At 63.4% G+C, this 57,452-nt stretch carries 48 protein-coding genes and 1 pseudogene (2 of these 49 only partly in view); 25 read left to right on the plus strand and 24 right to left on the minus strand.

The window, feature by feature from the left end; all coding sequences use genetic code 11:
- Both CK230_RS18485 and CK230_RS18490 read left to right on the plus strand, forming a co-directional pair.
- On the plus strand, positions 1-48 hold the end of the coding sequence (locus CK230_RS18485) for an aldo/keto reductase (protein ID WP_095818566.1). It extends 1,020 nt beyond the left edge of the window; only the last 48 of its 1,068 coding nucleotides appear in the window; the start codon falls outside the window, past its left edge; the stop codon is at positions 46-48.
- 35 nt (positions 49-83) lie between these two features.
- Positions 84-1,352, plus strand: coding sequence for a cysteine desulfurase-like protein (locus tag CK230_RS18490; protein ID WP_095818567.1), 1,269 nt, complete (start codon positions 84-86; stop codon positions 1,350-1,352).
- Between the two features lies 1 nt (position 1,353).
- On the opposite strand, the gene CK230_RS18495 is transcribed toward CK230_RS18490, so the two are convergent.
- The 5 genes from CK230_RS18495 to CK230_RS18515 are packed head-to-tail and all read right to left on the minus strand — an operon-like array spanning position 1,354 to position 6,441.
- Complete coding sequence (locus tag CK230_RS18495; RefSeq protein WP_095818568.1) at positions 1,354-2,382, minus strand: histone deacetylase family protein; 1,029 nt, start codon at positions 2,380-2,382, stop codon at positions 1,354-1,356.
- Positions 2,379-2,888, minus strand: a complete 510-nt coding sequence (locus CK230_RS18500; RefSeq protein WP_095818569.1) for a GNAT family N-acetyltransferase — start codon at positions 2,886-2,888, stop codon at positions 2,379-2,381. The genes CK230_RS18495 and CK230_RS18500 overlap by 4 nt, the downstream gene beginning before the upstream one ends.
- A 2-nt stretch (positions 2,889-2,890) precedes the next feature.
- A complete protein-coding gene (locus CK230_RS18505) occupies positions 2,891-3,400 on the minus strand; it encodes a DUF523 domain-containing protein (RefSeq protein ID WP_095818570.1) in 510 nt (169 codons plus the stop codon).
- A 24-nt stretch (positions 3,401-3,424) separates the two neighbouring features.
- A complete protein-coding gene (locus tag CK230_RS18510; RefSeq protein ID WP_095818571.1) occupies positions 3,425-4,792 on the minus strand; it encodes an aspartate aminotransferase family protein in 1,368 nt (455 codons plus the stop codon).
- Positions 4,789-6,441, minus strand: a complete 1,653-nt coding sequence (locus CK230_RS18515) for a N,N-dimethylformamidase beta subunit family domain-containing protein (protein WP_095818572.1) — start codon at positions 6,439-6,441, stop codon at positions 4,789-4,791. Before CK230_RS18515 ends, CK230_RS18510 begins: the two co-directional genes overlap by 4 nt.
- Before the next feature lie 147 nt (positions 6,442-6,588).
- Here CK230_RS18515 and CK230_RS18520 point away from each other — a divergent pair, with 147 nt between their 5' ends.
- Positions 6,589-6,837 (plus strand): ParB N-terminal domain-containing protein, encoded by a 249-nt coding sequence (locus tag CK230_RS18520; protein WP_042644583.1) that lies wholly within the window; start codon positions 6,589-6,591, stop codon positions 6,835-6,837.
- 1 nt (position 6,838) lies between these two features.
- Here the strand turns inward: CK230_RS18520 and CK230_RS18525 are convergent, their stop codons facing one another.
- Positions 6,839-7,873 (minus strand): 2OG-Fe(II) oxygenase family protein, encoded by a 1,035-nt coding sequence (locus CK230_RS18525; RefSeq protein WP_095818573.1) that lies wholly within the window; start codon positions 7,871-7,873, stop codon positions 6,839-6,841.
- A gap of 184 nt (positions 7,874-8,057) precedes the next feature.
- Between CK230_RS18525 and CK230_RS18530 the strand changes: the two genes are divergently transcribed.
- Positions 8,058-8,453 (plus strand): GFA family protein, encoded by a 396-nt coding sequence (locus CK230_RS18530; RefSeq protein WP_095818574.1) that lies wholly within the window; start codon positions 8,058-8,060, stop codon positions 8,451-8,453.
- 273 nt (positions 8,454-8,726) lie between these two features.
- Positions 8,727-8,939: a hypothetical protein gene (locus CK230_RS18535; RefSeq protein WP_095818575.1), complete on the plus strand. Its 213-nt coding sequence runs from the start codon at positions 8,727-8,729 to the stop codon at positions 8,937-8,939.
- 15 nt (positions 8,940-8,954) lie between these two features.
- Here the strand turns inward: CK230_RS18535 and CK230_RS18540 are convergent, their stop codons facing one another.
- The gene (locus CK230_RS18540; RefSeq protein WP_095818576.1) at positions 8,955-9,887 is read right to left on the minus strand and encodes a hypothetical protein; all 933 of its coding nucleotides are present in this window, start codon (positions 9,885-9,887) and stop codon (positions 8,955-8,957) included.
- A 204-nt stretch (positions 9,888-10,091) separates the two neighbouring features.
- Between CK230_RS18540 and CK230_RS18545 the strand changes: the two genes are divergently transcribed.
- The 4 genes from CK230_RS18545 (at position 10,092) to CK230_RS18560 (ending at position 13,961) form a co-directional block, all read left to right on the plus strand.
- Positions 10,092-10,964 carry an undecaprenyl-diphosphate phosphatase gene (locus tag CK230_RS18545; protein ID WP_095818577.1) on the plus strand — a complete coding sequence of 291 codons (873 nt, stop codon included), beginning with the start codon at positions 10,092-10,094 and terminating at the stop codon, positions 10,962-10,964.
- Between the two features lie 110 nt (positions 10,965-11,074).
- Positions 11,075-11,860: a phosphodiester glycosidase family protein gene (locus CK230_RS18550; protein WP_095818578.1), complete on the plus strand. Its 786-nt coding sequence runs from the start codon at positions 11,075-11,077 to the stop codon at positions 11,858-11,860.
- Between the two features lie 151 nt (positions 11,861-12,011).
- Complete coding sequence (locus CK230_RS18555) at positions 12,012-13,154, plus strand: GH25 family lysozyme (protein ID WP_095818579.1); 1,143 nt, start codon at positions 12,012-12,014, stop codon at positions 13,152-13,154.
- Between the two features lie 264 nt (positions 13,155-13,418).
- Complete coding sequence (locus CK230_RS18560) at positions 13,419-13,961, plus strand: DUF2314 domain-containing protein (protein WP_095818580.1); 543 nt, start codon at positions 13,419-13,421, stop codon at positions 13,959-13,961.
- A 195-nt stretch (positions 13,962-14,156) separates the two neighbouring features.
- Here the strand turns inward: CK230_RS18560 and CK230_RS18565 are convergent, their stop codons facing one another.
- The 3 genes from CK230_RS18565 to CK230_RS18575 form a co-directional block, all read right to left on the minus strand.
- Positions 14,157-14,528 (minus strand): VOC family protein, encoded by a 372-nt coding sequence (locus CK230_RS18565; protein WP_095818581.1) that lies wholly within the window; start codon positions 14,526-14,528, stop codon positions 14,157-14,159.
- Positions 14,529-14,754: 226 nt separating this feature from the next.
- The gene (locus CK230_RS18570; protein ID WP_095818582.1) at positions 14,755-16,698 is read right to left on the minus strand and encodes an AAA family ATPase; all 1,944 of its coding nucleotides are present in this window, start codon (positions 16,696-16,698) and stop codon (positions 14,755-14,757) included.
- A 9-nt stretch (positions 16,699-16,707) separates the two neighbouring features.
- A complete protein-coding gene (locus CK230_RS18575) occupies positions 16,708-20,481 on the minus strand; it encodes a vitamin B12-dependent ribonucleotide reductase (RefSeq protein WP_095818583.1) in 3,774 nt (1,257 codons plus the stop codon).
- 710 nt (positions 20,482-21,191) lie between these two features.
- Here CK230_RS18575 and gltX point away from each other — a divergent pair.
- Positions 21,192-22,565 carry a glutamate--tRNA ligase gene (gene gltX, locus CK230_RS18580; RefSeq protein ID WP_095818584.1) on the plus strand — a complete coding sequence of 458 codons (1,374 nt, stop codon included), beginning with the start codon at positions 21,192-21,194 and terminating at the stop codon, positions 22,563-22,565.
- On the opposite strand, the gene CK230_RS18585 is transcribed toward gltX, so the two are convergent.
- The 4 genes from CK230_RS18585 to CK230_RS18600 form a co-directional block, all read right to left on the minus strand.
- Positions 22,483-23,715, minus strand: a complete 1,233-nt coding sequence (locus CK230_RS18585) for a DUF2865 domain-containing protein (RefSeq protein WP_095818585.1) — start codon at positions 23,713-23,715, stop codon at positions 22,483-22,485. The genes gltX and CK230_RS18585 overlap by 83 nt on opposite strands.
- Positions 23,716-23,764: 49 nt before the next feature.
- On the minus strand, positions 23,765-24,175 hold the full coding sequence (locus CK230_RS18590) for an MAPEG family protein (protein WP_095818586.1): 411 nt from the start codon (positions 24,173-24,175) through the stop codon (positions 23,765-23,767).
- Positions 24,176-24,297: 122 nt separating this feature from the next.
- Positions 24,298-26,622 (minus strand): NADP-dependent malic enzyme, encoded by a 2,325-nt coding sequence (locus tag CK230_RS18595; protein ID WP_095818587.1) that lies wholly within the window; start codon positions 26,620-26,622, stop codon positions 24,298-24,300.
- A 162-nt stretch (positions 26,623-26,784) separates the two neighbouring features.
- Positions 26,785-27,564, minus strand: a complete 780-nt coding sequence (locus tag CK230_RS18600; RefSeq protein WP_095818588.1) for an SDR family oxidoreductase — start codon at positions 27,562-27,564, stop codon at positions 26,785-26,787.
- A 121-nt stretch (positions 27,565-27,685) separates the two neighbouring features.
- Between CK230_RS18600 and CK230_RS18605 the strand changes: the two genes are divergently transcribed.
- A complete protein-coding gene (locus CK230_RS18605) occupies positions 27,686-28,516 on the plus strand; it encodes a UDP-2,3-diacylglucosamine diphosphatase (protein WP_095818589.1) in 831 nt (276 codons plus the stop codon).
- Between the two features lie 184 nt (positions 28,517-28,700).
- On the opposite strand, the gene CK230_RS18610 is transcribed toward CK230_RS18605, so the two are convergent.
- Positions 28,701-29,246 (minus strand): lipocalin-like domain-containing protein, encoded by a 546-nt coding sequence (locus CK230_RS18610; RefSeq protein ID WP_210201487.1) that lies wholly within the window; start codon positions 29,244-29,246, stop codon positions 28,701-28,703.
- 206 nt (positions 29,247-29,452) lie between these two features.
- Between CK230_RS18610 and CK230_RS18615 the strand changes: the two are divergent.
- Positions 29,453-30,651: pseudogene (locus tag CK230_RS18615) on the plus strand (MFS transporter).
- Here the strand turns inward: CK230_RS18615 and dgcA are convergent.
- The gene (gene dgcA, locus CK230_RS18620; RefSeq protein WP_095818590.1) at positions 30,622-31,605 is read right to left on the minus strand and encodes an N-acetyl-D-Glu racemase DgcA; all 984 of its coding nucleotides are present in this window, start codon (positions 31,603-31,605) and stop codon (positions 30,622-30,624) included. The pseudogene CK230_RS18615 and the gene dgcA sit on opposite strands and share 30 nt — an antisense overlap.
- 77 nt (positions 31,606-31,682) lie before the next feature.
- Between dgcA and CK230_RS18625 the strand changes: the two genes are divergently transcribed.
- The 4 genes from CK230_RS18625 to CK230_RS18640 are packed head-to-tail and all read left to right on the plus strand — an operon-like array spanning position 31,683 to position 35,751.
- Positions 31,683-32,870: an ABC transporter permease gene (locus tag CK230_RS18625; protein ID WP_095818591.1), complete on the plus strand. Its 1,188-nt coding sequence runs from the start codon at positions 31,683-31,685 to the stop codon at positions 32,868-32,870.
- Between the two features lies 1 nt (position 32,871).
- The gene (locus tag CK230_RS18630) at positions 32,872-33,681 is read left to right on the plus strand and encodes an ABC transporter ATP-binding protein (protein ID WP_095818592.1); all 810 of its coding nucleotides are present in this window, start codon (positions 32,872-32,874) and stop codon (positions 33,679-33,681) included.
- Between the two features lie 14 nt (positions 33,682-33,695).
- Positions 33,696-35,069: an MlaD family protein gene (locus tag CK230_RS18635; RefSeq protein WP_095818593.1), complete on the plus strand. Its 1,374-nt coding sequence runs from the start codon at positions 33,696-33,698 to the stop codon at positions 35,067-35,069.
- A 37-nt stretch (positions 35,070-35,106) separates the two neighbouring features.
- Entirely contained in the window at positions 35,107-35,751 is a 645-nt protein-coding gene (locus CK230_RS18640) for an ABC-type transport auxiliary lipoprotein family protein (protein WP_095818594.1), read from the plus strand.
- Positions 35,752-35,839: 88 nt separating this feature from the next.
- Here CK230_RS18640 and CK230_RS18645 read toward each other — a convergent pair whose 3' ends face one another.
- Entirely contained in the window at positions 35,840-42,064 is a 6,225-nt protein-coding gene (locus CK230_RS18645; RefSeq protein ID WP_095818595.1) for a kinesin, read from the minus strand.
- Between the two features lie 301 nt (positions 42,065-42,365).
- Between CK230_RS18645 and CK230_RS18650 the strand changes: the two genes are divergently transcribed.
- From CK230_RS18650 to CK230_RS18660, 3 genes are all read left to right on the plus strand, one after another.
- Entirely contained in the window at positions 42,366-42,734 is a 369-nt protein-coding gene (locus tag CK230_RS18650; RefSeq protein WP_095818596.1) for an Hpt domain-containing protein, read from the plus strand.
- 100 nt (positions 42,735-42,834) lie between these two features.
- Complete coding sequence (locus CK230_RS18655; protein WP_095818597.1) at positions 42,835-43,155, plus strand: 2Fe-2S iron-sulfur cluster-binding protein; 321 nt, start codon at positions 42,835-42,837, stop codon at positions 43,153-43,155.
- Between the two features lie 259 nt (positions 43,156-43,414).
- Entirely contained in the window at positions 43,415-44,446 is a 1,032-nt protein-coding gene (locus CK230_RS18660; protein ID WP_095818598.1) for an NAD(P)/FAD-dependent oxidoreductase, read from the plus strand.
- Between the two features lie 147 nt (positions 44,447-44,593).
- Here the strand turns inward: CK230_RS18660 and CK230_RS18665 are convergent, their stop codons facing one another.
- Both CK230_RS18665 and CK230_RS18670 read right to left on the minus strand, forming a co-directional pair.
- The gene (locus tag CK230_RS18665) at positions 44,594-46,069 is read right to left on the minus strand and encodes an MDR family MFS transporter (RefSeq protein WP_095818599.1); all 1,476 of its coding nucleotides are present in this window, start codon (positions 46,067-46,069) and stop codon (positions 44,594-44,596) included.
- Between the two features lie 198 nt (positions 46,070-46,267).
- The gene (locus CK230_RS18670; RefSeq protein ID WP_095818600.1) at positions 46,268-46,888 is read right to left on the minus strand and encodes a DUF922 domain-containing protein; all 621 of its coding nucleotides are present in this window, start codon (positions 46,886-46,888) and stop codon (positions 46,268-46,270) included.
- Positions 46,889-46,972: 84 nt separating this feature from the next.
- Here CK230_RS18670 and folP point away from each other — a divergent pair, with 84 nt between their 5' ends.
- From folP to folK, 3 genes are read left to right on the plus strand one after another with little or no spacing between them, the layout of a single operon-like run.
- Complete coding sequence (folP, locus tag CK230_RS18675) at positions 46,973-47,851, plus strand: dihydropteroate synthase (RefSeq protein ID WP_095818601.1); 879 nt, start codon at positions 46,973-46,975, stop codon at positions 47,849-47,851.
- A gap of 2 nt (positions 47,852-47,853) precedes the next feature.
- Positions 47,854-48,213, plus strand: a complete 360-nt coding sequence (folB, locus tag CK230_RS18680) for a dihydroneopterin aldolase (RefSeq protein ID WP_042647736.1) — start codon at positions 47,854-47,856, stop codon at positions 48,211-48,213.
- Entirely contained in the window at positions 48,197-48,709 is a 513-nt protein-coding gene (folK, locus tag CK230_RS18685; RefSeq protein WP_095818602.1) for a 2-amino-4-hydroxy-6-hydroxymethyldihydropteridine diphosphokinase, read from the plus strand. Before folB ends, folK begins: the two co-directional genes overlap by 17 nt.
- 10 nt (positions 48,710-48,719) lie before the next feature.
- Here the strand turns inward: folK and CK230_RS18690 are convergent, their stop codons facing one another.
- Positions 48,720-49,268 (minus strand): DUF924 family protein, encoded by a 549-nt coding sequence (locus CK230_RS18690; RefSeq protein WP_095818603.1) that lies wholly within the window; start codon positions 49,266-49,268, stop codon positions 48,720-48,722.
- Between the two features lie 10 nt (positions 49,269-49,278).
- On the minus strand, positions 49,279-51,114 hold the full coding sequence (locus CK230_RS18695) for a monovalent cation:proton antiporter-2 (CPA2) family protein (RefSeq protein ID WP_095818741.1): 1,836 nt from the start codon (positions 51,112-51,114) through the stop codon (positions 49,279-49,281).
- 243 nt (positions 51,115-51,357) lie between these two features.
- Here CK230_RS18695 and CK230_RS18700 point away from each other — a divergent pair, with 243 nt between their 5' ends.
- The 3 genes from CK230_RS18700 to CK230_RS18710 all read left to right on the plus strand — a co-directional run bounded on the left by CK230_RS18700 (position 51,358) and on the right by CK230_RS18710 (position 54,261).
- Positions 51,358-52,347 carry an AraC family transcriptional regulator gene (locus tag CK230_RS18700; RefSeq protein WP_176480144.1) on the plus strand — a complete coding sequence of 330 codons (990 nt, stop codon included), beginning with the start codon at positions 51,358-51,360 and terminating at the stop codon, positions 52,345-52,347.
- Positions 52,348-52,407: 60 nt separating this feature from the next.
- Positions 52,408-53,622 (plus strand): MFS transporter, encoded by a 1,215-nt coding sequence (locus CK230_RS18705; protein WP_095818605.1) that lies wholly within the window; start codon positions 52,408-52,410, stop codon positions 53,620-53,622.
- A gap of 339 nt (positions 53,623-53,961) precedes the next feature.
- Entirely contained in the window at positions 53,962-54,261 is a 300-nt protein-coding gene (locus tag CK230_RS18710) for a hypothetical protein (RefSeq protein WP_245429970.1), read from the plus strand.
- Positions 54,262-54,338: 77 nt separating this feature from the next.
- On the opposite strand, the gene CK230_RS18715 is transcribed toward CK230_RS18710, so the two are convergent.
- From CK230_RS18715 to CK230_RS18725, 3 genes are all read right to left on the minus strand, one after another.
- Positions 54,339-54,893 (minus strand): hypothetical protein, encoded by a 555-nt coding sequence (locus CK230_RS18715; RefSeq protein WP_095818606.1) that lies wholly within the window; start codon positions 54,891-54,893, stop codon positions 54,339-54,341.
- 212 nt (positions 54,894-55,105) lie between these two features.
- The gene (locus CK230_RS18720) at positions 55,106-56,194 is read right to left on the minus strand and encodes a TIGR01620 family protein (protein WP_095818607.1); all 1,089 of its coding nucleotides are present in this window, start codon (positions 56,192-56,194) and stop codon (positions 55,106-55,108) included.
- Positions 56,191-57,452 carry the 3' portion of a YcjX family protein gene (locus tag CK230_RS18725; protein ID WP_095818608.1) on the minus strand. It continues 211 nt past the right edge of the window, so the window shows 1,262 of its 1,473 coding nt (coding positions 212-1,473); the start codon falls outside the window, past its right edge; it ends in the stop codon at positions 56,191-56,193. The genes CK230_RS18720 and CK230_RS18725 overlap by 4 nt, the downstream gene beginning before the upstream one ends.

The following is a 57,452-nucleotide window of genomic DNA, read 5'->3' on the forward strand; positions in this document are numbered from 1 at the left end:
AAGGCAGTCGACGCCATCCACCAGTGCGTCGGCAATCCGTGTCCGTGAGCGAGAATCGATTGAAAAACAAAAGGGTGGAGAGGATGGCAGAGTTTCCGATCGAGGCCGTGCGCGGCAGATTTCCGGCGCTTTCGCTGACCGATAAAGGGCGCCGGCGCATCTATCTCGACAATCCGGCCGGCACGCAGGTGCCGCAGGCCGTGGCGGATGCGGTGTCGCGCTGCCTGCTCTCGACCAACGCCAATCTCGGCGGCTTCTTCGAAACGACGGTCGCGGCGCAGCAGGTGGTCGATGGGGCGCATGCCGCGATGGCCGATTTCCTCAACGCCGCCAGCCCCGAGGAGATCGTCATCGGCGCCAATATGACGACGCTGACCTACCACATGTCGCGGACGCTTGGCCGCATGATGACGCCGGGCGACGAGATCATCGTCACGCGCATGGATCACGAGAGCAATGTCTCGCCCTGGCTGCAGCTCGCCGAGGATCTTGGCCTGGTCGTGCGCTTCCTGCCGTTCGACGAGCGGAGCTGGCAGGTGGAGGAGGCAGCGCTGAAGGCGCTGCTTTCGGACAAGACGCGGCTCGTGGCGTTGAACTATGCCTCGAACCTCACCGGCTCGATCAATCGTGTGCAGGCCCTGACCGCAATCGCCAGGCAGGCCGGCGCGCTGGTCTATGTCGACGCCGTGCAGTTCGCGCCGCACGGACTGATCGACGTGCAGGCGCTCGGCTGCGATTTCCTGATCTGCTCGGCCTATAAATTCTTCGGGCCGCATATGGGCATATTGTGGGGGCGCCGCGACGTCATCGACGGCCTTAAACCTTACAAATGCCGCTGTTCGTCGAACGGGCTGCCGGAGCGGTTCGAGCTCGGCACGCCGCAGATCGAGCTGATGGCCGGGCTGACAGCGGCCATCGACTATTTCGCCGATCTCGGCGCGGCCGCCGGCGAGGGCGGGTTGCGGCGGCAGCTGATTGCCAAGGCTTTCGACGTGTCGATCGCTTACGAGAATAGGCTTGCCCGGCAATTAATCGAAGGCCTTTCCGATATCGAGGGCCTGGTCATCCGCGGCATCACCGATCCGCAACGCCTCGCCGAGCGGGTACCAACCGTTTCCTTCACCGTCGTGGGCATCGCGCCGGAAACGATCGTGCGGCAGATGAACGCCGAAAACATCTTCCTGTGGTCGGGCCATAATTATGCGTGGGAGATCGTCCACCAGCTCGGCATACCGGCCGAGCAGGGCGTCGTGCGCATCGGCATTGCCCACTACAACACGGCAGCCGAGATCGAGGAGACGCTGGAGAGCGTCCACCGCGTGATCGCGATGCTTAGGCAGCAGCGACCTTGAGTTAGCGCTGCTTACCGCCGAAGCCGGTCAGGAACGCGGTGAGGTTGTCGCCGAGCGCATCGCAGAGATAGCCGCCTTCCTGGACGATGACGGTCGGCAGTCCCAGCCCAGCAATCGCTTCGCCGATGCGCGAGAAGCCTGGGGTCGTCACCGACAGGCCGCCGAACGGATCGCCCTCGAAAGCGTCGAGGCCGAGCGCCACTACAAGCGCCTCTGGCGCGAAGGCTTGGATGCGCTGGAAAGCCGTCGCCAGCGCTTCGAGGAAGGCCGCGTCGCCTGATTTGCGCGGCAGCGGCAGGTTGAGATTGTAGCCGAGACCGGGGCCTTCGCCGCGTTCGTCGGCATAGCCCCAGAAGAAGGGATAGAAGCGCACCGGATCGGCGTGCAGCGAGACGGTCAGCACGTCGGGGCGGGCGTAGAAGATGCCTTGCGTGCCGTTGCCGTGATGCAGGTCGACATCGAGGATGGCGACACGGGCGGCGCTTTTCCGGAGCACCTGCGCCGCGACCGCTGAATTGTTGATGAAGCAGAAGCCGCCGGCGACATCGGCGAAGGCATGGTGGCCGGGCGGCCGGCAGAGCGCATAGGCCGAAGGCGCGCCGGCCATCACCGCTTCAGCGGCTTCAACCGCGCTCCAGGCGCTCCACTGCGCGCTCTCCCAGGTTTCGGCCGAGATCGGGCAGGCGGTGTCGGCCATGTGGTAGCCTGCCTGGCCGACCGCCGAGGCCGGATAGGAGCCGTTGCGGGCGATCGGGTGGATGTTCGGAATGACTTCCGCCGAAGCGCCTTCGATGCGCTGCCAGCGCGAAAAGATGTGCTCGAGGAAGTCGAGATATTCAGGCGTATGCACCGCCGCGATCGGGCCAAGCCCATGATTGCTCGGACGTTCGACCGTCAAGCCGGCCGATCTTGCGCCGGATAACAATCTCTCGATCCGCTCCGGCTTTTCCGGGTTGGGCTGCGGCGCGCCGCTGGAGAGAAAAGCCTTGGGATCGTGGCGTTTCTGCTCCTCGGCATAGAAGGCTTTCATCGTCGTTCCTCCGGCGCGTCGGCAAAGGCGAAGAAGGCGTCGCCGACGATCTTGTGCACCTGTTCGTAACTCGACCAGCCGATGCCCAGTCTCTCGTAGAAGGCCTTGGCCGTCTCGTTGTCGGTGTCGACGGACAGCCTCAGATAAACGCCGCCCGCCGCGCGGCATTCCTTCGCGACGCGCCGCAGCAGCCTTTCGCCGATCCGGCGGCCGCGAAAACGGTCCTCGACATAAAGGTCCTGCACATAGACGCCGGGACGGCCCATCCAGGTCGAGAAGATCGGGAAATGCAGGCAAAGGCCGGCGAACTCGCCGCCGACCTCGGCGATGAGCGTCGAGAAGGCGGGTTTGTCGCCAAAGCCGTAGCGACGCAGATCGTCGGCGGTGGATTTGATCTCCTGGTGGGCGCCGATATGGGTGCTGAGGCGGAGTAGAGCGGCGTAGATCACTTCGACGTCGTCGATGGTGCCGGGGCGGAGCAGAATGTCGGTGGCCTGCTGCCGCATGGTCAGTCCGCATGTCCGGCGGCATTGGAGCCGGTCAACACATCGTCAAGCTCGCCGATCCTGTCTTCGGAAAAGACACGGATACCGTTTTCCTCGAGCAGCGCGGTGGTCGTGCCTTGGCCAGCCACGCGGGCCCCTGAAAAGCTCCCGTCATAAATGAAGTTGCTGCCACAGGACGGGCTGCCATCCGTCAATACGGCATAGCGGCATCCGGTTTCCCGGGCGAGGTCGAGCGCCAGTTGCCCGGCTTCGCGGTAAAGGTGGGTGACATCGCTGCCGGTTTGCTCGATCACTCTGCCATGGCCCTGCAGGACCGCATGGCCGTCGCCCGCGCTCTGGATTTCCGCCGGCGGACGCGGCGTCGAAAAACCGGCCGCAACCTCTGGACAGATCTGCACGATCCGGCCTTCCGACTGCCACCGCGCCAGTACGGGATGGTGGTCGAGCCGAAACGAGCCGTTGTAGCGCACCTTGCTGCCGAGCAGGCAGGCCGAGACAAGCACTCTCTCCATATCGGCTCCTCCCTTGGCGAGGGCTCAGTGATTGACCGGCAGGTCAAGTTCGGCGGCAAGTGCCTCCAGCGTATCGCCAAGTACCGCGATAATCTCGCCAATCTGTTCGCGGGTTGTGATCAAAGGCGGGCAGACCATGAAATTATCACTCACCGGCCCGCCGCGCACGCGCCGCGAGTAGATGATGAGTCCACGCTCGAAGGCCAGATCGATGAGCCGCAAATTGGCGTTGAGATTCTGTGGCAATGGCGTCCTGGCCAAGGGGTCGGCGTAGAGCTCCGCGCCCATGAACAGCCCCTTGCCCCGCACGTCGGCAATGAAAGGAAAGCGACCCGCCAGCGCTTCGAGTTCGCCCCTCAGCACTTCGCCCATGACGGCGGAATTCTCGACCAGGCCAAGGCGGTCGACCTCGCCGAGAACGGCAACGCCGGCCGCGCAGGCGACAGGATTGCCGCCATAGGTGTGGCCATGCAGGAAGCCGCCAGCCGCAACGACCGGCCCGACGATCCTCTCTGTCGCGGCAAGCGCCCCCAAGGGCGCATAGCCGGAACTCAACCCCTTCGACAGCGCGACGATATCCGGCCGGCAGCTCCAATGGTCGCCGCCCAGGAACCTGCCTGTGCGTCCGATGCCGGTCATCACCTCGTCGTGGATCAGCAGGATGCCGTAGCGGTCGCAGATCTCGCGGATCCGGGCAAAATAGCTGTCGGGCGGCACCAGCGCGGCGGTCGCCGCGCCGCCGATCGGCTCCATGATGAAAGCCAAAACGCTTTCGGGCCCTTGCTCCAGGATTTTTTCCTCAAGCATATCAGCGTAGCGGATGCCGCGCTCTTGCAGCGACAGATTATCTTGGTCGCGATGAACAAACGGGGTCGGCACCAACGGCATCGGCCGTCCGATCGAGTCGAATGGCTTGGTCAGGACATCGTCGCCGGTGACGGCGAGCGTGCCGAGCGTGACGCCGTGATAGGAGGGCATGCGACCTATTATTTTCCAGCGCTTGTCCTGGCCAGTCGCGACCGCCCATTGGCGCGCGAGCTTGAGGCAGGCCTCGACCGCCTCGGAACCGCCGGAAACGAGATAAATGCGTTCGAGCCCGTTCGGAAGCCGATCGGCAAGCTCCCGCGCCAGCGTGACGGCCTGTTCGTTCTCGAATTGAAAGATGTAGGCGAAGCTGACGCGGTCGAGCTGCCGCTTCATCGCATCGATGACGTTGCGATTGCCGTGACCGACATTGACATTGACCGCGCCGCTCGATCCATCGATGTAGCGGCGGCCGCTCTTGTCCCACAGATAGATGCCGTCGGCGCGATCCACCATCGGCCGGGGCCGGCGTGTGAAGTGGAAAAGGTTCGGCCGGCTGACGGTTTCGATGGACTGCGCAGTGCTCATTCGCCCCTCTCGTCTCGGCCGAGATAGCGGTCGAGAACATTTTTGGTCACGCGTTCGACCATCGCGTCCTGCCTTAGCAGGCCGGCGACCCATTCGCAGCTTCCGGCATGGAACACTTCGCCCTTGCCGCGCGGGAAATTGACGATCATGCCGTTGCCGCGCTTGACCTTGTCGAGATTTGCGTCGCTAGGCTCGCCGAACAAGGTCTCGGCGGTGAAGCGACCGTCCTCGTCGGTGAGGAACTGGTCCTCGATCGGGATGTCGGCGCTTTCCTCAACCTGGCTTGCCATGCCGACGGCCAACACCTGCAGGCCGTCCGGCGCGCCGCTCTCCGCAGTCGGGTAGGGCAGGCCGCCGCGTATCTCGAAATCGAGGCCGTCGACCTCATAGCCGTAGACATGGCTGTCGGCGCCGAGCAGGTCGCCGTAGTAGATGCCGGTGCCGGCGAAGGCCCAGTGCTCGGGGCGGTAGACCGGGAAGCCGCGCACGCCGCGCGGCGCGCAGCCGCCCCAGCCGGCATAGACGCCTCGCGTCGCATTGAGGCCGAAGGTGGCGCTGCCCGGACGTCCGATCTCGGGCGCTTCCCAGGAATTGGTGGCGCGGGTGACGTCACCGGCGCGATAGGTCGGGTCTTGTGCGCGCGCCTTGTATTTGTAGCAGACCTGGCGGCGGCCTTCGTCCTCCAGCCTCGTCTGCCACATGAAATTGCCGGCGAAGCGCGCCGCATGTCCGCCGCGCTCGACATAGTTGTCGACGGCGTCGCGCATCTCCCAGGTCCAGTATTCATCGTGCCCGACGAAGACGACGCAGTCGTAACCGTCGAGGATTTCGGGCGAGAAATGGAGCTCGTGCTGGCTGGCGAGATCGACCTGGTAGCCGGCGCGTTCGGCGAAGCGGAAGAAGTGACTGTCATAGCTCGCCCAGCCGGAGGAGGCATATTTCTTCGAATGTCCGGTGGCGAAGGCCCATTCCATATGCGGATAGCGCGGCACGGTTTTCGGCGGCACCGCGACTTCGAGCGGCACGCGGGGCGCGTTCTTGGGCAGCACGACGAAGCCGCGGCACCAGGGACGCTGCGTAGACACCATCGTCGCGTACTGATCGCGGTTCGGGCCGGTGATGCCTTGATAGTGGTTCGAGCCGCCCCAGGTGTTGTAGGCAAGCCAGGTGCCGGTCGCGGCCACCTGCAGCAGACGGCCGGGTTTCTTGCCGGGCAGGGGCGCGACGATGAAGAGATGGTGGCTGCGGATCGGATTGCCGTCACGGCCTTCGGCCGAGAGCGCGATGCGATAGGCGCCCGACCGCCAGTCGTCGCCGACACGGAATTCGAACGAAGCTTCCCAGCCGCAGCCGTCGACCGAGCATTGGTCGGGCGTGTCCTGCCAGCGCGCCGGCAGGCCCGATCCCTCGAAGACCTTGGTTTCGCCGTCGCCGTCGCGGATGACGGCAAGGCTGAAGTGCGGCGCCGACGAACTGACGAAAAGCGTGACTATCTCGCCCGGACGATAGGAAAACCGGTCGCTGTAGCCCCAAATCTCACCGCGCTCACCATCCATCCCCGGCCATTCGTAATAATGGCCGCGTACCGCCTCGCGGCGCTGCTCGGGCGTCAGCCCGAAATCGGGAAATTCGGTGGGCAATTGCGTCAAGGAACACCTGAGATCACGAAGCCGTCATTGAGACCATCGGCCGGCCAAGCGTCAAATGGAAAGCATCGGGCCAGCGCCCTTGCGCTTGGCGATATCCGGCAAACGGACTATTCAGCTTCAGGCGAGGTTTCAACGCCAGGAGCCGACATGCTGCGTGTGCAAAAGGTCAAGGTCGACGACATCTACGTGCCGACGGCGCGCCGCAAGACACTGCATCCCGAAACCGTGCGCCATCTTGCCGAGGATATTCTCGAGAACGGCATGAAGACGCCGATCCAGGTGCGGCACGACGGCAAACGCCACATCCTGGTCGAGGGGCTGCACCGGCTCGAAGCCGCCAAATGGCTGGGAGAGACCATGATCGACGCCTATCTCGTCCAGGCCAAGCGCCATTGATTCAAGAGGCCTTGGCCCGTCGCGGCTGGCGCAGATGCCTGACGCCGCTCATTTCGACGAATTTCGTCGCCGTGTCCCAGAGATAGTCGCCATAAAGGAACGGCTCGAAGGGCTCGGCGCCCTTGAGCGACAGCGGCGCGATCTCGGCGTCGACGCGCGGCTCATAGAAGAACGGGATCGAGAAGCGCGCCTGTTTGGGCGCGATCACCCGATGCCTGGTCGCCCGCACCCTGCCGGCGGTCCAGCGCTCCAGCAACTGGCCGAAATTGACGGCGAGCGTGTTGTCTGCCGGCGGCACGTCGATCCACTCACCGGCAAGGTTTTTTGCCTGCAGGCCTTCGACACCGTCCTGCGCCAGCAGGGTGACGAAACCGGAATCGGCATGCTCGCGGCCGATGATGGTCCGCATCTCGCCCTTGTGAATCACGGAGAAGTCGGGGCCGCTGAGGTCGACGCCGCCGTTCGGGTCACGCAGCGGGTAGCGGATCAGGCGCAATGTCGAGATGCCGCCTTCGAAATCCTTATCGAAAATGGTCTCGGTCAGCCCAAGGCCGCGCGCGACCGAGCGCAGCAGCGCGTTGCCGACCGTCTCCATCGCCTTGTAGTAGCCGGCGGCAGCCTGGCGCCAGCCGGGTAGGGCGCTTTCCGGCGGGAGCGGCGTGACCTCGCAGAGAGGATCGCCGGCATCAAGCCCTGAGGGCGCGGCGCCCGCCTCGGCGATGTCCGGCCCCATGTCGATGCCTTCCTTATAAGAGACCGCGCCCGGCTGCAGCGGAAACCAGCCGCGATAGACATTTTGTTTGGTGCGGTCGAAATTCCAGCGCAGCAGCTTCTGCTTTTCAGCCTCGGGCAGCGAAAAGATCGCCAGCAGCCGCGCCCGGTTCCGCGGCGTCAGCCAATCGTCGCCGGGAAAGTCGCGGATCGCCATGAAGCCGATGCCCGACGCCGCGGCCATGATCCTCGAGTCGGTCTGGTCGCGGGCAGGCGAGGGCGGACCGAACAAGGGTGCAATCGCGATCGTGTCGATGTCGGCCATCAATCTTCCTCCCGTCGGACGCTGCAAGCAGGGCGCAGCGGCCGGCGATTGTCAATCGCGGGCGAGGACACGTCATTCGGCCACCCGTATCAGCGCTGGCGATCGTATCCCATCAATGTTTTTTGTTTGACCCAGTCAGGCCGGCCACTACCTTGCCGACATTTCTTCGAAACGGGTGTCGGCGATGGCGAAATATCAGGGTGGGTGCCTGTGCGGCGCGGTGCGTTACGGGGCAGAGGCCGCGCCGATCAACGAGCGCGTCTGCCATTGCCGGATCTGCCAAAGGGCAATCGGCGCGGCCTTCAACGCCCGCCTGCTCTTCCGCATCGACGACGTGACCATTGAAGGGCCGGTGGCGACGATCAATTCCACGCCGGACCTCCAGCGCGGCTTCTGCCCGGCTTGCGGCACAACCCTGTTTTCGCGCCGCGATTCCAGAAACATTCTCGGCGTCACTTCGGGCTCGCTCGACGATCCGTCGCTGTTCAAGCCAGACATGCATTTCTGGACCGCTTCGAAGCAGCCCTGGCTGATGCTCGACGACGGCCTGCCGCAATATGAAGGCGCGCCGCCGGCGTAGCGTTTTACCTTCTCCCCTTGTGGGAGAAGGTGGATCGGCGCGATAGCGCCGAGACGGATGAGGGGTGTTCCAGCGGAGTGAGACGCTGGCTTTCCCTGGAGCACCCCTCATCCGTCGCCTTCGGCGACACCTTCTCCCACAAGGGGAGAAGGCAAAGGGGCCTGCACAAAAATTTCATCTCCGCCGCACGCAATAGCCGGCAAAGCGTCATTGGCGGGCCATCATTGGCTGCCTATCTAAGCGCCATGCGGGCAGGCAGTGAGGAGGCGACGGATGAGCGAGAGCATCAACACCCTGGACGAGCTTTTGAACGACCCGATGATCCAGCTCGTGATGGAACGCGACCGGGTGCGCCCGGCCGAGCTTCGTCTGCTCCTGGAAAAGGCGCGCGACAGGGCCGGCGACGATGCCCGCATCGACCAGGCTTCAGTGCCGCCTGCGCATATAGTGGCAAGAAGCTGCTTGAAGCAGTGGCTGCACCGCTGAGGCTATTCCGGGAAATCAGCTCGAATGGGCCGGCAGGTAACTATAGTGACTGCGTGAATAGGCGAGCTTGAAGCCGAGCCGGTCGTAGTTGCGATAGGCCGGTCCGTCGCGGTCGGGGAGCGGCGCCTCGATATCGGCGACAAACAGCTTCGCGCCGGCCGCAATGCCGTCGCGAACCAGCCTTTCTCCGAGCATCGCATCCAGATCGAAGCTTGGCGCCATGATGCCGGGCACCGGCGCGTCGATACCGCTCCAGGCAGCGCCGTCAGGGCCGATGAAAAGCGAGCGAACCGCGGCGACCGCGCCGCCACGTTTCAGCATGTAGTGGCGCCAGCCCTTGCGGCCGACAAGCGCGGTGAGCCAGGGCGAGGTGGGGAGCCTGTATTTGGCATCGATGAAGGATGCCCATTCCGAAGCCGTCCTGGGGGTGACCTCCTCGATCACTGGATCGTCTACCGGGATCAGCGGGTCGCCCGGGAAGAGCGGTTCGGCTGGCAGCGGTGTCGCGTCGCGATAGATGCGCTCCCAGCCGCCCTGATGCTGCAGGCCACGCGCTTCCAGCCAGCATCTCAGCCGCGCCGGCTCGGTGTGCGGACTGGTATAGAACCACGGCCGCATGATGCCGGCATCGCGATAATGCGCGAGCAACGCGTCGAGCTGGTCTTCTGTCGCCGGCCCATCGACGCCGATATTCTTCACGCAGTTGAAATGGATGAACGGGATTGTCGTGCAGGTGGTCCAGAGCAGATCGCCCTCGCTCGCGATCGACAGCCCTTGGCGTGCCGCGAAATCGGCGGGCGCCGCTTCGTAAAGGTCGCGCCAGGCCGCCACTTCGGCGCGCTCGATGGCGCGGCTGAAGTCACGCGATACCTCCTCGATCGCGATTTCCGGGACATGGGTTTCCGGCGGCACGAGGGGCTCGAGTTCCGAGAGGGCGGCGGTCGACATAACATGCTCCTCCGATGTGCCTTACAGTGTAAGATTAGAGGAGGATAATATGGCGTAGCCTGTTGTCAAGCAGGATTAGCGGCACCTTACAAATCCGTGAGTTGGAATCACGCTATCGTGAGGCTAAGCCTCTCCAGAGGGGCTTTTCGAAAACGGTTCACTTTTGCCTCCGACAAGGATCGGAGCGCAGGGAAAAGGGTTGAGATGACCGACGTCTGCACTCAAGGGTTGGATACCGGCTTTGTCGGCCTGGGCTATGCCAAAGTGGCGTTCCTCGGCATCGTGCAAGGCATCACCGAATTGCTGCCGATCTCGTCCACGGCGCATATGCGCATCGTGCCGGCCGTGCTCGGCTGGCAGGACCCCGGCTCGGCCTTCTCGGCCGCCATGCAGCTGGCGGCGCTCGCGGCGGTGATCAGCTATTTCTGGAGCGATGTCAGGGACGTACTGTTCGGATCGATCTCGGCGATCGCGCGCCGCGATTTCGGTGACCGCTATTTCCGCCTCGCGATCAGCATCGTGCTAGCCACCGTCCCGATCGTCATTGTGGGCCTGGCGCTTTCCGGCGTGCTCAACGCCTGCAATTCGCCGCTGCGCGGGCTCGCCGTCATCGGCTGGGCCTGTATCGCCATGGCGATCCTTTTGGCGCTCGCCGAGATCTTCGCCAGCCACAAGCTGATGCTGCGCCAGGCGTCGATCCTCGACGCGCTGCTGGTGGGCGTTGCCCAGGTCGGCGCGCTTATTCCCGGCGTCTCGCGCTCGGGCTCGACGCTGACGGCGGCGATGGGGCTGGGCTTCGCCCGGCCGGAGGCGGCGCGCCTCTCCTTCCTGCTCGGCCTGCCGGCAATCGCGCTGGCCGGCCTCAAGGAGCTTTATGAACTGCACAAGGTGCATCTCGACGCGCATGGCTGGTCGATCCTGGCCTTAGGCCTCGTCGTCGCCTCGATCTCGGCCTTTTTCGCGATATGGGGTCTGATGCGGGTGCTCGAACGCTTCTCCGCCTGGCCGTTCGTGATCTATCGCGGCCTGCTCGGCGTGGTGCTGCTGATCAGCGTCGCGGCCGGATGGCTTACCTGACGCAATCCAGGAAATCCGCGCAGCGGCTTCCGTCCTGAATTCGCGTAAAAGCAAAGAGTTAGAGGTCTCGACCGAATCCGCTATATCGACGCTGACCCTCGGGGGCGCTGATGGATCTTGTGACTCTGCTGCAATCTGTGCCGTTGCTGGCCACACTGGTGAAATCGGCGGTGCCCGCCGCCGTTGGCGCGGGCATGGGGCTTGGTCAATGGCTGGCGGCGCTGCCGCCTTGCCGCAACCAGACTTTCGAGAACGCCGTCTATCTGGTCTGCGAGGCCGATCCGAAGGATTTTTCCATCGAGCTGTTCTGGAAGAACAAGGATGGCGAACTCTACCGGTCGCTGCACAATCTGCGCAACGCACAGCAGGCGGCAGGGCGCAGCATGCTCTTCGGCATCAACGCCGGCATGTATCACCCGAACCTCGCGCCGGTCGGGCTCTATGTCGAACGCGGCGAGCAGGTCACGCCGGCGAAGACCGGATCGGGAAGCGGCAATTTCTCCATGCAGCCCAACGGCATCTTTTACCTCAGCGCCGGCAAGGCAGGTGTTCGCGCGACCAAGGATTATCTGAAGCGTCCGCCGCGCGTCGATTACGCCACGCAGTCCGGACCGATGCTGGTCATCGACGGCAAGCTGCATCCGAAATTCCATGCGGACGGCACCTCGCGCAAGATACGCGATGGCGTCGGCGTACGCGCCGACGGCGTCGCGGTTTTCGCGATCTCGGACGATGTCGTCACCTTCCACGAATTCGCGCGGCTGTTCCGCGACCAGCTCGGCTGCCCGAACGCGCTTTTCCTCGACGGTTCAGTTTCGAGCCTCTATGCGCCCGGCATAGGCCGCAATGACGATTTCTGGAATCTCGGGCCGATGATCGGCGTGTTCAGGCGCTAGCTGGGGGGCGCTTCGACAGCGTCGCGAATCGCCTGGCCGCGCCAAAGGTAAATTTTGATTCAAACTTTGTTGGTAATTTCTCATTAGGAATGGAGTTTCCGGCGGCGCTGTTCCTGCCTTCGGTCTGTTTTGTCTTGCGTACAGGTCAAAGATGCGGATTTTTGGCGTCGTCAGTTTCGTGCTCGCAGCGCTTTGCCTTGCCGGTTGCTCGTCCACGTCGGGCGTCGATGCCTTGCAGATGCCGTCCAACGAGACGACGAGCTCGGTCGTGCGGCCGAGCGCGCCGGTGTCGAAGGGCTTGAAGACGGCAGTGACGGAGAAAACCGTCGAGACCGCGTCGATGTCGGGCGCGACGCGTTTCACGCCGCCGGCGCCGCTGCTCGACGACGAGAACGCAAGCTCCGACGACGAAAATTCGCGCCCCGGCGACGAAAATTCGCGCCCGTTCGGCCTGGCCGAGGAGGAGACGGTGAATTTTCCTCCGCAGGGCCTTCCTGACAGCGTCGAGCCGCCGGTGCAGGAGGCAGCGCTTGTCTCGCCGCCGAAGCGGCTCTCGCGCGCCGCGCCCGCGATGCTGGCCGGCCCTGTCACCCGCTATGCCTTCCGCGACGCCAAGCCGATCAATTTCGGCCGCGCCTCGCCCCGCCATCTGGCCGTCCACGGCGTCGACGTGTCGCGCTGGCAAGGCAACATCAACTGGGAAAAGCTGCGCGCCCAGGGCGCCAATTTCGCCTATATCAAGGCGACCGATGGCGGCGACCATCTCGACCCGATGTTCATGAAGAACTGGCGCAACGCCGATGCCGCCGGGCTGAAGCGCGGCGCCTATCATTTCTTCTACTGGTGCCGCACCGCCGGCGAGCAGGCCGACTGGTTCATCCGCAACGTGCCGAAGGTCGACGGCGCGCTGCCGCCGGTGATCGACGTCGAGTGGAACGGCGAATCCTCCTGCAGGCGCAAGCCCTCGCGCGAAAAGGTGCTGGAGAAGATGCAGGTGTTCATGGACGAGTTGGAGCGTCATTACGGCCAGCGTCCGATCATCTACACCAGCCCCGATTTCTATCGCGACAATCTGCGCGGCGCCTTCCCGGATTACCCATTCTGGCTGCGCGCCGTGGCGGCGCACCCGTCGAAGGTCTATCCGGGCCGCAACTGGCTGTTCTGGCAGTATTCGGGCTCCGGCCTGTCGCATGGCGTGAGCGGTCGTATCGACCTCAACGTCTTCCATGGCGATGAGCGGCAATGGCGCGCCTGGCTGGGCGGCGGCGGGCAGATGATAGCCGACGCGGACTGAGGTGTGCCGACATTCAGGTGAGGTCGGCCTGCAAACGGCGGCTTCCTGCGCTTCTGGTGCTCACGTACTTAAGTACGCTCCGCTCCGGTTTTCGGAAGCCACTGTTTTCGACTCGGCCTGACCCGAATCTCGACACACCTCAAAGCTCGTCGCAGCGATCTGCAGCAATTTCCGCATTTCCCTAACCAAGCGCTCACCCTGTCCCTTAGCGGTACGGCAACGGCCTTCCGGTAACGTGTCCGTGATCGCGTTTGGAGGGGTTCGATGCGCAATCCGGTCGTGGCAATCGTTTTCGCCGCAGCTCTCGGCTACGGGTTTGTCAACACGCTCTGGCACATGCCGAGCAACAAGCCCGTCGCCATTCCGGAAGCCACGCCCGGCGCTTCGCAGGCGGCGCCGCGCCCGATCAAGGAGAACGTCGTCGCCTACTATACCGGCGACAAGGCGATGCAGAACGCCAAGACCAAGGGGCATGCGACGTTGCCTCGCTTCCATGAACTCATGGCTGCCGGCACGCCCGGCACCTATACCGTGAAATTCCCGCTGACGCAGAACGGCGCCACCGAGCATATCTTGCTGCAGCTTGTCGGTTATAGCGAAGGCCATTTCGTCGGCCTGCTCGCCGACGTGCCAGTCAACGGCAACCAGTACAAGATGGGCGACCGCATGAGCGTGGCGGAAGCGGACGTCGAGGACTGGATGATCCGCAACGGCGGCGACGTCTATGGCGGCTATACCGTGCGCCAGGCGTTTGCGGACATGTCGAAGGAACAGGCCGCGAAATACCGGATTACGTTCAAGGATTGAGGGCCGACTTCACCTTCTCCCCTTGTGGGAGAAGGTGTCGCCGAAGGCGACGGATGAGGGGTGCTCCAGGGAATGCTGACCTTCGCCAGCGACGGCATCGCCAACGCCTCACTCCGCTGGAGCACCCCTCATCCGTCTCGGCGCTGCGCGCCGATCCACCTTCTCCCACAAGGGGAGAAGGAGAGGGCGCGCCTGTCACCCCTCGTTGATCATCGCCTCGATATTGTAACCGTCGGGATCAAGCACGAAGCAGGCGTAGTAATTTTCCGCATAGTCCGGCCGCGGCCCGGGCGCGCCATTGTCCGCGGCGCCCGCCTCTATCGCCGCCCGATGGAACGCGTCGACCTCCGCCTTGCTCTTCACCCGGAAGGCGACATGCAGATGGGTGAGCGGCGGATTCTCGCCCGTGCTCTGGATCTCGAACAAGCAGCCATTGCCGACGTCGAAGGCCCAGAAGATGCCTTCCTTGCCGAAGGCGAGGCTGTAGCCTAGAGGTGCAAATGCCTTTTCGTAGAAGAGCTTGCTCTTGCCGAGATCGCTCACTTCGATGGTGATGTGATCGATCATGTCATATGTCCTAGAGTTGCCTAATTTGCGTCCATGCAAGCTGGCCACAGGTAATATTTGATAAGATTAAGTAATAAATATCCAGTGTGTTAAATATCCTCCAGAATTTTTTCGACTACTTCTTCCATTCCGCTAGGTCTAAATCCAGCGTCACTCATTCGAGCTACAATGGAATCCCTGAAAGCTTCATAAGGAAGCCCCCGCAAGAACTTACCTGCAAAATGCTTTAAGATGTCTCGCCCCGGAATTCCGTACGCCAAGCCCCACTGCCGAGTGCAGCGGTCAGTTCGTTCTCCCAACCGTCTTTGAGATTTTTCAGCCTGTCCTGAGACAATTCAGCTGCTACTTTCTCACCTAATCGAAGGTGGAGCCGATCAATTGCAGCGCTTAATTCTGTTATGTTGTCACTAGCATTGCGGTTTGTCCGTAAATCGAGACTTCGCCGCAAAATCTCGTTGACGTGGGAAATGAGCTTGTGACTCAGCAGTGGCCCTAGGGTCTCACCGGCGGACGACCGCAAAGCGTTCTCGATCTCGCCATCAGTCATTGGGTCGGCAAAGTGGGGGTTGTCCCTCAGAACTTTACCTATAAAACTTGGCTCTAAAAGATAGTTCTCGATATGATAGGCATCCCAAGTGAAGATACGAGCGGTAGAGACGTTCCTACTTATTGCGTCATCTGCATCCCTATCGACAATGGCATATACTTTGGCGGGTAAGTTTATTTTTGGTATTGCTTTTTCGAGCGCGTGATATAGCTGCTTCACACTATGCTTGTCATCGCCAGATATAGTATTTGTTTGACCAGCAAACTCAGGAAACAGTCGCTTGGTAACCATCGAATCAAAATTGGCACTTTCGCTACTCTCAAATAGCACTAGTTTGCTGCCCGGTCTGTAGCCGGCAATATCTCCGACCATCTCGATTACCGCTCGATCCACCTCACTTGTTGAAGAAATCGCAACTGCTTGGTTGTCTCTATTTGGAGAAAGCGACGCTGGGGTCATGTGGAAAAGAGAAAAGCCCCCTGCTTTAAATGCGTCTCGTAGAAAGGCATCCGAATGGGTAACCATCCAAATCTGATTGTGAAGACTTGACCCTAAGTGCATTCGGTAGAAGTTTGGTAGCCCGACGATTATTCGAGGATTTAGATGTAATTCTGGCTCGTCGAGGAGTATTATTGAATTATAAGGGGCAGTATTTCTTAGTCGAAGGTATCCGTAGGCCAGTTCCTTTTCGCCTGAACTCAAGTCATCGATATCGTGCTCACCGCCGGTATCAAGCTCGATTGGAAAGCTGATCTCTCCATTTAAGCCGGGCCGTGGGCCAGCGAAGCGCTTGCCTGGAAGAAACGTAGAAAAAAGCTCCTTTAGCGTTTCTATTATCGACGTGCCTGCGAAATCTTTTGCTCCGGCTTGACTTGCGAGCAAGTCCCTCACAAAAGCTCCAGCCAGCTCGCTTTTGATATTTGTATACTTGTTTTGCCAATTATACAGAGAATGCTGCGCCATCCTGTTGGCGGAATCTTCTATATTAATATTTATCCCACCTAAGCGTTCCCTCTGATATGAGCGATTAGGGCTGTGAAAGTCAATGACGCCAATATTCTTTGGATCATATATACCAAATATAAAGTTAAGTAGGGAGTCCGGCTTAATTTCTGACGCCAAATGAGGATCAAGTTTAAAACTGGCGGTGCGAAGCGGATTATCAGCTGACGCTGATATGCTTTCGGAAATTTGTCTAATTTTATCCTTTGATTCGTTATCAAGGAGATCGGAAGAATTGTTAATGTCGATGATTTGTCGACCAAATCGTCTTTGCCAGGTGCTGCGCATCAGGAGCGACGCTGCGTTTGTTGAGATGAATTCCAATTCTTTTTTTGAAATTTCAAAATCTGCCTCTATTAAAAGAGGTAAGCTAGGGTTTGAGAATATCTTTCTAACTTCGTCTGGATTATTTAGATTTAGCTGAAATTCGTTGAAGAAGTGATGCCATTCATCGTCTTGGTTGTATCCACCATATAACGATTTCAGCAGCCTGATTGCGTCAAAAATGCAGGATTTGCCACTTCCGTTTGGGCCAGCAATAACGACTGCATCCGAGAGTTCTCTTATCTCGAACTCTCGGATTGCTTTAAAGTTCTGGATCTTTAGGCGCTTAATTCGCACAGACCAGTCTCAGCTGCACCCGCTCGTCGATCCACACGTGTCGCACTTCTCGCAGGTGCCGTTCCGCACCATGGTGAAGTTGTGGCACTCGGAGCATTCGTTGCCGGTGTAGCCTTGCAGCAGCGACTGCTGGCGCCTTGTCGCGGCGAGCTTCTTGGCCTCGGCCGCCTCGTTGGCGGCGGCGTCGGTGAAGAGCGCTTCGGCGCCGCCGGCGGCTTCGGCTTCCTCCTCGATCATGTCCTCGGCCAGTTCCCGGGCGCGCTCCTCATAGTCGCGCTTGTAGGCGAGCGCCTCGTCGCTGGCCGGCTTCAGCGCCAGCACGTTGGAGCCGGCGAAGGCGGTCGGTGCGGCGCGGACAGGGGCCGTGGTGTGAGCAGAGCCGCCAAAACCCTTGGGCTCGGAGCCGGCGCTCGAGACCAGCCTCGGCGAGGCACCGCGATAGAGGCCCTTGGAGAAGGGCGTCGCCTTGCCTTCGGTGATGCCGCGGCCGAGCGCCGTCTTGTCGAAATCCGACTGGTCGACATGGGCGAGGTCGTGGCGGCCGAGATAGGAGACGGCAAGCTCGCGGAAAACGTAGTCGAGGATCGACGTGGCGTTCTTGATCGCGTCGTTGCCCTGCACCATGCCGGCCGGCTCGAACTTGGTGAAGGTGAAGGCCTCGACATATTCGTCGAGCGGCACGCCATATTGCAGGCCGAGCGAGATGGCGATGGCGAAGTTGTTCATCATCGCGCGGAAGGCAGCACCTTCCTTGTGCATGTCGATGAAGATCTCGCCCAGGCGGCCGTCATCGAACTCGCCGGTGCGCAGGTACACCTTGTGGCCGCCGACGACCGCCTTCTGCGTATAACCTTTGCGGCGGTTCGGCAGTTTTTCGCGGTCGCGATAAAGGCGCTCGATGACGCGCTCGACGATCTTTTCGGTCACCTGCACGGCGCGCTGCGCCGCGGGTGCCGCGACCAGCTGCTCGACCGCCTCGTCCTCATCCTCCTCGCCATCGGCGAGCAGCGAGGCGTTGAGCGGCTGCGACAGCTTCGAGCCGTCGCGATAAAGCGCATTGGCCTTCAGCGCCAGCTTCCAGGACAGCATGTAGGCGTTCTTGGCATCCTCGACCGTCGCCTCATTCGGCATGTTGATGGTCTTGGAAATGGCGCCGGAGATGAAGGGCTGCGCCGCCGCCATCATCAGGATGTGGCTCTGGATCGACAGCGAGCGCTTGCCGATCTTGCCGCAGGGGCTGGCGCAGTCGAACACCGGCAGGTGCTCCGCCTTGAGGAAGGGCGCGCCTTCCAGCGTCATCGCACCGCAGACATGGATGTTGGCGGCGTCGATGTCTTTCTTGGAGAAGCCCAGCGCCGGCAGCATCTCGAAGGAGACATTACTGAGCTGTTCGTCGGTGAAGCCGAGCGTCTCCTTCACCCAGTCGGCGCCGAGCGTCCACTGGTTGAACACGAACTTGATGTCGAAGGCCGACTTCAACGCCGCATTCAGCGCCGCGATCTTCTCATCGGTGAAACCCTTGGCCTTCAGCGTCGAAGGGTTGATGCCGGGCGCCTGGTTGAGATTGCCGTGGCCGACGGCATAGGCCTCGATCTCGGCGATCTGGCTTTCGGAATAGCCCAGCGTCCGCAGCGCTTCCGGCACGGCGCGGTTGATGATCTTGAAGTAGCCGCCGCCGGCGAGCTTCTTGAACTTCACCAGCGCGAAATCGGGCTCGATGCCGGTGGTGTCGCAGTCCATGACGAGGCCGATCGTGCCGGTCGGCGCGATCACGGTCGCCTGCGCGTTGCGATAGCCATGCTCCTCGCCGAGCTCGATGGCACGGTCCCAGGCGGCGCGGGCATGCTCGGCCAAAGCCTGCTGCTTCAGGTCGGAGGCGACCAGCGGCACCGGATTGACGGCGAGCTTCTCGTAGCCGTCCTTGTCGCCATAGGCCGCGCGGCGGTGGTTGCGCATGACGCGCAGCATGTTCTGGGCGTTGCGGTCATAGTCCGGGAAGGCGCCGAGCTCGGAAGCCATTTCGGCCGAGGTCGAGTAGGCGACGCCGGTCATGATCGCGGTGAGCGCGGCACAGATCGCGCGGCCCTCATCGGAGTCGTAGGGAATGCCGGAGGTCATCAGCAGGCCGCCGATATTGGCGTAGCCGAGGCCGAGCGTGCGGTAGTCGTAGGAGAGCTTGGCGATCTCCTTGGACGGGAACTGCGCCATCATCACCGAGATTTCCAGCACGACGGTCCACAGGCGAACGGTGTGCTCGTAAGCGGCAATGTCGATCGTGCCGTCTTCCCTGCGGTAGGGCAGGAGGTTGATCGATGCGAGGTTGCAGGCCGTGTCGTCGAGGAACATGTATTCCGAGCACGGGTTGGAGGCCCGGATCGCACCGGCGGAGGCGCAGGTGTGCCAGTCGTTCATCGTCGTGTTGAAGTGCAGGCCCGGATCTGCCGACGCCCAGGCGGCGTAGCCGATCTTTTCCCAGAGATCCCGCGCCTTCAGCGTCTTCAGCACCTTGCCGTCCTTGCGGGCGGTGAGCTGCCAGTCGCCATCGGCCTCGACGGCGCGCAGGAAATTGTCCTTCAACGAAACCGAATTGTTGGAGTTCTGGCCCGAGACGGTGAGATAGGCGTCCGAATCCCAGTCGGTGTCGTAGGTGTTGAACGACATCGAGGTGTAGCCTTGCTTGGCGAACTGGATGACGCGGTAGATGTAGTTCTCCGGCACGGCGTCCTTCTTGGCCGCCTTGATCTCGCGCTTCAGCGCGGTGTTCAGCGCCGGGTCGAAACAGTCGTCGCCATTGCCTTCGCAATTGACGCAGGCCTTCATGATGGCTTCGAGGTGCTTCTTGACGATCTTGGAGCCGGTCACCAGCGAGGCGACCTTCTGCTCCTCATTGACCTTCCAGTCGATGAACTGCTCGATGTCGGGATGGTCTGCGTCAACGATGACCATCTTGGCGGCGCGGCGCGTCGTGCCGCCCGACTTGATGGCGCCGGCCGCGCGGTCGCCGATCTTGAGGAAGCTCATCAGGCCGGAGGAGCGGCCGCCGCCGGACAGCTTCTCGCCTTCGCCGCGCAGCATGGAGAAGTTCGAGCCGGTGCCGGAACCGTATTTGAACAGGCGCGCCTCACGCACCCACAAATCCATGATGCCGCCCTCGTTGACGAGGTCGTCCTGCACGCTCTGGATGAAGCAGGCATGCGGCTGCGGATGCTCGTAAGCCGACTTCGACTTGGTCAGCTTGCCGGTGAAGGGGTCGACGTAGAAGTGGCCCTGACTCGGACCGTCGATGCCATAGGCCCAGTGCAGGCCGGTGTTGAACCATTGTGGCGAGTTCGGCGCGACGCGCTGGGTGGCGAGCATAAAGGCAAGCTCGTCGCGGAAGGCGCGCGCGTCTTCCTCCGACTTGAAGTAGCCGCCCTTCCAGCCCCAATAGGTCCAGGTGCCGGAGAGGCGATCGAAGACCTGGCGGGCATCGGTTTCCGAACCGTAGCGCTCGGCCTCGGGCAGCTTGGCGAGCTCGGCCTCGTCGGCGATCGAGCGCCACAGGAAGGAGGGAACGTCGTTCTCCTCGACCTTCTTCAGCCGTGCCGGCACGCCGGCCTTGCGGAAATATTTTTGGGCCAGAATGTCGGCGGCGACCTGGCTGAACTGTGCCGGCACATCGATATTGTCGAGGCGGAACACTACCGAGCCGTCCGGATTCTTGATCTCGGACAAAGCCTTGCGGAATTCGATCTCAGCATAAGCTGACTGGTCTGGCTTGGTGAAGCGACGCTCGATGCGCATTGGTCCGGTCCCTTTGTGTATATATAGCGCCTTTCCCCAGGGATTTCTGCCCCACATGGCGAAAAGCGCAGTCCGCCGTTTGCCGGCATCGCAGGCGACGCCGACATTCTCCTCGTCGCGGGCGCCATCATGCAGACAAGCAAACGCCTTTCCAGGCGCTTACCCAGGTTGCCGGCCGACCCGCGGGTCCCTCAAGACTGAAACTTTTGTCGATTCCCTCCGCAGAGGGAGGTTCACACTATCTAGTGTCGAGCCTGCCTGCAAACACTAAATATAGTGTTAACAGATCATTTTTTCCAGGCTGACAATTCTCCCTTTCGCCCACCCAAACCCCAATGATCCCAACGCTTCCGCCGGCCTCGTGAACGGGCGGAAATTCGGGCAAAACGCACAAAATCCGGGAAAAAAGACCGGCCTCGAAACTCTCCGGTCACGCCCGCAACAGGAGCGCATGGCCTATAAAAAGCGACTCGTTCCGACCCGTCAAGGATTCGTTTTTGTAGGTTTTGTGACCCCAACATCTTGTGTGTCACATATGTGGATAACGGGGACATGCGAGGTCCGCGTTCGCCGGCACTTGACGCCCTTGTCGGGCCGTCGCGGAGCGTGTCAGGGCCAGCGGCTTTTCATTTTAGCTGGCTTGCACTATCTGTTGCGCTCGCGCGGGGGCGCGCCTTGTCAACACCAAAAGCATCCGCTACGCCCCGCTTATGACAGTTACCGTACGTTTTGCCCCATCGCCGACCGGCCGCATCCATATCGGCAATGCGCGCACCGCGCTGTTCAACTGGCTTTTCGCCATGAACAACAAGGGCCGTTTCATCCAGCGCTTCGACGACACCGACATTGCCCGCTCGAAGCAGGAATATGCCGATTCCATCCTTTACGATCTGCACTGGCTGGGCATCTTCCCGGATGTCACCGAGTACCAGTCGCGCCGCTTCGAGATCTACGACGCGGCGGTCGAGCGGCTGAAGGCGGCGCGGGTGCTCTATGCCTGCTACGAGACGCCGGAAGAACTCGATCTGCGCCGCAAGGTGCGTCGCACGCGCGGCCTGCCGCCGGTCTATGGCCGCGAGGCGCTGACGCTGACGCCGGAGCAGGTGGCCGAATACCAGTCCGACGGGCGCAAGCCGCACTGGCGCTTCCTTTTGCCCAATTTCACCAGCGATCCGCTGCAGCCGGAGCGCACGGATGTACATTGGAACGACCTGGTGCGCGGCGAGGAGACGGTCGATCTCGCCTCGCTGTCGGACCCCGTCCTGGTGCGCGAGGACGGCACCTATCTCTACACGCTGCCTTCGGTGGTCGACGATATCGAGATGGGCGTCAGCCATGTCATCCGCGGCGACGATCATGTCACCAACACCGGCGTGCAGATCGCCATCTTCAAGGCCCTCGGCGCCGAGCCGCCGGTCTTCGGCCATCACAATCTGCTCACCACGACCACAGGCGAGGGGCTGTCGAAGCGCACCGGGGCGCTGTCGATCGAGAGCCTGCGCGAGGACGGGATCGAGCCGATGGCGGTCGCCTCGCTGGCGGTGCTCGTCGGCACCTCGGAAAATGTCACGGCGGCGCATGATCTCAACGAGCTTGCCGGCCATTTTGACCCGGCTGCGACCTCCAAGTCCGCCTCGAAGTTCGATCCGGGCGAGCTCTTCGTGCTCAACCGCACGCTGATGCATCACATGCCTTTCGAGGAAGCGCGCGACCGGCTGATGGTGCTGGGCATTTCCGGCGACAAGGCCGAGGCGTTCTGGATGGCGGTGCGCGGCAATCTCGATCGCCTGTCGGACTCGGTCGGCTGGTGGCGAATCCTGAGCGAAGGCCCGCAGGAGCCGGCCGAGTTTTCCGCCGAGGACCGCGATTTCCTCAATCAGGCGTTCGACGTGCTGCCCGAGGAGCCATGGAACGGCACGGTCTGGAAGGACTGGACCGGCAAGATCAAGGAAACGACAGGGCGCAAGGGCAAGCCGCTGTTCATGCCGCTGCGGCTGGCGCTCACGGGGCGGACTTCGGGGCCGGAGCTTTCAGATCTATTGCCGCTGATGGGTCGGGAAGGAACGCTGGCCCGACGACCCTGACCTTGCGCTGATCCGGCGGCAGTGCCGAGACCGGCGACACCGGCACCTTGGTGGTCAGCCGCTTGATGGCGTCTAGGTCGAGCCCGCCTTCGGCATTGGCGAGTGTTTCAGGATCGGCGCCCGGATCGGGCTTCACCGCCGGCACCGGGATGAAGGGCGTTACCCCGCCTTCGGGCTGCGACTGTTCGGGGTTGGGCGGGTTGCCGCCGATGATCGTGAAATTGCCATTGCCGGCCTGCGCGTTGCATCCGCAACTCGGCGGCCGTGAGTAATTGGCCTGCTTGTAGAGATAGGCGGTCGGCAGCTCGCTGTAGGGCTGACCGGTGACCGAGGAGGTCATCGACCCAGAATCGTCGTCCATGCCGCGCGAATAAAACACCTGCATCTCGGCGCCCGGGCAGCTCGATTCGCAGTTCTTCTGGTCGCGCTCGAAATCGCCGACGGAGGCGGCGTTTGACATCGGGTAGAAATAGCCGTCGCAGGTGCGCACGCACATGGTGTGGAACTCGCCGCCCAGTCGCGGCAGGTCCATGCCGTCGGGCTGGTTGATGATGCGGCGGATGTTGCGCACGCTCGGATCATCAAGCGGCACGTCCGCCGCGTCCGGCATATCGGGGGCATCGGGCGTTTCGAGCTGGTCGTCCTGGTGGCCGAAAAGCTGCTCGAAAAGGTTGCCGCCGCCATTGTCGCGGGAAGCCTCCTGAAGCGGCGCGCTTCGCGGCGCGATCTCGTCGTCGCGGCAGTTGTTGGCATCGAGCGCCGCCAGGATACGCCTGCGATCGCGCCGTGTGCCGCCGCCGTCGGCGAGCCGCTCGCGCTTGGCCTGCAACGTGTCGAGATTGGTGTTCATGCGCTCTATCGAGGCATTGATCGCCGCGCACTGGCTGACATTGCGCGAAAACAGCGTGAAGCCGCAGCCGGCATCGCTTGCCCGGCCGCGAGCCTTGGCAAGCTGCTCGCGCTGGCGCGCGATGGCGTCATCATATTTGCGCACGAGGCCCGGTCCGCCGCCACCCCCGCGCGTCGCGGCGAGTTCGGCTTCGAGCTGCCTGCAGGTGCGCGAGGCCGCTTGGGATTGATCGACGGCGACAACTGAGCCTGCAAGCGCTGCAAGCAGCGTCGCAAGATGCATCAGCTTCAACCCCTTCATCCGCCCGGAATCCCGATTGCCCGTAGCCGGAAGGCTACCGCGTCCGTGGTTAACTGTTCGCTAGTAAAGGCCACACCGATGCCAGCAAAAGCATGACGATTCCAACAAACGCAACGTTCCAAACGAGCGAGCGGAGCAGGGGAACGCCGAATGCATAGAGCGGAAGATAGACCAATCTGGCCGAAAAATAGAGTCCGGCTCCCCATTTGCTGAGCGCGGTCTCGTGGCCAGCCGCGTGGACAAGAAAAACCGCCGCCACGAACACCGGAAACGTCTCGACGAAGTTTCGCAGTGCCCTTTCCAGGCGCCCCGCCAACCCCGTGAGCGGAGGGACTTCGGCGTCTCGGGCGCTGGCCGTCCAACGGTAACCTCGCTGGAAGCTCGCCGAATGCGAGGCGAGAACTATGTGAATGAAACAAAGCATGCAACTTGCGGCGAGCATGACTAGTTCGAAGCTCATTCAACCCTCGCACCTGTCCATTCGTCATTCGCGCTTGAATATCGAAATGTCACAAGTGTCGCCGCGATGGCCGCCACCAACTTACAATTAAGCACCATTGGTGTTTACGGCCAGAGTGGTCCTCAACCCAGATTAGCGATCGCCTGTGTCTTGTGCGCCGCCTCGACCACCGCCAGCGCGGTCATGTTGACCACGCCGCGCGAGGTCACCGAGGGCGTCAATATATGCGCGGGCTTGTCGGTGCCGAGCAGGATCGGCCCGACATGCAGCGCATCCATCATGGCGCGCAGCGCCGTCAGCGTGATGTTGGCCGAATCGAGGTTCGGGAAGACCAGCAAATTGGCCTCGCCCTTCAGTCGCGAATGCGGATAGACCCGCTGGCGCAGATGCTCCGACAGCGCGGTATCGGCATGCATCTCGCCGTCGCACTGCAGGTCCGGCGCGATGCTGGCCAGGATTGCCGCGGCCTGCCGCATCTTCAGCGCGCTCGGCGCGTCGCGCGAACCGAAATCCGAGAAAGAGAGCAGGGCGGCCTTGGGTTCCATGCCGAAACGCCTGATCTGCTCCGTCGCGAGAACGGTCATCTCCGCGATCTCCTCGGCCGTGGGATCGATGGAGACATAGGTGTCGGTGAGAAAGATGATGCCTCGCTGCGAAATCAGCATGGAGAGCGTAGACAGATCGCGGTCCTTGACGCCGGCGCGCGGCCCGATGATCAGCGAGACATTGCGCAAATGCCGCTCGAAGCGACCTTCGAGCCCGCATATCATGGCATCCGCATCGCCGCGCTTCAGCGCGAGCGCCGCGATCACCGTATTGTTTGTGCGCACCATGGTGCGTGCGGCTTCCGTCGTCACGCCGCGTCGGCCGGCGAGCTCGATCAATAGGTCGACATAGTGGCGGTAGCGGGGATCGTCCTCGGGATTAATCAGGCCGAAATCGACGCCCGGCCTGATGCGAAGCCCGTAGCGTTTCAAACGAACCTCGATGACATGCGGGCGGCCGATCAGGATCGGCTCGGCAATGCCTTCCTCCAGCACCACCTGGGCCGCGCGCAGCACTCGCTCGTCCTCGCCTTCGGCGTAGATGACGCGCTTGGCGCTCGAAGCCTTGGCGGAAGAAAACACCGGCTTCATCACCAGGCCGGAGCGGAAGACGAAGCGGTTGAGCTTGTCGATATAGGCGGCGAAATCGGCGATCGGCCGTGTCGCGACGCCGGTGTCGCAGGCAGCCTTCGCCACCGCCGGCGCGATGCGCAGGATAAGGCGCGGATCGAAGGGCGAGGGGATCAGGAAGTCGGGACCGAACATCGGCGTCTCGCCGGAATAGGCGCGTGCCGCGACATCGGAAGGCTCCTCGCGGGCAAGGGCGGCGATCGCCCGCACGGCCGCCATCTTCATCTCCTCGTTGATGGCGCTGGCGCCGCAGTCGAGCGCGCCGCGGAAGATGTAAGGAAAGCACAGCACGTTGTTGACTTGATTGGGAAAATCGGAGCGGCCGGTGCAGATCATGGCGTCCGGCCGGGCCGCTCGGGCGACTTCTGGCATGATCTCGGGATTGGGGTTGGCCAAGGCCAGGATCAGCGGCTTCGGCGCCATATGCTGCAGGAGCTCCGGCTTCAGCACGCCCGCGGCGGAGAGGCCGAGGAAGACGTCGGCGCCGGAAATGACGTCGGCCAGCGTGCGCGCCTCGGTGTCCTTCACATAAGGGTCCTTCCAGCGATCCATCTCCTCGACGCGACCCTTGTAGGCGACGCCGAAACGATCGGTGACCCAGATGTTTTCCACCTTGGCGCCGAGCGAGACCAGAAGGTTGAGGCAGGCAAGCGCGGCGGCGCCCGCGCCGGAGGTGACGATCTTGATGTCGGAAATCGTCTTGCCGGCCAGTTCCAGCCCGTTGAGCACCGCGGCGGCGACGATGATCGCCGTGCCATGCTGGTCGTCGTGGAAAACCGGAATGCCCATGCGGGCCTTCAGCTGCTCCTCGACCTCGAAGCATTCCGGCGCCTTGATGTCCTCCAGATTGATGCCGCCGAAGGTTGGCTCAAGCGCGGCCACCGTCTCGACCATGCGCTCGATCTCCGGCGCGTCGATCTCGATGTCGAAGACGTCGATGCCGGCGAATTTCTTGAACAGCACCGCCTTGCCTTCCATCACCGGCTTGGAGGCGAGCGGCCCGATATTGCCGAGCCCAAGCACGGCGGAGCCGTTGGAGACGACGCCGACGAGATTGGCGCGCGCGGTGTAGTCGGCCGCGGTGGCCGGATCGTCGCGGATCTCGAGGCAAGGCGCCGCCACGCCGGGCGAATAGGCAAGCGCCAGGTCGCGCTGGTTGCCGAGCGGCTTCGTCGCCTGGATCTCGAGCTTTCCGGGCGTCGGATACTTGTGGAAGAAGAGGGCGGCCTCGTCGAGGTCCGACCGAGCCGGTTTCTTGTTCTCGCCGTCCATTGCGGCCCCTCCCTGCGATAGTGCTTTGGAGCCTTTTAGCATGGGTCAATAATTTCGCGACGCCAAAATCTCAGGCTGCGGCCTTCACAATGCCGGAGCAGAAATAATCAATCGATTCCAGCCGGTTGGCGCAAGAGTTTCGGGCGGATGAGCAGCGGCTCGTCAGAACGCGCTGACGTAGAGGCCGCCATCGACCGGGATGTTCTGGCCGGTGAGGTAGCCGGCATGGACCGAACAGAGGAAGGCGCAGATCTGGCCGAATTCCTCCGGCGTGCCGAGACGTTTCGCCGGCACGTCGGCGCTGATGCGGGCCTTGCGCGCGGCTGCCGCCGCCGGGTCTTCCTGAGTGCCTGCTTCATGCGGGCCGCGCAGCCGGTCGGTGTCGAGCTTGCCGGGCAGCAGGCTGTTGATGGTGACGTTGCGGTCGATCACCGTGCGCGCCACGCCGGCGAGGAACGAGGTCAGACCGGCGCGCGCGCCGGAAGACAGGTCGAGCCCGGGGATCGGCACATAGACCGACAGCGAGGTGATGTTGACGATGCGGCCGAAGCCGCGCTTGGCCATGCCGTCGATCACCGCCTGGATGAGCTCTATCGGCGTCACCATGTTCTGCGTCACGCCCTCGAGGATCTTGGCGCGGTCGAGCTCGCGGAAATCGCGCAGCGGCGGGCCGCCATTGTTGTTGACCAGGATGTCCGGGTCGGGGCAGGCGGCAAGCAGCGCCTTCTGCACCTCGGGCTTCGACACGTCGCCGGCAACTTCGATCACCTTGACGCCGAATTTCTCGCGGATCTCTTGCGCGGTCTTGGCCAGAAGCTCGGCGTTGCGGCCGTTGACGACGAGGTCGGCACCGGCCTCGGCCAGCGCCACGGCGCAACCTTTTCCAAGTCCCTTGCTCGAGGCGCAGACGATGGCCTTCTTGCCGCGAATGCCGAGATCCATGGTGATTTTCTCCTGATGCCTTGGTCTCGCAAGCTAGCGCCTGGGCTGGACCAACCGCAACCGTCATACGGTTGTTGCATGAATCGGGGCATAGGGACGCGAAAGCAAAGGGTAAATCGCGATGTCAGCCCCAGAGCCCCGCACTTTCCGCGCCCTGTTCATTTCCGACGTGCATCTCGGCTCGAAAGCAGCCAAGGCCGATTTCCTGATCGACTTCCTGCGCCACCACGACGCCGAGATCATCTATCTGGTCGGCGATATCGTCGACGGCTGGCGGCTGCGGCGCAGCTGGCACTGGCCGCAGAGCCACAATGACGTCGTGCAGAAGCTGCTGCGCAAGGCGCGCAAGGGCGCCTCGATCACCTATATCGCCGGCAATCACGACGAATTCGCCCGCCAGTTCCAGGGCGTGCATTTCGGCGGCATCGTCGTTGCCGACCGCGCCATCCACGAAACCGCCGACGGCCGGCGCCTGCTGGTCATCCATGGCGACCAGTTCGACACGGTGGTGCACAACCAGCGCTGGCTCGCCTATCTCGGCGACTATGCCTATGACGCGGCGATGCTGGTCAACCGGGTGGTGACGAAGCTTCGCCATCTGCTCGGCCTGCCTTACTGGTCGTTTTCGTCATGGGCCAAGGTCAAGGTGAAGAAGGCGGTGAACTTCATCGGCTCGTTCCAGACCGTGCTTTCCGAGGAAGCGCGGCGCTCGCATGTCGACGGTGTGATCTGCGGCCACATCCACCATGCCGCCATCGAGAGCTATGGCGAGGTGCAGTACATCAACACCGGCGACTGGGTGGAAAGCTGCACGGCGGTGGTCGAGCATTTCGACGGCCGCATGGAGATCCTGACCTGGGCGCATGTGCTGCCCGAATCCTCTGCCGACAAGGACGTGCTGGTTCCGGTCGACATCATTGACCTCAAGGGCAGGGCGGCGCAGGCGGCCTGAGAGGCTGACTGGATGATTTTCGTTGTCGCGGTCAGCCCGACATCGTCAAGCCCTTGTCGAGCCGGGTTACGCAGACGTTCCTTGGAGGCCGCTGCGGTCATGCAAAGCTGCCTGGTTACCAGATTCAACGTCGAGTTGACGACCTGCAACGTAGCGGCCAGCTGCGAACTCGGCGTAGGCAAAACTAGTCGCGTCGAAAACTGAGGATACCCCTTCCTATCGGATTTCCTGGTGCTAATGGATTCGGCATCCAGGCCGTAAAGACATGGAGCATATCTCCATCAAGCTTGTAGAACCGTTCCTGCTCACTGCCGTTCCAGGCTTCATTCCAAGATGAGTCGATCTTTGTGATAAACCTATCTTCATCTATCCTGTACCGTCCGGTATAGGCCATCAAAGTACGGAAAAGTGCCGCCAATTTCTCATCCGTATTCCCTGGCTCCCGCGCCGTTGCCGTAACCAGGACCATCATTCGCCCATCAGAGCCGAAAACTAGGCAGCCATTGGGGTTGGCGCCCCACGGTCGACTACGCTCCTTTGAATCCCGAGCCTCGGTTTCAAAAGAAACCAACCGCCAGGAACCGTGGAGTTTGGCGTCGCGCTCAGACAAATTCGCTCCTGCATTGGTTTGCCAAAACTGTCGAGGATAGGGCATGTTGCCATCCAAATTGCAAATCACCATCAAATTCGCGGGATGCGCATTATCAGCGCGCGGCGTTGCGTCATGCAAGCGATCTGACCGACGCGGTTTGCCCGCGCCTGTCCAGTTCGCTGTCTTGATTACTTTGGCATAACGGCAGTTTCGCTCGCTCTTGCATTGCTCATCAACAGCTTTGCCCTTGATCGATTGGTCCAGCCAGTTCCGCCGCGCTTTGCCGCATGTTAGGGATCGAGACGCGTTGCAGGCCGTCGACTGCAGCGTAATTGGATCGATTCATGTCGCTGCCGCCCCTGTCGCCCGAGCAACTCGTCAAGCCAAGACATTTCGAACTGCGCATGAGCCTGATCTTCGCGACCTTGTTCGTGTCGCAGGGCACGCACCTGCCTTACTTTCCGCTCTGGCTCCAGGCGAAAGGCTTTCATGCCGAACAGATCGCCGTCATTCTGGCGGCGCCAATGTTCCTGCGCGTGGTGACAACGCCGATGCTGACGGCGCTTGCCGACCGAGCGAAGGACCGCGCCAACGTGTATATCGTGCTGGTCGCTGCCTCGATGGTCATTTCGGCCGGCTATTTCCTGCCGGCGACCTACGCGGTCGTGCTTGCCGTCTCGCTGCTGCTCACCATCGTCTGGACGCCGCATTCGCCGATGGCCGATTCGCTGGCGCTGTCGGGCGTGCGCCGCTTCGGCTCGAACTATACCAGTATGCGCAAATGGGGCTCGATTTCCTATCTCTGCGCCAATGTCGTGGGCGGCTTCATCCTGGCGGCCACCGGCCGGCAGGCGGTTCCGGTGATCATCTTCATCGCGCTCGGCGCGGCCCTCGCTGCCGGGCTGTGGGCGCCGCGGATGGGGCGGCCGCGCAAGGCCTCGCCGCTGTCGGCCACTGAAATCCAGCATAAGGCCCCTATTTCCTCTATTTCACGCTCGGGGTCGGCATCATCACCGCCAGCCATGCCTTCCTCTACGGGTTCGTGTCGATCTACTGGAAGTCGATCGGCATCGGCGATTCCGTCGTCGGCCTGCTATGGGCCTGGGGCGTGGTATCCGAAGTCTGCATGTTCTTGTTTTTCAATCGCATTTTTTCTTCGGCCTCGGTGGTGAGGGTGATGGTGATCGCCGGTATCGGCTCGATCGTGCGCTGGATCGCCTTTCCGCTCGTCTGGCCGCTCGGGCTGGGCGTCGCCGGCTTCTTCCTCGTCCAGTCGCTGCACTCGGTTTCGGTCGCGATGGTGCTGATCGGCCTGCAGAAGATGATCGGCGAGACGGTTTCCGAGGAGCGCACGGGCGCGGCGCAAGGCATCGCCTATTTCTTCAACGGCTTCTTCATGGCCGCCGTCACGCTTGCTTCCGGGCCGCTTTACGACCGCTTGGGCGTCGACGGTTTCTGGGCGATGATCCCGATCGCGGTCATCGGCATGGCGCTGATCGGCCTTGCCGCGCGCTCAGCCCCAAAGCTCTCTGTCAGGAGGTGAAACCAGCGATCCCTGATAGACGAGGCCTGGCTCGCGATCGCGTGCGAGAAGCAGCGGGCCATCGAGGTCGACGAAGTCCGCATCCTGTGCCAGCAACACCGCCGGCGCCATGGCGAGCGAGGTGCCGACCATGCAGCCCACCATGATGCCGAAGCCGAGATCGCGGGCACGGTCGCGCAATCTCAATGCCTCCGTTAGGCCGCCGGATTTATCGAGCTTGATGTTGACGGCGTCGTAGAGACCGACCAGCGTGTCGAGGTCCTTCGCCGCGTGCACGCTTTCGTCGGCGCAGATCGGCACCGGATGCGCTATCCGGCCCAGGATGTCGTCCTTGCCCGCCGGCAGCGGCTGCTCGATGAGTGTGATGCCGTGCTGCGCGGCGAAGGCGAGATTCGCCTCGATAGTCTCGTCCGTCCAGCCCTCATTGGCATCGAGGATGATACGGCTGTTGGGGGCGGCTTCTCTCACCGCGCGAATCCTCGCCATGTCGTTGTCGCCGCCGATCTTGACCTTGAGCAAAGGCCGCGCGGCATTGGCGCGCGCCTGCGCGGCCATGGCTTCCGGTTCGGCAAGCGACAGCGTGTAGGCGGTTTCCAGCGGCTTGGGCGGAAGGACGCCGATCGCTGCCGCCACGGGCGTGCCGGTCAGCTTGGCTTCCAGATCCCACAGCGCGCAATCTATGGCATTGCGTGCCGCGCCTGCCGGCATGGCATCAAGCAGCGCGATCCTGCCCAGTCCGCCGGCGATCTGGTCGCCCACCGCCTCGATGGCGGCGTACACGCCCTCCATGGTTTCGCCGTAGCGTTTATAGGGCACGCACTCGCCGCGCCCGGAACGTCCCCCGTCAGCGATCGTTACGGTGATGACTTCGGCCTCGGTTTTGGATCCGCGTGAGATGGTGAAGGTGCCGGCGATCGGGAATCGCTCCATTTCGACCGAAATGACACGCGCCATAATTTTCTTCTCCGGCTGTGCGACACCAGTCTGCCGGCAAATCGACACGCCAGTCCCGTCAGGCTAAACAGGACGCCATGTTGACCATCCGCAAACGCGACGCAAGCGGCGAGGCCGCCAAGGACGCCGAGCACCAGCCACGCGTTGCCGTAGGCGAGGAAGGCGGCGTGCTGGGCTGCGCCTTTTCCGGCGTGTGGACGACGCGCACCGTGGCGGCGGTCGATGCGGACATGCGCAAGATCGAGCGGAGAAGCGGCGCGAAACAGCTGACGCTCGATCTTTCCCACATCGAAAAGATGGACACGGCCGGCGCTTGGCTGATCGACCGGCTGGCCAGCGCCTTCGAGAAGAAAGGCGTCGAGGTCCATTTTCAGGGGCAAAGCGAGGTCGCCTCGATCCTGCTCGGCGCGGTCGGCGACGCGGTCCGCCGCGAGCCCGAATCGGGCCCGTCTGGGCCGCCCAACATCATCCTGCGCGCGCTGGAGCTGGTTGGCCGGCGGGTCTATGAGATGCGCGACGATTTCTTCGCCTCGATGAACATCCTCGGCGCCACGATCCGCGGCGCGCAGATGAAGCTCGGGCGCGGCCATGCGGTCAATCCCGCCGCGATCTTCAACCAGATCGATCGCATGGGCGTCGGCGCGATCCCGGTGGTGGTGCTGATGTCGGCCATCGTCGGCGCCATCGTCGCCCAGCAGGGCGCCTATCAGCTCAGCTATTTCGGCGCCAATATCTTCGTCGTCGACCTGGTCGGCGTGCTGATCCTGCGGGAGCTCGGCGTGCTGATGACCGCGATCATGCTTGCGGGCCGCTCGGGCAGCGCCATCACGGCCGAGATCGGCTCGATGAAAATGCGCGAGGAGGTCGACGCGCTGAAGGTGATCGGCCTCAACCCAATTGGCGTGCTTGTCTTTCCGCGGCTCGTCGCGCTGGTGATCGGGCTGCCTTGCCTCACCATCATCGCCAATTTTGCCGCACTCGCCGGCGGCATCGTCGCCGCCTGGCTCTATTCGGACATCCCGCCGGCTGCGTTCATCGACAGGCTGCGCGTCGCCATCGATCTCAGCACCATCTTCGCCGGCCTGATCAAGGCGCCGTTCATGGCCCTGATCATTGGCATCATCGCGTCGGTCGAAGGCATGAAAGTCGGCGGCAGCGCCGAATCGCTCGGCCTGCATGTCACCGCGTCGGTGGTGAAGTCGATCTTCGTCGTCATCATCCTGGACGGGCTTTTCGCCATGTTCTACGCAGCGATCGGGTTCTGAGATGGCGAACGGCGGCGCGGCAACTGCGGAAGCCACAGAGGACGACGAGATCGTACTTTCGGTGCGCGACGTCACCGTCGCCATCGACGACAAGCTGATCCTCGACAAGCTTTCGCTCGACATCAAGCGCGGGGAGATCCTCGGCTTCGTCGGCGCCTCGGGCGCTGGCAAGTCGGTGCTGTTGCGCACCATACTGGGGCTGATGCCGAAGCAGTCGGGGACGATCAGCCTGTTCGGCGTCGACGTCGACAAGGCGAGCGACGTAGACCGCCTGCGCATCGATATGCGGCTCGGCGTCCTTTTCCAGCATGGCGCGCTGTTTTCGGCGCTGACGGTGCTGGAGAACGTGCAGGTGCCGATGCGCGAATATCTCGACCTGCCCAAGGCGCTGATGGACGAGCTCGCAATGCTCAAGATCGAGCTGGTCGGGCTGCCGCCCGACGCGGCGCAGAAATTTCCGTCCGAGCTTTCCGGCGGCATGATCAAGCGCGCGGCGCTGGCGCGGGCGCTGGCGCTCGATCCCGACATCGTCTTTCTGGACGAGCCGACCTCCGGGCTCGATCCGATCAGCGCCGCCGAATTCGACGAACTGGTCGTCAAGCTGCGCGACACGATGGATCTGACCGTCTACATGGTCACGCACGATCTCGACACGCTGTTTACCGCCTGCGACCACGTGGCGGTGCTCGGCAAGAAGCGGGTGCTGGTGGAAGGCACGATCGACGACATGCTGAAGAGCGATGAGCCGTGGGTGAAATCCTATTTCCGCGGAAAACGCGCCCGGCAACTTGATCTTGCGGCGCGCGCATAGCGATAAGTGGGGCGATGGAAACAAGAGCCAACTACGTAATCGTCGGCATCTTCACGCTGGGCGCGATCCTGGCGGCCTTCGCCTTCGTCTATTGGACGGCCGCGATCGGCGACAGGGGCGAAACAGCGATGCTGCGCGTGCGCATCCCAGGCTCGGCCTCCGGCCTCAGCCGCGGCAGCCTGGTGCTGTTCAATGGCGTCAGGGTGGGAGACGTGAAGAACGTCTATATCGATGGCGACGATCCGACCGTCGCCATCGCCGACACCGAAATCGCCCGCTGGACGCCGATCACCAAGTCGACGCAGGCCGATATCGGACTTACCGGCCTCAGCGGCCAGGCCAATATCGAGCTCAAGGGTGCCGACCCCAAGGAAGCCAGGCTGCTCGACGAGGCGGAGAAGGAAGGCAGGGTCGCCGAGATCGTCGCCAACCCATCCGCGGTCACCAACCTTTTGCAGACGGCGCAGAACATCTTTACGCGCGCCGACAAGGTGCTTAGCGAGCTCGAAGGCTTCACCAAGGACGTTCGCGGCCCGCTGACGCAGACGGTCAAGAACGTCGAGACCTTCTCGGACGCGCTGGCCAAGAATTCCGACGGTATCGACAAGTTCTTGTCGGCGGTGAGCTCGCTTTCGGACCAACTGAAGAATGTCTCGGGGCGGCTCGACAGCACGCTGAAAGCCGCCGAAGGCCTGCTCAATTCCGTCGACAAGGACCAGATCAAGAGCATCGTGGCCAACGTCGACACGGTGACGGCGAACCTGAAAGAGACCTCGAAGCAATTCGATACCGTCATCGACAACGTCAACACGGCGGTCGGCTCGATCAACGATTTCGCCAAGCAGACGCAAGGCACGCTGGCCAAGGTCAATGGCGTGCTCGACGGCATCGATCCGGCGGATGTCAAAGCCGCTTTGGCCAACATCCAGAAGGCCAGCGCCAGCGCCGACAAGGCGGCATCCGACATCGCCAAGGTCACCGACAAGATCGCCAACCGCTCCGACGACATCAATGACACGATCAAGAATGCCCGCCAGCTTGCGCAGCGCCTCAACGACGCCTCGGTGCGCGTCGACGGCATCCTTGCGAAGGTCGATCATCTCCTCGGCTCCGGTGAGGCCAACGGCGTGATGGCCGATGCCAGGGCGACGCTGAAATCCTTCAAGCAGGTTGCCGACACGCTCAATGCGCGGCTCGGCACCATCACCGACAATCTGGCGCGCTTCTCCGGCCAGGGCCTCAACAATGTCGAGGCGCTGGTGCAGGACAGCCGGCGCTCGATCAACCGCATCGAGGAAGCGGTGACCGATCTCAGCCGCAATCCGCAGCGCATCCTGTCCGGCGGCGAAGGCGAGGTCCGGCAATTCGACGGAAGGGCGCGGCGTTGACTTCGGCCGCCGCGACCGCCAAGAAAATAAACCGCGAATGCGGGTTGATCGGGGACAACGGGGATCACGCGTGAAGTCGGTCAGGGTGGTAGCGGGTAGTTTGAGATCATCCGCGGCGGTGCTGCTGGTGCTTGCGGTTGCCGGCTGTGCGGTCCTGGGCGGCAAGCCGGCGCCGCTCGACACGTTTGAATTGTCCGCGCCGTCGGTCGACATCCGCGCCCACAGCCGCCGCCAGATCCTGATCGCCCAGCCATCCGCGCTCAAGGCGCTGGACAGCCAGAACATCGTCATAAGGCCCTCCGACGGATCGATCCAGTTCCTGAAGGGCGCGCAATGGGCGGATCGGCTGCCGCTCATCGTGCAGGCGAGGCTGGCCGAGACCTTCCAGCGCTCCGGCAGCTTTGCCGGCGTCGGCAAGCCGGGCGAGGGGCTGGCGATCGACTACCAGATCATCGTCGAGGTGCGCTCCTTCGAGGTGCGCGTCGATGGCGGCGAGCATGCCGATGTCGATCTCTTCGTGCGCATCCTCAACGACCGCAACGGCGAGGTGCGCGCCTCGAAGAGTTTCACGGCCAGCGCCCCAGTCTCCGGCAGCGGCAACGTGGCTTATGTCGGTGCGCTGGACAATGCCTTCGGCCAGGCGGCGAAGGATATCGTCCGCTGGACGGACCAGACGATCTGAACGCCGGCCGAGCCGACAATCGACATCGTGGACATGAAAAAGGCGGGCCGAGACCCGCCTTTTTAGTTTCGGATTCCGCTTGGCCGCGTCAGTGCAGCCGGCCACTGGCGTGGGCCAGCATGGTGTAGACCTTGCCGGTGTCGGACGTCAGATAGGTCTGCGCCATGATGTTGTCGCGGTCGTTGCGCGAGACATCCTTGAGCAGCTTTTCGAAATCCTCGCAGTAGCGATCGACCGCAGCGCGGAATTCCGCCTCGGCCTGATATTTGCGGCGGATCTCGTCGAAGGTCTGCTGGCCCTTCAGCGTGTAGAGGCGGCGGGTGAACACGTCGCGTTCGCCGCGACGGTAGCGGTTCCAGAGCTCGATCGAGGCGTCGTGGTCGATGGCGCGGGCGATGTCGACGGAGAGCGAGTTGAGCGACTCCATGACATGCAGCGGTGAGCGCTGGGCCGGCGTCGCGCGTGGCGCTTCGACCGGCGCTGCCGGCCTCAGCTCTTCCTCACGCGAGGCGTTGGTCAGCAGGTCGCGCACCCAGCCGCCCTGCGTGGGCTTGCCGTTCGGCTCGCGGCGCGGCGCTTCGGCCGGGCGTTCGAGATCGAGCGTGCCACGCAGCGTGGTCTCGGCCAGCGGCGCCTGCGGAGCGCGAGCCGTTGGTTGCGGCTGCGGCGGAGGCTGCGGAGCCGGCGGACGGCGCAGCGGCGGTTCGGCGGCGCGGGCCTGTGCCTGCTGCGGAGCAGGGCGCAGGCCGCGCGGCTCGCCCTGTTCGCTCGAGCCGCTGCGGCCGGATTTCGCAACGATATCCGACAGTTCCTTGAGCGCGTTGATCTGCTCGGAGACGGCGCGACGAATGGCCGAGGTTGATTCCTTGGCCTCTTCCGGCATCTCGATGACGCCCTTCTTCAGCTCGGCGCGGGTGAGATCCAACTCGCTTTTGATGGAGCTCGCGGTGCGGCGCATCTCCTCGGTCGCGTCGGCAAAACGGCGCGTCGCCGAATCGATCACTTCGGCGATGGTGGTGCGGATCTTTTCCGCCGACTCCATCGTGCGGCCTTCCGCGGTCTGCATCGTCTGACCGACAAGGCTTTCGAAGGAACGCATCACCTTCTCGAGGTCTTCCGACTTCTTGACCAGGCCGACGGCGAGGTCCTCCAGCGACGACTGGCGCTCCAGCGTGTGCTCGAGATTGCTCTGAGCGGAGCTGAGCAGATTCGAGGCGCTGGAGAGCAGCCGGCTGTGCTCGTCGAACTTGGTCGCGATCGAGGCCACCTCGCGCAGCGTCGCCGATGACAGGTCGGTGAGCCGCGTCGTGTTGGAATCGACCAGGCGCGCCGAGCTGGCGAAGGTCTGGGCGGCCTTCTCCGTGGTCGTGGCGAAGCTCTGCGTGCTGCCGGAGAGCCGCTCCTCGACCTGGCCGAGATTGACCGCAGCCTGCTCGATGAGCTGGCCGAGCTGGGCGCTGGAGGTCGTCATGCGGCCGATGAGGTCGGCCACGCTGTCGGCAAGCGAGGAACGCGCGCCTTCGACGGCCGACAGCGTTTCGGCCGTGCGGCTTGCGAGAGCATTGACGAGGTTCGTGTTCTCGCTGCGCAGCTTCTCGGCCGCGCGTTCGGTGACCTCCTCCATGCTACGCTGCAGTTCGGAGCCGCCCTGGGCGAAGCGCTCGACCAGCGGCTTGGCCGTTTCGTCGAGGATTTTGGCCATCTCGGCCGACCGCGCCGCGAGCATGGTATTGAGTTCGCGGGTGTTGGCGCCGATCGTGCGCGCGGCCTCGTTGGTGCTCTGGCCGATATGCTGGCCGACCGCCGTGAAGGTCTCGGCGATGACGTTGGCGCGCGAGATCAGCTGAGCCTCGGCGCTGGAGACCTGCTCGTTGAGCTTCTGGCCCATCGTCTCGGCGGTGTAGGCGAGGCGGTTTTCCACGCTCGCGACCTGGTCCTCGACGCGTGCGGCGGCAGCCGCGGCGCTTGCGGCAAGCCGCTCGTCGGCGCCGGCCAGCGCCTGCTCGATCTCGCGGGCATGAACGGCGAGCTCCTGGCCGGTCTGGCGGGCGCGGTCGGCGACACGCTGTTCGGTGGCGGCGAAGGCGCCGACGATCGTGTCGGCATGCCCGCCGATGGTCGAGCTGGTCGAGGCGATGCGCGACACCAGGCGGTTGTCGGCGTCGTCGAAGATGCGGCCGATCTCGCCGGCGCGAGCGGAGAGCGCTTCCGAACCCTCTGCGATGCGCCCCATCAGCTGCTGGTCGGCGCCGTCGAAGATGCGGCCGAGATCGGTGGCGCGGGCGGCCAATGCTTCGGCCGATTCGGTGATGCGTATCGAGAGCCGCTCGTCGGCTCCCTCGAAGTTGCGCAGGATGTCGCCGGCACGCGCGGCGAGCGACTGCGCCGTCTCGACGGCGCGGGCAACCAGCTTCTGGTCGGCCGCGTCGAAGGTGTTGGCGATCTCGCCGGCGCGCGTCGCCAGCTTGTCGGCGGTTTCCTCGGCGCGGGCCATGAGCGTGTTCGACGCATCGTCGGCGCGCGCCATCAGCATGTTGGACGTATCCTGGGCGCGCTCGTGCAGGCGACGGTCGGCCGCCTCGAAGGCCTGGGCAATGTCCTCGGCCCTGGCAAGCAGCGCGGCAGAGGTCTGCTCGGCGCGCTCGGCGATCTTGCGATCGGCATCGCTGAAGGCCGCACCGGCCTGCTCATGCAGCGTGCTGGTGACTTCCATGACCTTGTCGCGCAACGCGCCCGCCACGAACACCGCAGTCTTCTCCAGCACGCCGCGCACGTTGTCGACACCGGTCGACAGCGCGCGCTCCATGGTGCTGGCGCGTTCCTCGATGACACCGGTCTGGCGGCTGAAGGCCTGCTCGATCTTCTCGACATCGGCAGCGATCGCCGCTGAGATGTCGCCGCTTCTGGCGGCGATCTGGTCGATATGGCCGGACACCGAACGGTCGACGTCGTTGCGCGCATCGGCGAGCTTGGCGAGATCGTCCTCCAAGGCGCGGGCCAGCATGTCGCGGCCTTCGGACAGCTTGCCGACATGGCCGGCGATGACGTTGTCGATCTCGGACCGGCTTTCGGTCAGCTTCTGCAGGTCCGCTTCGAGGGCGCGCCTGAGGATATCGCGGCCTTCGGCGAGCTTCTCCACCTGGCCGGCGACGAGCCCGTCGATGCCGGAACGGCTTTCGGCCAGCTTGGCAAGGTCGGCTTCAAGGGCGCGCGTGAGGATGTCACGGCCTTCCGAAAGCTTCTCGACCTGGCCAGCGACGAGGCCGTCGATCGAGGCGCGGCTTTCGGCCAACTTGGCAAGGTCGGCCTCCAGCGCGCGCTTGAGGATGTCGCGGCCTTCCGCCAGCTTCTCGACCTGGCCGGCGACCAGCCCGTCGATGCTGGAACGGCTTTCGGCCAGCTTGGCGAGATCGTCTTCCAGCGCCTTGGACAGCGTCGCGCGGTTCTGCGACAGCTGGTCGGCATGGGTCTGCATGAGGCCGCTGGCGCTGGCCATGTCGTTCTCCAGCGCCCGCGAAAGGTCGGCGCGGTGGTCGGTGATCTTCTGCGAATGATCGACGATCGCGCCCTGGATCGTGTTGAGATCGGCCTCCAGCGCGCGCTTGAGGATGTCGCGGCCCTCGGCGAGCTTTTCGACCTGGCCGGCGACAAGCCCGTCGATGCTGGAGCGGCTCTCCGCCAGCTTGGCGAGATCGTCCTCCAGCGACTTCGACAGCAGGGAGCGATCCTGGACGAGCCGGTTCTGATGATCGGCGATGGCGCCGCTGACCGCCTGCAGATCGGCTTCGAGGGCGTTCGACAGCTGTGAGCGATCCTCCAGCAGCTTGTCGGAGTGGCCAGCAATGGCGCCCTTGATGGTGTTGATATCAGCCTCCAAGGCGCGCTTCAGAATATCGCGGCCTTCGGCGAGCTTTTCGACCTGGCCGGCGACGAGGCCGTCGATCGAGGCACGGCTTTCGGCCAGCTTGGCGAGGTCGGCCTCCAGCGTCTGCGACAGCAGGCTGCGGTCCTCAGCAAGCTTGCCAGCGTGGCCGTCGATCAGGCCGCGGATGCCGCTCAGATCGTTTTCAAGCGCGCGGCTGAGTTCGCCGCGGTCCTCGGCGAGCTTGGTCGAATGGGTCTCGATCAGGTTCCTGATACCGATAATGTCGGTTTCGAGCGCCTTGGCGAGCACGGCACGGCCTTCGGCGATCTTCTCGACCTGACCGGCGACGAGGCCGTCGACCGCCGCGCGGCTGTCGGCGAGCTTGCCGAGATCGGCTTCCAGCGCGCGCGCCAGGATGTTGCGGCCCTCGGCCAGTTTCCCGACATGGCCAGCGACCATTTCGTCTATCATTGTGCGAGTTTGGACGAGTCTGCCGGAGTCTTCGTTCAAAGCCTGGGACAGGCGGTTGCGACCCTCTTCGAGCTGCTCCAGATGGCTGCCAAGCGAAGCATCGATGGCGGCGCGCGACTCGTTCACCTTGCGCAGGTCTTCTTCCAGCGCGCGCGAGATCAGGCCGCGGCCTTCGGCCAGCTTCTGCACCTGGTTGGTGACGGCGGCATCGATCTCGGCGCGGCCCTCGGCAAATTTCGCCAGGTCCTCCTGCATGGCGGCGGCCATGCGCTCACGGCTCTCGGAAAGCGCGCGGCTGTGGTTCTCGACGGCTTCCTCGATGCCGACACGGGCATTGGCCAGCCGCTGGATGTCGGCATCGAAGGAGCGCGACACCACATGCCGGGCCGCTTCCATACGGCCGGCGAAGTCGGTGGCGCGAGCTTCGAGCATCGAGGACGTCGACGAGATGATGTCGGCCATATCGGCGCCGATCTGGGTTTTGCCCTGATCGATCATCGCCGACAGCGTGTCCTTGCTTTCCGCGAAGGCGTGGGCGATTTCCTTCGCGCGTTCCACCATCGTCTCGTTGATCTGGCGGGCGCGCGCTTCGAGGGCGGCGTTGAGCTTCTGCGTGCCCGTGTCGAGCGCCTCGGCGCGGGTCTGGAATTCGCTGATCAGCGCCTGGCCGCGTTCGGCCAGCGTGCGTTCGATGCCGCTGAGGCTCGCCTCGAATTCTGAGTTCAGCGTGCGGGCAGCGCCGCCGAGAAGAGAGACCATCCCATTCGTGCGGTCGTCGAGCAGGTCGGTCAGCGAGCGGGTGAGGCCGTCGGTCGTGTCGGTCAGCTTGGCGATGCGGGTGTCGAGCAGGCTGGCGAAAGCCTCGCCGGAGGTCGAAAGCCGGTCGGTGATGTTGTCCAGGCGCGATTCGACGGAATCGAAGATCGACGTCGAGCTTTCATTGATGCGATCGATCAGCGTGTCGCCAGAATTGTTGATCGTCATCGACAGCTTGGTCGACGCGTTGAGGATCGAATCGCGGATAATGTCGCTGGCCGCGCCGATCTCGTCGCGCAGCGTCTCGTGCGCGCTCGCGATCGAAGCGCGCACGCGCTCGGCATGGGTGACGACCGCCTCGCGCTCGCTGCCCAGACCATCGACGAGGGAACGGATGCGGGCCTCGTTTTCGGAATAGGAGCGTTCGATCTGGGTGACTTCGCCGTGGACGAGCGTTTCGAGCTCGACCGCGCGGGCGAGCGTCCGCTCGATGCCTTCGCCCATCGCCGCTACCTCGCGGCGGACGGCCTGGCCTATCATCATGACACGGTCCTGGGCGAGGTTTTCCGGCTCGGCCAGGCGGAAGGCGACCTCGGTCATGGATTGCGCGGCGATGCGCATTTCCTGCGCGCGCCGGATCATGGCGGCGAATGCCCAGAACAGGATGACCGGAACGATCGCGGCAACCGCCAGGCCGATCAGTTCGGGGCGGGCGAAGAACTGGTCGAAGGTACGGATCTTCCAGATGCCGGAGCCGAACAGGAGGTTGGCCAGGCCGCCGGCGCCGGCGATCCAGGCCAGCGAGATAAAGGCGATCACCCAGTAGACGGTGCTCGATGCACGCCGATTAAGGCTGTGCAGCAGCGTCTTGTAGTCCTTCTGGCGGTCGTCATTGGCGGGCGTGAAGCCGGCGGGCGGCGTGAAGCCGGACGGCTGTCCGTTGCGCGGCTCGACCGGACGCAGTTCCGCGGGCTTGGCCGCGGGCGCCCTTGGAGGCTGGGGAGTGGCGGGCTGAGGGTTGTTCGCCGGCTCTGTCCGCTGGCTGCGGCCTTCGCGCGCCAGCTCGTCGGCCGCCGCCGATATCTGCGCTTCGAGATCCTCCATCGACGCCGCCATGTCGAGGCCGCCTTCGTCGCCGCCAAGGTCAAGGTCAAGCGCCTTTTCCAGTTCCGCGGCTACGTCGCTGTCGAGAGACTTGGTCGTCGTTGGTTTCTTAGCCATGCCTTCGCTACCCTGTACTAGCTGCCGCGGGACTTATGATTTTGGCCTGATTCTGGCCCGATTCTGGCTTGTCTATCCCGAGCGGGAGGCTGAAAAATGGACCTTCGTATCGTAATGACACACCGGGGTAAAGAAAACATGCATTCCGGGCGATACGTAAAACTTTAAATATAGGGTTAACGGAAGCGTGATCCGGCCGCCTCCGTGACAACATTTTTCCCCTCCAATCGTTAACCCGTTGGCGACCGGAATCGCCTAATTTCTCGGGCTCGTCTGCCCGCTTTATGGAGTTGCAGTGCGTATGCGTGGCGAAAGTGGTATTGCGTTTTCCATGCCGGGGGGAGATGCCTCCGGAACGGCTGGAGCCCGACCTGTGGATCTCGGCCATCTGGCGCGCCAGACGATGGGCGACCGGGACCTCGAACGGGAGGTGCTGGCGCTGTTCGTGCAGCAGTCGCTCACCGTCTGCGACCAGATCGCGGATGCCGACGCCAAGCAGAGGATACTTCTGGCGCACGGCTTGAAGGGCTCGGCGCGCGGCATCGGCGCGTTCGCGGTGGCCGACTGCGCGGCGATCATCGAGAAACAGCCGGAAGATGTCCGGGCCCTCAAGCGGCTCGGCATGCTGATCGAGGAAGTGCGCGATTTCATCGCCGGCATCAGCCGCTAGCGCCATCTTTTTGAAAAACGTCATTTCGTGGCGCTTTTCGCGCCGCAGTTGACTTGTCCGGTGGAGTGATTATCTCGGCTGCGACTCCTCAGGTGACTTAATGACCAAGCTGACTTACATCGCCCATGACGGGACCCAGTTTGACGTCGAGGCCGAAAACGGCTCGACGGTCATGGAAAACGCCATCCGCAACGCGGTGCCCGGCATCGAGGCCGAATGCGGCGGCGCCTGCGCCTGCGCGACCTGCCATGTCTATGTCGACGAGGCATGGACGGCCGAGGTCGGCGAGCCGGAGGCGATGGAAGAGGACATGCTGGACTTCGCCTACGACGTCCAGCCGAATTCTCGCCTCTCGTGCCAGATCAAGGTGCGCGACGCGCTGAACGGGCTGATTGTCCGGGTTCCCGAACGCCAGGGCTGAGGTGCGCCGATATTCAGGTGATGCCGGCCTGCAAATGGCGGCCTCCTGCGCTTCCGGTGCTCACGTACTTTAAGTACGCTCCGCTCCGGTTCTCGGAAGCCACCCAGTTTGGTCGCTTCGCGCCCGTCTTCGACTCCGGCTCGGCCTGACCTGAATCTCGACACACCGTAGGCCGCTTCTCAACATTCTTTCACGCTGGCTGCTTGGCAGCAGGCAATAGCTCATGCAGTCTCGCTCCATTCCCAGAAGGGGGCAGCGCATGAGCGATACAATCAAGACGGACGTTCTCATTGTCGGGGCAGGGCCGGTCGGCCTGTTCGCTGTGTTCGAGCTCGGCCTGCTCGACATGAAATGCCATCTCATCGACATTCTCGACCGTCCCGGCGGCCAGTGCGCCGAACTCTACCCGGAAAAGCCGATTTACGACATTCCAGGCTGGCCAACGATCTCGGCCCAGGGTCTCGTTGATAAGCTCATGGAACAGATCCATCCGTTCAAGCCGGAGTTCACCTTCAACCGCATGGTCTCCAGCCTTGAAAGACTTGAGGATGGCAGTTTCCGCGTCGCCACCGACGAGGGCGAGCTGTTCGAAGCCAAGGTGGTGGTCATCGCCGCCGGCGGCGGCTCGTTCCAGCCCAAGCGCCCGCCCATTCCGGGCATCGAGGACTATGAAGGCAAGAGCGTCTTTTACTCGGTCCGGCGCATGGAGGAATTCCGCGGCCAAGATCTCGTCATCGTCGGCGGCGGCGATTCAGCGCTCGACTGGACTCTTAACCTGCAGCCGATCGCCAAAAGCGTGACGCTGGTCCATCGCCGCCCCGAATTCCGCGCTGCCCCCGACAGCGTCAACAAGATGTACGCCATGCAGGAGATGAAGCAGCTCGAATTCCTGGTCGGTCAGGTCAGCGGCCTTGCCGGCGCCGATGGCCAGCTATCATCCGCGACCGTCAAGGGCGGTCCGGACGGCGATGTCGAGGTGCCGTGCACGCGCATGCTGCCGTTCTTCGGCCTGACTATGAAGCTCGGGCCGATTGCCGAATGGGGCCTGAACCTCCGCGAAAACCTGATCCCGGTCGACACCGAGAAGTTCCAGACGTCGATCCCAGGCATCTTTGCCGTCGGCGACATCAACTGGTATCCGGGCAAGCTTAAGCTGATCCTGTCAGGCTTCCATGAGGTGGCGTTGATGGCGCAGGCCGCCAAGCGCATTATCAGCCCGGGCGAGCGCATCGTCTTTCAATACACGACCTCGTCGACCAGCTTGCAGAAGAAGCTCGGCGTCCATGAGTAGGTATGTCGATATTCAGGTGATGCCGGCCTGCGAACGGCAACTCCCTGCGCTTCCGGTGCTCACGTACTTTAAGTACGCTCCGCTCCGGTTCTCGGGAGCCGCCATTCTCGACTCGGCCTGACCTGAATCTCAACACACCTGGAGAGATTATTCCGCGAGCACGGGAGCGGCTTGCTCGTCATGGCCGCGCAGTTCCTTTTCCGGCATGAGCGCCAGCACGATCAGCGCCAGGACGAGCGTGATCCCGGTGGTGAGAAAGATCATCACGAACGGCAACGCCGATGACAATTCGATATGCGTCGCCGAGCCCTCGGACGACAACGGCAAGCCGTAGCCAAGCGCCACGGCGCCAAGGATCGCCACGCCGAGCGCGCCGCCCAGTGTGCGCAGAAAGGTCAGCACGCCGGTCGCCACGCCCAGGTGCGCGCGGTCGACGGCGTTCTGGACCGACACCGTGGCGACCGGGAAGGTCGTTCCGCTCCCCAAGCCCGTGAGCGTGGTCAGGATCAGGACTTCGAGCAGCGAGGCGTGTGCCGCAATGGCACTGAGCACGCCAATGCAGACGATGGCCAGGCTGACGCCGACCATGGCGATGCGCTTGTAGTGGACGAAACGCGGGATCATGCGCCCGCTGAAAGTGGCGCCGGCAACCGTGCCGAGCAGGAGGCCGAGCATGGCGGTACCGGATTGGCTGACCGACAGACCGACCACCGACTGCAGGTAGACCGGCAGGTAAACCGAAGCGCCAATGTTCGCGGCCTGCAACAGGAACATCGACAGCGTGCCGGCGAGAACGATCGGATTGCTCAAGACGTCGAGCGAGATCAAAGGCTCCGCCGCTTTGAGCAGCCTTAGCGCGAAGCAAGCCCAGAACACGGCCGAGCAGGCCGCCAGCGCAAGGATCTCGGGGGAAAACCAGGGATAGGCACTGCCGCCCCAGTTGAGTGCCAGGAGCAGCAGCGAAGTGGCGACAACCAGCAGCACGGCGCCCAAGCCGTCGATACGATGGTTCTTGGCTACGATCGGCAGCTTCCTCAGTGGATTGTTGATGATGGCCATGGCCAGGATGCCGATCGGCAGGTTGATCCAGAAAATCAGCGACCAGTGCAAATGCTCGGCAAAGACGCCGCCGAGCAGCGGGCCGGCGACGCTGGCGACCGCCCAGGTGCCGGCGATCCAGGCCGCGTAGCGGGCGCGCTCGCGCGGCGGCACGAGATCGCCGATGACGGTCTGGGCGAGCGCGAAGAGACCGCCGCCGCCGGCGCCTTGGATGGCACGGCCGATGACCAGAACCAGCATGTTGGGAGCGAGCGCGCTGACCAGCGAGCCGAGCAGGAAGATGAGGATCGCGGCGTAGATGACGGGACGGCGTCCATAGACATCGGAAATCTTGCCGTAGAGCGGCGCCATCGCGGTCGCGGTCAGAAGATAGCCGGTGACGATCCAGGGCAGATATTCGGCATGGCCGAGCGCGCGCGCGATCGTCGGCAGGGCGGGGGCGACGATGGTCTGGTCAAGCGCCGCCAGCAGCATCGACAAAAGCACCCCGCCGATGATGGCGTTCTTCTCGCTCTCGCTCATCGGCGCGGCTTTCGGCGCCATCGTCTCGACGGTCTGGTCCATGCGTCATTTCTTTCAAAGGCTGGTGCTCGGCGCGCCAAGAGGGCTTTGGCCGGTCGCGCCTGTCATTTGATCGCGGATAGGGTTCTGGGCATTTCGAACCGCTATATGTCGTGCGATATAGGCCGATTTCGACCGCCGCTCGAAAGTTTTTGCCATCTGGCATCATGTTTGGGCGAAATTGGCCCCGGGGCTCTGAGGTTAAGGCGGCGGCAGCTGGCCGGCCTCGACGCGCTCCATCCGATAGCGCATCAGCCGAATGATACGGCTTTCGAAATTGACGGCCTCGACGCGGTCGAAGCGGACCTGGTCCTGATCGTGCCTGGCGAGCTCGGCTGCCTGGATCGACGCGGCCTCCGCCTTTGCCTGTTCGCACGTCTTTTGCGCGTAGCTGGCCTTCAGCGCATCCTCGAGCAAGCGCGCATGGTTCTTGGCGATCTCGACATGGCGCTCCTCATGCCGCTTGATATCCGCCGAGAGCGTGTCCCAGAACAGCCTGACGTCGGGATCGGCTTTGCGCGGGCGCCGCCATTCGGGGAGGATCACCTTGACCTTCACGGTGACGGCCGCGTCGGCGATGCGGCAGGACTGCCCGCTCTGCGCGTAGCTGATACGGGTCGTAAAGGCCATCTGCGTGGCGCCTGGATGCCGCGACCCGGTGCTCTTCACTTCGGGGCCGTTTTTCGACAGCTGGTTCTGGATATCGTCGAGCGTGCGGCCGCCGACGCTGAAATAGCTGTAGGTCTTCACCAGATTCGCAGCGGTCGCCGGCGTGGCGGCCAGGGCGAGCATCAGGGCGCAGAGCAGGGGACGGTTCATCATATTGCCTCTTCACGCACCTTGCTTTAGGGCCGTCGCCAGCGCAACGGAATTGATTTCGCGCGGATCACGGATGGTTGATGGGCAATGACGACAAGGCGATGGCAGTTGGCGCATGGACGCTATCTCGACCTCGGTCCGAAGGCGGTCGTCGTCGGCATCCTCAACGTGACGCCCGACAGTTTTTCGGACGGCGGCTTGTTCATCGCGCCGGAAAAGGCCCTGGAGCAGGCACGTCGCATGGTGGGAGAAGGCGCCGGGGTCATCGATGTCGGCGGGGAATCGACGCGGCCGGGTTTCGCGCCGATCACCGCTGAAGAAGAGCAGGGCCGCGTGTTGCCGGTCATCGCGGCGCTCGCGGCTTCCGGCGAGGCGCTGATCTCGGTCGACACCTATCGCGAGGATACCGCGCGGCGCGCAATCGCCGCCGGCGCCCATATCGTCAACGATGTCTGGGGGCTGCAGCGCGAGCCGGGCATCGGGCTGCAGCGCGAGCCGGGCATCGCGCGCGTCGCCGCTGAAACCGGCGCTGGACTCATCATCATGCACACCGGGCGCGAGCGGCAGAAGCTGCCCGACGTGATCGAGGACCAGTTCCTGTTCCTGCGCAAATCGCTGGAGATCGCGCGCGCTGCCAATATCGCCGACAGTCAGATCGTGCTCGATGCCGGCTTCGGCTTCGCCAAGGAAACGGCGGCGGAAAACCTCGACCTGATGGCGCGGTTTTCCGAGCTTCAGGCGCTCGGCTATCCACTTATGGCGGGGACCTCGCGCAAGCGCTTCATCGGCACCGCTACCGGGCGCGAGCCTGGCGATCGGGCCGCCGGCACGGCGGCGACGAGCGTCATCCTGCGCTTGAAAGGAGCCGACCTGTTTCGCGTCCACGATGTCGCAATCAACGTGGACGCGCTGGCGCTGACCGATGCTATGCTTGCGCGCGAAACCGAGCTTCCTCGCGGACCCTGATCATGTACGTCATCCGTATGAAGAACTGCGCCTTCTTCGCCCGCCACGGCGTGTTGGACGAGGAGGAGACGCTTGGCCAGCGTTTCTATGTCGATGCCGAGCTGACCGTCGAACCCAGCCGTCCGCTGACGGAGGACTCCATCGAGGATACGGTCAATTATGGCGTCGCCTTCGCGGTCATCGAGAAGATCGTGACCGGACATCGCCGCTTCCTGATCGAGGCGTTGGCGCTGGAGGTCGCAAAGGCGCTGACGGCGCGGTTCTCGCAGATCAGGAAGGCCGCGATCACCGTGCGCAAGCCGAACGCGCCGGTGCCCGGCGTGCTGGATTATGTCGAGGTGACCGTTGTCTGGCCAGAATAGCGCCGTCTATCTCAGTCTCGGCGGCAATCTCGGCGACCCGGCGAAGTCCATGGGCGCGGCGTTACGCATACTGGACGGCGATGACGCGACGCGCGTCACCGCGGTCTCCTCGCTCTACCGCACGCCACCCTGGGGCAAACTCGACCAGCCCGATTTTCTCAACGCTGCCGCCGCGATCGAGACGGCGCTCTCGCCGCGCGCGCTGCTCGACCTTTGCCTCGATGTCGAGAGGCGATTGAAACGTGTGCGCGAGGAGCGCTGGGGGCCGCGGCTGATCGACATCGACATCCTGGTGTTCGGCGACCGGGTGATCCACGAGACCGGGCTCGAAGTGCCGCATCCGCGCATGCTCGAGCGCGCCTTCGTGCTGGCGCCATTGGCCGAGATCGCGCCCGGGCTTTCGGTCGGCGACAGGAGCGTGTCGGAGCGGCTCAAGGCCGTCGATACATCGGGGATCGAGCGGCTGCCGTCCGGCCGCGAATGGTGGCTCGGCTAAGATCGGCCGGTTAGCCCGAAAACCCGCCGCCGTCCAGGAAGGCTCGTTCCTCAGCCGTCGTCGCGCGGCCGAGCATGTGGTTGCGATGCGGAAAGCGTCCGAAGCGCCGGATGATTTCCAGATGCTCTTCGGCGTATTTCAGATATTCGGGCGCCCTGGCGGACGTGAGCTGCACCGACCGCTCCTGGTCGGCCAGTGCTTCGGAATGCTCGAAGGGCAGATAGAGAAAGACGCGGAACAGTTCCTCCAGTTCCAGGTCCTGGCCGGCGGCGATCGCCCGGTCGGCGAAATACCGGGCGAGCGGATCGGTCGCATACATGTGGCCGGTACCGCGGAAGCAGTTGCGCGGGAACTGATCGAGCAGGATCATCAGCGCCAGCGATCCTTCGGCATGTGCGTTCCAGTCGTCGCATTCGCGCCGTGCCGCGGCGTAGTGAAGTTCGAGGAAGCGGTTGCGGAAATCCAAGTCGAAGGCATCGCTCTTCTCGAACCATGCGTCCTCGCCCGCGTCGCGCCAGAATTTTGTGACCGAAAGCGGCCGCGCGTCGACCTCTGCCATGCCTTGCCCCTCAGTTGTTGGTCTCTGCCTTGTTCAGCACGACGGCCGTTTCCTGGTTCAGCGCGCGGCCGGCGCGGCGCGGCTGCGTCAGCGGCGTGGGGATCGGCGTGCCGATATTGCCCTTGAGGAAACGCTGGCCGGCGCGCACACCCTCGGCCAGCTGCGTCTCAAAGCGCGCTTCGTCGCGGCGCCGGACATCCTCGATGACCTCGGCGACTTCTTCCGGATCGACGCCGAGCGACTCCAGCGCCGAGCCGCCGAAGACCAGCGCCGATTCGAAGGTTTCGCGCAGCTGGTAGTCGACGCCAGCGCGCACCAGCTGCAGCGCGGTGCCGCGGTCGAAGGCACGCGCCAGGATGGTAACCAGCGGGAATTCGGCCTTGATCAGCTGCGCGATGCGTACGGCGGCGTCCGGCTTGTCGACGCAGATCAGCACCGCGCGAGCCCGCCCGGCGCCGGCCGCATGCAGGATGTCCAGCCTCGTGCCGTCGCCGTAATAAACCTTGAAGCCGAAATCGGCCGCGGCCTGGATCATCTCTACCTCATTGTCGATGATCGAGACGTCCATCCCGCGCAGCAAAAGCGGCTGGCTGGCGATCTGGCCGAAACGGCCGAAACCGATGATCAGCACGCTGCCGGTGAGGCCGTCGGCGATGTCGACACCGTCGAGCGATTGCTCGTCACGCGGGGTGAGGTAACGCAGCGCCACGATCGCCAAGGGCGTCAGCACCATCGAGATGATGATGATGGCGGTCAGCGTTGCGTTGGCCTGGCCGTCGATGATGCCGACCGCGGCTGCCGACGAATAGAGCACGAAGGCGAACTCTCCGCCCTGCGCCATGAAGACGGCGCGTTCGAGCGCCTCGCGGTGACCGCTCTTCAGGATGCGCGCCACGATGTAAATGCCGAGCGCCTTCATGACCATGTAGGCGACGACATAGATGGCGACGAGCCGCCAGTTCTGGGCGACGACGCCAAGGTCGAGCGACATGCCGACAGCGAGGAAGAACAGGCCGAGCAGGATGCCGCGAAACGGCTCGACGTCGGCTTCGAGCTGGTGTCGGAAAGTCGATTCCGACAGGAGCACGCCGGCGAGGAAGGCGCCCATCGCCATCGACAGGCCAGAGAGCTGCATGGCGAGGGCCGATCCCAGCACCACCAGGAGGGCCGCGGCGGTCATGACCTCGCGGGCACGCGCGTCCGCCAGGATGCGGAAGAGCGGATTGAGCAGGTAACGGCCGGCCACGACCAGCCCGACGATCGCGGCAATGCCGATGCCGACTTCGGTCAGGCGCTCCGAAAAACTGGTCTCGGCGCCGCCGGGCGCGAGGAACGCGACCAACGCCAGCAGCGGCACAATCATCAGGTCTTCGAGCAGCAGGATGGAGACGATGCGCTGGCCTTTCGGCGTGGCGATCTCGCCGCGCTCCTCGAGCAATTGCATGACGATCGCGGTCGATGTCAGCACGAAGCCGGCGCCGGCAACGAAGGACTGCGCGATGGGAAAGCCTCCGGCCAGTCCGACCAGCGTGAGCAGGACCGCGCAAACGCCGACCTGAAGGGCGCCCAGTCCAAAGATCTCCCGACGCAGGCTCCAGAGCCGTGACGGCTGCATTTCGAGACCGATGATGAACAGGAACATGACGACGCCAAGCTCGGCGACGTGGAGGATCGATTCCGATTCGGAAAAGACGCGCAGGCCGAACGGGCCGATGACCACGCCGGCGGCGAGGTAGCCGAGGATCGAGCCCAGCCCCATACGCTTGAAGATCGGCACGGCGACGACGCCCGCGGCGAGCAGCGCCACCACCTGAACCAGATCGCTGCTCGACGCTTCAGCTGCCATGCCTGTCATCCTGTTGCTCTAAAGCGCGTCGCCTGAAAAGACTCAGGCGACGCGCTTCAGGTCTTTGCTTGATGCGTGTCGTTGTCCCGGAACCGCTGCACACTTCTGGGTGACATGCGTTGGAAGCACTCCTTGCATGCACCGGGAGCGGGAGGCAAGGGCGGGAACACTGACTGGACGGGTAGGGCGCCTTTGAAGCGGCCTCGGCTTGCCTGCCGGACGTTCGGCATATACAATGGCCAAATGTCTGACTATTCGTCCCACCCTTCTTCGTCGTCCCATATCCCGATGGATGCGCTCAGCGAAGTCCTGCAGGATTTTCACTTGAGTGGGGTCAACTATGGCCGCTGCGAGCTCCGACATCCATGGAGCATTGCCTTTCCGCAACAGAAGCTGCTTCGCTTTCACTTTGTCGGCCAGGGTCCGTGCTGGATTTATACCGAAGCGGAAGGCTGGCAGGAGCTGCGCGATGGCGATCTGGCGCTGCTGCCGCAAGGCATCGCCCATCGGCTGGCCAGTGCACCGGACGTCGTCGGCGATTCGCTCGAGGGCTGCCAGGTGACCAAGCTGGGGAGCAATGTCTGTGAGGTCGTGCGGGAAGGGACGGGCGCGACAAGCACCCTTTTCTGCGGCTCCATGGCCTTGGGCGTCTGTGCGCTCAATCCATTGATCACGTTGATGCCGCCGATCATCAAAGGCTGCGACGTGGCCGGCAATGATCCGGTCATGCGTCCTTTGCTGGCGGCTATGACGGCCGAGGCCGCGCAACCGCAGATGGGCAGCGCCACGATTCTGTCGCGCATGGCGGACTTGCTGACAGCCCGGCTCATCCGCTGCTGGGTCAATTGCACGGGAGCCTCGACAACCGGTTGGCTCGCCGCTATCCGCGACCCCCATATCGGCCGCGCGCTGGCAGCCATGCACCGGGACCCCGGCCATAACTGGACCTTGGAAAGCCTTGCCGGCCTGGCAGGCCAATCGCGCTCGATTTTCGCCGAGCGCTTCAGCGCCGTGCTAGGGGAGGGTGCTGCCCACTATCTCGCCCGTCTGCGCATGCAGCTTGCCCGCGAGTTGCTGGGGCAAAACGGCTTGTCGGTCGCCGAGGTCGCTACCCGTTTGGGCTATGATAGCGAAGCATCCTTCGCGCGCGCGTTCAAACGCATCACCAATGTCTCGCCAGGCGTTGTGCGTCGCACAATTTCCGGACGAACGGACATGAATTTCGGATTTTAAGATACATATCATCCGAAGAGACTCGTCTATCTAAGATATCCAGACCTTGGAGATCTTTCAGTGACAGACACAACATTACAGCTTGAAGACGAAGAAACGGCGCTGGACCTCGACACCGCGGCGCCAACCACGTGGAACGCAGCCACCTGGTTTTCGGTCATTTCATTGGCGGCCACCAGCTTCGCCCTGGTGTCAGCCGAATTCCTGCCGGCAGGCCTGCTGACGCCAATGGCGCGCGATCTCGGCATCAGCGAAGGAACGGCCGGACAGGTCGTCACCGCCACCGCTTCGGTCGGAGCCGTGACGGCCATGTTGAGCAATGTTCTCATCGGTCGATTGAACCGCAAGACGGTGCTGGTTGGCCTCAGCGCCTTGGCGGTCGGTTCCAACCTCCTTGCAGCGCTGGCGCCCAATTTCTGGCTGTTGCTGCTGGGCCGGGCCGGGCTCGGAATCGCTCTCAGCGCCTTCTGGGCACTCTCGGTTGCCGTCGTGGCCAGGCTGGTTGGCGCCAACGCGACAGGTCGGGGCATGGGCATCGTCACCCTCGGCGTCTCGCTCGCCACCATTGCCGCACCATCGGCGGGCGCGTTGATCAGCGACTGGCTGGGATGGCGCAGCGCCATGGCCCTGACGGCGGGGCTGGCCGTGATTGCCATGCTGCTGCAGTTGCTTAGCCTGCCGACCCTGCCTGCCACGGCCAGCAATAGCCTTGCGGATGTATTTCGGCTGACACGGCGGCGTGGCGTTCAGCTCGGCATGCTGGCCATTCTTTTGCTGATGACAGGGCATTTTGCCGGCTCGGTCTATGTACGCCCCTTCCTCGAACATGTGACGCTTCTGGCAACAGGGCCAATTGCCCTGGCCCTGCTCGGATTTGGCGTCGCCGCTGTGATCGGCAACGTTGCCGGCGGCCGCATGGCCGACGCCAACATCCACATGGCTCTCGCGGGCACCGCGGCGCTGATGGCGTTTGCGGCTCTGGCATTGGTCCTTTGGGGCGTGCACATCGCAGTTGCCTTCGGATTCGTCACGCTTTGGGGCTTGGCATTCGGCATGGCGCCGGTGGTGCTGCCGACCAATCTGTCGCGCGCGGCACCTGACGCGCTGGAAGCGGCGGGCAGCCTGATGGTCGTTTCTTTCCAGGTTGCCATTACCACCGGCGCGGTTGTCGGCGGCTATGTCGTGGACACCTACGGCGCGTCGGGACCTTTGACCCTTACCGTTGTCCTTGCCGCATCGACAGTCGTGCTGGCGCTGTTGCAGCCTCGCAGGTGAACTTGTTCCAGTTGACCGGGAGCGTCTCACCGTTTCACGAAAACGGTGAGACGCCCTATCTCTTTGTTTTTATGCAATTCCGGACGAAAGGGTTACGGCGAAGTCGCCGAACCTAAACGCTTCACACTTTCCTGGAATTACTCTGAAGCGCGTCGCGCCTGAACGACCTCATGCGACGCGCTTCAGGTTGTTTTTATGCGGCCTCAAATCCGGAACGCCGCGACATTGCAGCCAGGTTACACAAGTTTATGCGGCCCGGTCGTTGCGTGCCGCCACAATCAGCGGTTAAGGCACGCTTGGCCCTGGCCTTTGGGCCTTTGGCCATTGGAGGCGGCTGCGATGGGCGGCCGCCTTTTTGAGGAGATGATTGACATGAAGAAGTTTTTGCTCGTCGCCGTAGGTGTTGCGGCGTTGGCTGCCTCGGCTTGCTCCAAGGGGCCGGAATGCACGCAGGAAATAGCCGCCAAGAAGGCGCAGGACATGGCTGCCGCACTTCAGGCGGCGATCACCAAGGATCCGAGCAAGGCCGCCGACCTGACCGCAAAGGCTCAGGCCGTGACCGCCAAGTACCAGGGCGCGACGACGCTCGACGAGGCCTGCAAGGCCTATGACGAATTGACTGCCACCTTCAAGGATTAAGCGCAGCCGTCGAGTAATGCGAAGGCGGTGGCCAGGCGGCCGCCGCCTTTTTGTTTTGCGGAGGTCGGCGCGCCGGATCAGTTCTTGGCGATGGCGCCGACTTCGACCGAGTCGACCCGCTTCAGGCTCATGCCGATCACCGGCACCAACTGTTTGTCGACACGCACGGCCACCGTCACGGTCATCGAATTGTCGTCGGGCACGCGGGCCTGCATGACGCCGTTCAACTGGTTGCGGTTGATGGTGAAGACGACCTTCTGGGCGTCGACGACGTTGCCGCCGACAATGTCCATGCCGTTGCCGGTCGAGCCGCCCATGAAGGCGCCCCTGTAGCCGTCGCGACCCTTGCGCTCGACGGTCGCGGACATCTTCTGCGTGAAGACGCCGACCCGGCAGTTGCCGTCCAATGTCATGCCGACCTTGCCGTCAGGCGTCGAGCCGTTGAAATCGCAAGTGAATTTGGTGCCCTTGTACTTGCCGGCGATGATCTCGCCAGGGCCTACCCATCGGCCTTCGACGGACCGGAAGAACTGCTTGTCCGGCTCGGCGCCAAAGGCTTTTTCGACCAATCCGAGCGGCGCGGCGATAGCAACGGTCGCAGGCAGCACGCAGGACAGGATTACGCTTCTCATGGACGACACCCGGCACGACAGAGTCTATTCTTGGGACCTGGTCGACCATGGCGAAGATTGGTTAATGCTTCGTCACTGGAGCATGATGCCGAAAAGTGTGAAGCGGTTTTCGACGACATCATGCTCCACTTATTTGACTCAGATCCGGATTCAGATTTCAGGTCGATTCGACCTGAAATCATCCGGTTCTGGCTCGGGTTTTCGCGTTTACCCTATTGCTCCGCCTGACCGTCTTTTTTGACCGCGAAGGACGTCAGCGCCGAAAGGAAATCCCCGAGGCCCGGGCGCTTCACGGCGATGAACGGCAAGGGGCGAGCGGTTTCCATCGCCGCGATGCCGATGCGCGCCGTCATCATGCCGTTGACGACGCCTTCACCGAGCTTTGCCGAGAGTTTCGCGGCAAGCCCATGGCCGACGATCTGCTGCACGAAACTATCGCCGACCGCGATCGAGCCGGTGACGGCCAGATGCGCAAGCACGCCGCGCGCCAGCCGGAAGAAGCCGAGCGTGCCTGGACGGCCGCCATAAAGCTCGGACAGCCGCCGGATCAGGCGGCCGGCCTCGAACACGACATAGGCGATGTCGACCAGCGCGCGGGGGCTGACCGCCGTTATGAGCGACACGCGCTTCGCTGCCTCCAGGATCATGGCTTTGGCGCGGGCGTCGAGGGGCGACAGGATCTCTGTTTCGGCCAGCCGCACCAGATTGGCGCCGTCAATGATCTCGCCGCGCAGTTCCGCAAGCGAACGGCGACCGGCCGCGGTCTCGGGTTTTGCGGCAACGAAGGCGGAAAGCTCGTCGACCAAGGCGCGCGCCGCCTTGGGATCGTCGCGCGCCACGGCGTCCAGGGCCCGCTTCTGCATCTTTTCGACTTCGGCAAGGCGGGCAATGGCAAGGAATTCACGGATGAGGATGACGAGCAGCGAGAGCAGCGCGATGGCCGCCATGCCGGCCGCCAGCCAGCCGAGCCATTCGGCGCGCGCGAACAAGTCGCGGATCAGCTGGTCGGCCCACAGACCGACCGCCAGCGAGACGAGCGCCCCGACGGCGCCGAAGAACAGCCGCGCCAGCAGCGAGCGCTTTCGCGGCGCCACAGCCGGCGGCGGGGCCGCGGCCTCGATGTCCGGTTCGTCGAAGACGTCGATTTCCGAAGGGATGACGACCGCCACATCGGCCCTCGCGGCGCGCGGCCTGCGCGCCGGCTGCTCCTCGGCGACGCGGCTTCGCGGTGGTTGCGGCCGCGCCTCGGCCTCGGCTTCAGGCTCGATGCGGAAGGCCGCCGGTTTGCGGGGCGCGGTCATGCCAGATGATCTCCGATCAGGAACTGCAGCGCGCGATCGAGCCGGATATGCGGCAAGGACAGCGTGACGCCTTCGGCGGTGCGTTCGAGCTTCGGCGGGCGGAAACGCACGAAGCGGATCGCCGGTTCGGTGCTGTCGGGCGATGATCTGGAACTGTCGAACACCGCATCGACCTTTTCCGGCAAATCGCCCGGGAATATGGCGGTTTCGGCCTTACCGTCGAATGTCTCGCCGTTGATCGTCTCTCCCTTCAGCGGGGTGCCGATGATGACCGGCAGCGTCTCGCGGCCTTGCTTCACCGTACCTTCGCGGGTCGAGCGGACTGCGGCCATGGCGACGACGTCGACAGCGGCGCCGCTGAAATCCGCCCGCGCCACGGCACGGTCAGTCAGCCGGCGCACGATCGCCTGCAGCCGGTCGTGGCTTTCGTGATGCAGATGATCCGCCTTGGTCGCGGCGACCAGGATGCGGTCGATGCGGCGCGAGAAGAAATCGGTCAGGAAATTGCCGCGTCCGGGCCGGAAGCAGGACAGGATCTCGGTGACGGCGCGTTCCAGATCCGCCATGGCGGCCGGGCCGGCATTGAGCGCCTGCATGGCGTCGATCAGCATGATCTGCCGGTCGAGGCGGGTGATGTGCTCGCGAAAGAACGGCTTGACGACATGCGTCTTATAGGCCTCGTAGCGGCGTTCCATCATCGCCTGCAGCGATCCGGAGCGCGGTCGGCCTTGCGCGAGCGTCATCAGGGGCGCGAAGGTCAGCGCCGGCGAGCCTTCGAGGTCGCCCGGCATCAGGAAGCGACCGGGCGGCAGCGTCGACAGGGCGCGTTCGTCGAGCTTGCAGGCCTTGAGATAGGCGGCAAAGCTCTCGGCCAGGCGCCGCGCCGTCATCTCGTCGGCGTCGGCGTCGGGATCGATGGTGGAGGCCATCTCGCGCCAGGCTTGCGACAGGTCGGAACGGACGGGCAGGGCGGCCAGCTCAACCGCCTCGCGCGAAAAATCGGCGAAGGATTTGCCGAGCAGGGGCAGGTCGAGCAGCCATTCGCCGGGATAGTCGACGATGTCGATCGACAGTTTCCCCGCTGAAAACAACCGGTTCCAGCCGGAAGCCGACTCGTATTCGATGGTGAGCCGCAGCTCGGAGATGGCACGCGTGGAGTCCGGCCAGACGCGATCGTTCACCAAAGCCGCGACATGGTCCTCGTACTGGAAACGCGGAACGGCATCGTCCGGCTGCTCCTCGAGGAAGGCTCGGGCGA

This window comes from Mesorhizobium sp. WSM3859 (assembly GCF_002295065.1).
Classification (GTDB): domain Bacteria; phylum Pseudomonadota; class Alphaproteobacteria; order Rhizobiales; family Rhizobiaceae; genus Mesorhizobium.

Bases quoted from the DNA above. Each gene is read 5' to 3' on its own strand.
- CK230_RS18650 (WP_095818596.1), top strand. From the start codon at position 42,366: ATGCGTGGCGAAAGTGGTATTGCGTTTTCCATGCCGGGGGGAGATGCC.
- CK230_RS18535 (WP_095818575.1), top strand. From the start codon at position 8,727: ATGAGCGAGAGCATCAACACCCTGGACGAGCTTTTGAACGACCCGATG.
- dgcA (WP_095818590.1), bottom strand. From the start codon at position 31,605: ATGGCGCGTGTCATTTCGGTCGAAATGGAGCGATTCCCGATCGCCGGC.
- CK230_RS18540 (WP_095818576.1), bottom strand. From the start codon at position 9,887: ATGTCGACCGCCGCCCTCTCGGAACTCGAGCCCCTCGTGCCGCCGGAA.
- CK230_RS18600 (WP_095818588.1), bottom strand. From the start codon at position 27,564: ATGGATCTCGGCATTCGCGGCAAGAAGGCCATCGTCTGCGCCTCGAGC.
- CK230_RS18590 (WP_095818586.1), bottom strand. From the start codon at position 24,175: ATGAGCTTCGAACTAGTCATGCTCGCCGCAAGTTGCATGCTTTGTTTC.
- CK230_RS18695 (WP_095818741.1), bottom strand. From the start codon at position 51,114: ATGGCAGCTGAAGCGTCGAGCAGCGATCTGGTTCAGGTGGTGGCGCTG.
- CK230_RS18700 (WP_176480144.1), top strand. From the start codon at position 51,358: ATGTCTGACTATTCGTCCCACCCTTCTTCGTCGTCCCATATCCCGATG.
- CK230_RS18495 (WP_095818568.1), bottom strand. From the start codon at position 2,382: ATGAAAGCCTTCTATGCCGAGGAGCAGAAACGCCACGATCCCAAGGCT.
- CK230_RS18715 (WP_095818606.1), bottom strand. From the start codon at position 54,893: ATGAGAAGCGTAATCCTGTCCTGCGTGCTGCCTGCGACCGTTGCTATC.
- CK230_RS18625 (WP_095818591.1), top strand. From the start codon at position 31,683: ATGTTGACCATCCGCAAACGCGACGCAAGCGGCGAGGCCGCCAAGGAC.
- CK230_RS18575 (WP_095818583.1), bottom strand. From the start codon at position 20,481: ATGCGCATCGAGCGTCGCTTCACCAAGCCAGACCAGTCAGCTTATGCT.
- CK230_RS18605 (WP_095818589.1), top strand. From the start codon at position 27,686: ATGTCAGCCCCAGAGCCCCGCACTTTCCGCGCCCTGTTCATTTCCGAC.
- CK230_RS18510 (WP_095818571.1), bottom strand. From the start codon at position 4,792: ATGAGCACTGCGCAGTCCATCGAAACCGTCAGCCGGCCGAACCTTTTC.
- CK230_RS18520 (WP_042644583.1), top strand. From the start codon at position 6,589: ATGCTGCGTGTGCAAAAGGTCAAGGTCGACGACATCTACGTGCCGACG.
- CK230_RS18565 (WP_095818581.1), bottom strand. From the start codon at position 14,528: ATGATCGATCACATCACCATCGAAGTGAGCGATCTCGGCAAGAGCAAG.
- CK230_RS18635 (WP_095818593.1), top strand. From the start codon at position 33,696: ATGGAAACAAGAGCCAACTACGTAATCGTCGGCATCTTCACGCTGGGC.
- CK230_RS18665 (WP_095818599.1), bottom strand. From the start codon at position 46,069: ATGGACCAGACCGTCGAGACGATGGCGCCGAAAGCCGCGCCGATGAGC.
- CK230_RS18670 (WP_095818600.1), bottom strand. From the start codon at position 46,888: ATGATGAACCGTCCCCTGCTCTGCGCCCTGATGCTCGCCCTGGCCGCC.
- CK230_RS18585 (WP_095818585.1), bottom strand. From the start codon at position 23,715: ATGAAGGGGTTGAAGCTGATGCATCTTGCGACGCTGCTTGCAGCGCTT.
- CK230_RS18490 (WP_095818567.1), top strand. From the start codon at position 84: ATGGCAGAGTTTCCGATCGAGGCCGTGCGCGGCAGATTTCCGGCGCTT.
- CK230_RS18555 (WP_095818579.1), top strand. From the start codon at position 12,012: ATGCGGATTTTTGGCGTCGTCAGTTTCGTGCTCGCAGCGCTTTGCCTT.
- folP (WP_095818601.1), top strand. From the start codon at position 46,973: ATGACGACAAGGCGATGGCAGTTGGCGCATGGACGCTATCTCGACCTC.
- CK230_RS18710 (WP_245429970.1), top strand. From the start codon at position 53,962: ATGGGCGGCCGCCTTTTTGAGGAGATGATTGACATGAAGAAGTTTTTG.
- CK230_RS18550 (WP_095818578.1), top strand. From the start codon at position 11,075: ATGGATCTTGTGACTCTGCTGCAATCTGTGCCGTTGCTGGCCACACTG.
- CK230_RS18645 (WP_095818595.1), bottom strand. From the start codon at position 42,064: ATGGCTAAGAAACCAACGACGACCAAGTCTCTCGACAGCGACGTAGCC.
- CK230_RS18640 (WP_095818594.1), top strand. From the start codon at position 35,107: ATGCGGGTTGATCGGGGACAACGGGGATCACGCGTGAAGTCGGTCAGG.
- CK230_RS18545 (WP_095818577.1), top strand. From the start codon at position 10,092: ATGACCGACGTCTGCACTCAAGGGTTGGATACCGGCTTTGTCGGCCTG.
- CK230_RS18690 (WP_095818603.1), bottom strand. From the start codon at position 49,268: ATGGCAGAGGTCGACGCGCGGCCGCTTTCGGTCACAAAATTCTGGCGC.
- gltX (WP_095818584.1), top strand. From the start codon at position 21,192: ATGACAGTTACCGTACGTTTTGCCCCATCGCCGACCGGCCGCATCCAT.
- CK230_RS18595 (WP_095818587.1), bottom strand. From the start codon at position 26,622: ATGGACGGCGAGAACAAGAAACCGGCTCGGTCGGACCTCGACGAGGCC.
- folB (WP_042647736.1), top strand. From the start codon at position 47,854: ATGTACGTCATCCGTATGAAGAACTGCGCCTTCTTCGCCCGCCACGGC.
- CK230_RS18500 (WP_095818569.1), bottom strand. From the start codon at position 2,888: ATGCGGCAGCAGGCCACCGACATTCTGCTCCGCCCCGGCACCATCGAC.
- CK230_RS18530 (WP_095818574.1), top strand. From the start codon at position 8,058: ATGGCGAAATATCAGGGTGGGTGCCTGTGCGGCGCGGTGCGTTACGGG.
- CK230_RS18630 (WP_095818592.1), top strand. From the start codon at position 32,872: ATGGCGAACGGCGGCGCGGCAACTGCGGAAGCCACAGAGGACGACGAG.
- CK230_RS18560 (WP_095818580.1), top strand. From the start codon at position 13,419: ATGCGCAATCCGGTCGTGGCAATCGTTTTCGCCGCAGCTCTCGGCTAC.
- CK230_RS18720 (WP_095818607.1), bottom strand. From the start codon at position 56,194: ATGACCGCGCCCCGCAAACCGGCGGCCTTCCGCATCGAGCCTGAAGCC.
- CK230_RS18660 (WP_095818598.1), top strand. From the start codon at position 43,415: ATGAGCGATACAATCAAGACGGACGTTCTCATTGTCGGGGCAGGGCCG.
- CK230_RS18505 (WP_095818570.1), bottom strand. From the start codon at position 3,400: ATGGAGAGAGTGCTTGTCTCGGCCTGCCTGCTCGGCAGCAAGGTGCGC.
- CK230_RS18525 (WP_095818573.1), bottom strand. From the start codon at position 7,873: ATGGCCGACATCGACACGATCGCGATTGCACCCTTGTTCGGTCCGCCC.
- CK230_RS18655 (WP_095818597.1), top strand. From the start codon at position 42,835: ATGACCAAGCTGACTTACATCGCCCATGACGGGACCCAGTTTGACGTC.